Origin of the sequence: Sporolactobacillus inulinus, assembly GCF_006539285.1 — a bacterium.
GTDB lineage: Bacteria > Bacillota > Bacilli > Bacillales > Sporolactobacillaceae > Sporolactobacillus > Sporolactobacillus inulinus.
This window is the reverse complement of the sequence record NZ_BJMS01000026.1, coordinates 1-44,619: the sequence shown is the minus strand read 5'-3', so window position 1 is coordinate 44,619 and position 44,619 is coordinate 1. Positions and strand designations below refer to the sequence as shown.

Below are 44,619 nucleotides of genomic sequence, written 5' to 3'. Positions count from 1 at the left end.
TTTTATAACCCCTAAAAAATCTAAAAAATAGTGCATAAAAAAACGAGCTGGGAGACCCAACTCGCGTGCTGCTTCACTAAATCAATTATTTTTTTGTGGTACCGGATCTTTGCCCAGAAAAGCCGTGTAAAACCAAATCGTCTTATCCAGCTTATTCTTGATTGCAATAAGTGTATCATTCGTGACTGCATCACCTTCACGGTCAGAAATAACAATCCCCTCTTCCAGCTCATCGCGAAGTAATACGAGATCGTCAACCGCTGTCTGAACCATTTCCTTCTCACTTAACGGATTGATATACGGTTGTTCCTTAAGGCTCGCATGTTCCAGAAACTCACGTAATGTCGAATATGGCCGCCCGTTAATTTGAAGCAGACGTTCTGCCAATTCATCGAGAATTTCCGTGGTTTGATTATATAGTTCTTCAAATTTCACATGCAAGGTGAAAAAATTTGCACCTTTCACATACCAATGCAGTTGATGCAATTTTGTATAAAACAATCCATAATTTGCAACTTGCTTATTCAAAAAAGTTTTCGTTGTTGTTTCTTGTTGAATAGACATTAAAACAGCTCCTTGTTATTAATATTTATCTTTATGTAATGATTATAATTTAAATAGCATTTTTTGTCTAGCGTATTGTTTCAAGAATATTTTTAGCTATCGCCACAATTTTGTGCCGATCTGTTTTCATTTACAGAGCCAGGTTTATCATCTTTATTGCAAGATCCTTGAGCTTCCTCTTCCTATAATAAGATGTCCATCGAGGAGACAAAAAATAAATTCATTTTGGTTGACAGTGTTAACCTTTATCGGTACCATATAAAACAGTTAACACAGTTATCTATCCTATGGAGGTTCAATAAATGGAGCTTGACTCGATCAAATCCCTAATTAGTGCCTATGAAGAGGTTTCGATTTATACATCCAATAAGATCCATGAAGCCGTTGAGGGCGTGCTTCGCTCCCATGGCATTACTTATGAACAGATGTGCTTGCTGCGCATGATTTATCGTCATCATGGAATTAGCTCAATCCAGATTTCAGAAGCACTGGATATTAACAAAAGCGGCGTCAGTATTCGCGTCAATCGGTTAATAGCGAAAGGATACGTTGAAAAACAAAAGATTGATAATCGCAGTTTTGGCCTGTATATCACAGCCAATGGTCGTGCTATCTTACAAGAAGGTGAGCAAAAGATCCATGACCTTGTCGGCAAATGGATTGAAGAAGTCGGTGAAGAAGACAGTAAGGAATTCATCCGAATTTATACGAAAATCAATGAAACGATTCGGAAACAGAAGGTGGAAAAATGAAGAAAGTAATCAAGCTTCGATGGGTTTTGCTGGCCATTTGGGTTGTTGGTCTGGCGGCATTGATCATAACGCAACCGAATATGAATCAGCTCGTCCGTGATAAAGGCGGCTATGCGCTTCCAAATGATTATTCAAGCAGTGTCGCCGGCAGAATTGAAAAGCAATTCAATGGTGATCAGAACACGACATCATACATTGCAGTGTTCCATTCTGATCAAGGATTATCAGATAAGAAAATGGATCATATCAAAGAAACACTGCAAAAAATAAGGGCGGATCAGAAAGACCTCCATATCAATAATGTCGTTGACAGTTTTGAACAGACCGATTTAAAGAGTCAACTGGTCGCAAATAACAACAAAACGCTCATGGCAGTCTTTCAAGTGGAAAACACGAACGATGTGACCGTCCATCAATTGCGCGCCAAAATGGATACGCAAATCAAAACGGAAGGAGTCAAGACCTATCTTACGGGTCAAGAACTGATCAATGACGATATGAGTACCTCCGCGGAAGCCGGACTGCAAAAGACGGAATGGATTACCGTTGTATTCATACTTGTTGTTCTTTTACTCGTCTTCCGTTCACTGATCGCACCATTTATTCCGCTCGTCACCGTAGGAATCAGTTACATCGTTGCTCAGAGTGTGGTTGCATTCCTGATCAAATATTTTGACTTTCCGGTCTCCAATTTTACACAAATTTTCATGGTTGCCATCATGTTCGGGATTGGAACGGACTACTGCATCTTACTCATGAGCCGTTTTAAGGAAGAACTTGCAAAAGGAAAGGACAAAACCCGGGCAACACAGGAAACTTTTAGAACCGCCGGTAAAACCGTTCTGCACAGTGGGATTCCGGTCTTCATCGCGTTCCTGTCTCTTGCTTTTGTTCAATTTAGTCTTTACCGCAGCGCGATCGCCGTCGGTGTCGGTGTTATCTTCTTGCTGTTAGCACTTTTCACCTTGCTGCCTCTGTTTATGTCCACGTTGGGCAAACAGTTATTCTGGCCGATGGTCGCTAAAATCAAAGAACCGAAGAGTCCGCTTTGGGCAGGTGCAGGTAATCTTGCGTTTACGCGTCCGCTGATTGCACTTTTAATTGTTGCTGCCTTCCTCGTTCCGCCGATTCTGACTTACAATGGTCAATTATCTTTTAACTCACCTGAAGAGCTTCCTGACCATTATGCAGCAAAGGAAGGATTTGACGTTGTCTCAAATGACTTCGGTCCGGGAAATATATCCCCAGCAACCATCTACTTAAAAAATGATGATAACATGAAAACAACGGATTATATTGCACTCATTGAACGGATTTCAACTGAACTAAAGACGGATGCAAATGTGTCAAAGGTCATGAGTATTTCCCGTCCTTTGGGGGATCGATTAAATGATATCTATGTTGCGAAACAGTCACAATCACTGCACAATGGTTTATCGGATGCCTCTGACGGCTTAGGCACCTTACAAAAAAGTCTGAACGACACAAGTAAGAAAATTGATGCCTCGCAGCCTCAGCTTGCAGCCGTACAAACCGGAGCTGACAAACTGCAAGTCGGCACAAACGATACAAAAAAAGGCGTTCAAGATCTGCAATCTGCACTGGCAAAGATTTCCGACGGAATTAAAAAGGGATCAAGCGGAACCGGTGAAATCAGGACGCATGTTCACGATGCGCAAAAGCAACTGGCACAGCTGCAGACGGGGCAGCAGCAACTTCAAAACGGGTATCAAAAAGTTGCTCAGAGCTTGAAGACGCTCTCCGATCAGCTCGGAAAATTTTCAAGCGGGTCAAGCGCTCAGCCGGCCATCGATACAACACAATTAAAGAAAACCTTAGCACAAATTCAATCGGGTCTGCAGGCATACGCAGCGGCACACCCTGAAGCGATGCGGGACCCTAATTTCAGAACAATGGCTGCTGGATTGCAAAAGCTTCCGGATGAGATGAACCAGCTGCAGTCCTCGATCCAGTCTGAAGCAGCGAAACAGTCGCAAGCAGCACAAGGACAAATCAGCCAACTCAATAAGAACATCCAAGCGCTGGCAGACGGAATGAACACCCTGAACGCCCAGTCTGCCAAAGTCTCCGATGGACTTAGCGCTTTTAAGTCCGGTTTGGCACAACTCGATACTGGCCTCGCTCAACTGGAAAACGGGTTAAACCAGGCAAGCAATGGTCAAGCGCAAGTGATTGCCAACACCCCGAAGATTACTAATGCCTTAACGCAAATTGCATCGGGTCAAGAAAAACTGAAGAATGGATTTTCTGATGTTCAAGATCAGATGAAAGACCTGTCTAGTGGATTATCCGAAGGTGCAAACGGGACCAATAAAATTCAAGGCGGTCTTCAATCGGCAAACAAGTTAGTCGGCAGCTGGTCAAAGCTTCCTTATGATCAGTCGGGCATCTATGTACCTGAACAGATTTTTAACGATAAAGATTTTAAGACCGCCCTTGATCAATACATGAGCAATGATGGAAAGATCACAACCATTCAAGTGACCATGAAGGAAGATCCGTATACCAATAAAGGGATTGCTGATCTGCGCAACCTGAAAAAAGAACTTCCATCAATTCTAAAAGGAACGAAGCTCGAAAATGCTCAGATTGGGGTCAGCGGTATCGCCAGTGTTAATAGCGATTTGAAACAACTTGTAAGTTCTGACTATCAAAAAGCCGTTACCTTTGTCATTATCGGCGTCTTTATCGCACTCGTTATCGTGCTGCGCTCGCTCAGCATGCCGATCTATTTAATGGCATCGTTGCTGCTCACCTATTTCGCGTCAATGGGCTTCACAGAGCTGATCTTCACTAAGCTCTTTCACTTCTCAGGGTTGACGTGGACGACGCAATTTTTCGGCTTTATCGTCCTCGTAGCCTTGGGCATTGACTACTCAATCTTTGTCATGACACGATTTAATGAGTATGCAAATCAAGCAATAAAGGAACGCATGCTGCTCACGTTGTGGCATATGGGAAGTGTAATCTTCTCCGCTGTTTTGATCCTCAGCGGTACTTTTGCGGCAATGATGCCTTCCGGAATGCTGTCACTCGTTGAAATTTCAACGGTTGTTATTATTGGTTTAGTGCTTTACGCAGCGATCTTAATTCCATTGTTCATTCCGATAATGGTAAAATTGCTTGGTCGCGGCAACTGGTGGCCGTTTATGGAGCGTCCGAAAAAATCGGTACCTTTAGATGATTCACCATCCATATAAAATGTAAATGAAAGAACATAAGAAAAACCGGGCAAAAAGCGCCCGGTTTTTTTATTGTTTCCTTTTTTTGTCCAAGCGCTTTAAAAATTAAAGTTGCCCGATGCGTAATAGTAAATTAATGTTGCAACCACATCAACGGCACAGATAATCGCGATGATGGTTACAATTTTACCGCCTTTTTTCTTCCCTTCTTCCGACTTGAGCGTCTTTTTATTCATAACCGCACCTCCAAGAACATTAGGTTGTTTCTTTTGTTATAATGATGATTGATCACGATTGCGATCCGCTTTTTCAAACCACGTTGTTTCGTACATTGATTCATATGAGAAACCTCTGTTTTTTTACTAGTTTAACATAAAATCAAAGAAATAAATGACATGCAATTCTGATTCATTTCGAATCTTTTAATCTATGGATAAAATTTCAATCTTTTTTTAAATGGAATGCAATCTTTTCTCTTGCGCCATGAGGTAAACTTAATCTATAGCTATTAAGCAATGTGAGCAGTTTGTTCGTAACGACAAAGAAACAACGCTCGCCTCAGCAACATGGCGAAACACATCATTCACGGAGGGCGAGTTCACTTGGAATTAAACACGAAACGCCGCTATATGGGCGGGTTAGATGGGCTGAGGGCGATTTCGGTTCTCGCTGTCATTGCCTATCATATGAATCTGCCCTGGGCTGGCGGCGGTTTTCTCGGAGTCGGTGTCTTTTTTGTTCTATCCGGCTATCTGATTACTGATCTTTTGATTGAAGAATGGGAAAGATCCGAAACCATTAATCTCAAACGGTTTTGGATCAGACGCGCAAGACGACTATTGCCTGCAATGATCACTGTGGTCACAATTATATATGGCTATGTTTTTTTCTTCCAGCCAAGCTTGCTGCATGAAACGCAGATGGATGCCGTTGCCGCGCTCTTTTATTTCAGTAACTGGTGGTCGGTCTTTCATCATCAATCCTATTTTGACAGTTTTATGAATCCTTCACTTCTGAAACATTTTTGGTCCTTGGCAGTTGAAGAACAATTCTATCTTATTTGGCCGCTCCTTGTCCTGTTTGTCCTTCGATTGTTTAAAAGTAAAAAAGCCCTCTACATACTTACCCTTGTTTTAGCTGCAGGGTCCTTACTGTGTATGGGACTGCTCTATCACTTCGGTACGGATCCGAGCCGCGTTTATTATGGAACCGACTCGCGGGCATTTTCATTGCTTTTCGGTGCAATTCTTGCTTGTATTTGGCCAAGCCGTCATCTAACCGGAAGCAAAGCGCAGGGCATTTTTCTTGATGGAATGGGTGGCCTTGCCCTTCTGTTTCTGTTCTTATGCATCGGTTATGTCGACGCCTTCGAACCTTTTCTCTACAGCGGCGGTCTCGGTTTGTTTTCTATTGTGGTTGTGGTTCTAATCTCAGCACTTGCCCATCCATCTACCCTGCTTGGCAAGTGGATCGGTGCCAGACCACTGCGTTGGATCGGTGTACGTTCTTATGGAATGTATTTATGGCATTACCCCATCATACAACTCACAACGCCTGCAAATCAGGCAAACGAGGTCCATCCGCTGCGTATCGTGATACAGTTAATCTTAATTATCCTTGTCTCTGCATTGTCTTATCGTTTGATTGAACAGCCGATTCGGCGCAGAAATCGTGCAAGCAGCGGCTGGTTGATTGTCCAGCAGGCAGGCATCGGTCTATTCGCACTGTTTCTGATTTTTTCGGGAACATCCGTTGCGGCCAGGCATGCGCTTCGGTTCCCGGTTCATTCTAAACAGGCGGCAGTTGTGCAGCACCCCCAGCATAAAGGAACACAAGCGGACAAGCAGGATGAACCGGGAGATGCAAAAGGGCAGACAAGCCATGCAAAACAGAAGCAACAGGCAACGAAGAAAAAAACAAAAAGCAATAGTGAAGCACAAACACAAAGTCCGCCATCACGCAGCGCCAACTCATTTACCAGTGGAAAAGTCACTGCGATCGGTGATTCCGTCATGCTCGGCGCCGAACCTTATTTAAAAAAATCAATTCCACAGCTCACGATTGATTGTAAGGTGGGCAGACAGTTCCGAGAAGGATTTACCACGCTCAATCAATTAAAACAATCTGGTGCCCTCGGTCGTTATGTGATCATTGAACTCGGAACAAACGGTCCATACGATCAAGAAGAAATGGATGAATTAATCCGCTTAATCGGCCCGAATCGCAAAATTGTTCTAATCACAATTCGCGTTCCGCGACCATGGGAACGCGTCGTAAACCAAATGATTCAGCAAACAGCTGCGAAACACAAAAATGTCACATCCGTTGACTGGCATCAGGCAAGTGCGGGACAAGCATCTTATATCGGCAGTGACGGCGTTCACCTGTCGATTACCGGCGCAAGGAAGTATTCAGCACTGATCGTTCATGCCCTTCTTCAACTGGTTTAAGCATCTATCTCGCTGTTCTTGTCTCGCAAACAATGATAAAGAGAGCGTCTCACAAATCTACTGATTTGTGAGACGCTTTCTTATTATTTGGGGAGTGATCCGATAAAAAGGCTAAGCCAATCTGTAAGGGTTTACATTTATCTAGCCAGCTCCGTGATCATTTTGTTACTTGATCTGTTCCTTCAGTACCATAGCGGTTAGTTTTTCAAACCATTCTTTATCATAGGTAGCCAAAGCCAAATCAATTAAGCTATTCAATTCTTGGTTCGTAAGCGCATCGTGATTAGGGAGTACATCTTCAAAAGAAATTTCGAGCCACTTCATTCGCGGATGGTTTTCGCACTGTGTGACACGCAGCTTGCACCGTTTAAAGTCAGGATAAATTGATGTCACGAAACCAATGCAATCATGCTTCCCCATATATTTTGTGTGAACCCACTGTCCCATTTCCATGGCTGATCGCCTCACTCTGTCTCAAGTTGCCTGGCCATCATCACACTTCCAAGAATGTATCTGCTCTTAGCATATGATGCAAATCCGTTTCCTGCCACAGATCCAAGCCTGTTTGACACAAGAAATAATCATTTTCGCAATTCTTTTGATTGGAACATCATCTTCCCCCGAAACAAACAGGCTTCATGGTATGATAAAGAAAATGAATTTCCCTTAGAGGAAGCCAGGTCATTGGAGGCACTAGATCATGGCATATATCCATTTATTCATCTCTGTCAGTCTGCCCATCCTGATAATCTGTACATGCGGTGCTCTATTGCAAAAGAAACAGCCCATCGATACCAAAATGCTGGCGAATATCAGCTTATACATACTCGCACCCGCCCTAATCTTATCCGCACTTTCACAGTCGCATTTAAAGGGATCCAATGTGCTCCACATCTTTGCTTTTTCACTGATTATGACCGCTGTTCTTTGGCTGCTCGCCGTTGTTGCCGCAAAATGGATGCATTTATCCGAGGGGAGCAAACGGGCATTAACGTTAACACTCGTCTTTAGCAACGCAAACAACTACGGACTTCCGGTTCTTTTGCTTGCATTTGGTCAATCCGGATTTTCACTTGGCGCCATTTATGTCATCGGTCAGATTATTCTCGTCAATGTTCTTGGTAGCTACATTGCATCCCGTGCCGAAATGAGTGGTAAAGCAGCGTTGGTCCACATCGTAAAATCGCCGCTTATCTATGCATCCTTGATTGGTTTTCTCTTTGCATTTCTGCAGCTGCCGCTACCAAGCGGAATGGATACTGCAGCTCAAATGCTCGGCGCAGCCTATCCTGTGCTCGTTCTATTGATCCTTGGAATAAAATTAGGTCATACCCGTTTGGCAGGAATTCGCCGACTCGATGTTTGGGGCGGCGTGCTGCTTCGCTTGCTGCTGGTCCCACTTATCGCTAAAGGCGTCTTATTCCTGCTGGGGATTCACGGCATGCTTGCCTCAGTTTTATTCGTTGAGGTCAGCATGCCGGCTGCCGTAAACAGCGTTATGTTAATCGAAAAATTTAATGGAGACTCTGAGCTCGCGTCTCTGATCGTAACCCTTACAACCGTTCTAAGTTTCATTTATCTTCCCTTTCTCATTCGCATTGGATGAGTTGAAAAGCAGTCGCTTCCAGTTGATTCCTAAATGCCTAAAACGTAAAAAAAGACGTTTGCATCAGATGAGTATGCGTTGCGGACGCGGAACGAATCATGATGATTTCTGCATGAAAGACGCCTTTCTGCTCATTCCCCCATACACGAATGGGTACGTTGTGATGCAATCGAGAGAGATGATCTAAGGAACGCTGCCGATAAACCGCTTGTTCCGGTTGATGAGCACGGGCATTTTCTTCGGTATAAATCTGCGTTGCCGCACTTAGTTGAACAGAAAGATTAACTTTCCCCTGATTGTCGTCTGTCTGTAAAATCAGTGTTTTTCTGCTGCTCGCAAGCAGCGTTCCTGCGTAATCCGGAATGCCTAGTGAACGAATCACTGCTCGCTGCGCTTGACTCGATGAATTTGCATGGCTCATTTCTGTAAACTGAACCATGAGCGTGCAGAAAATGATTAATGAAATAACGACCAGACGATGGTTTCTCTTCTGATGATTAATTGCCAGCCAATCGGACAACAGATGCCACAGTGCAAATCCGAGAATACTGCCCATCATGCAAAGAATCAAATCATCAATATTTGCATTTCCAGTCGCAAAGAAGAATTGAATCGTTTCGATCAATGTTCCAATCAACAAGGACAGCCCGATAAACCGTTCGAATTCCATCGGCTTTCGTAGTAGAATCGGAACAAAAACGCCCAATGGCAGTGCAGCCGTAAAAATCTGAACAACACTGAATAGAGCGGAACGAAACTCCTGATCGTGCTGGTCCGCCAAGTAAAACAAAGTGTTCACAAAGTTCATCGGTACCAAATTATAAGCCTGAACGTTAAATTGCGGACCGGATCTATTAGGCGCTAAATGTAAAGGCGCCACTAAATTCATTCTGCTCAATGACCATAGGTAGAGAATAAAAAGAATCCATAGAAAACAGGACAGCCATTTCTGGCGATTCCGCCATACTGAAAGGACTCCCAATTTCTCGACTTCTTTCCCACAATCGGCTGATTTTCCCATGATGTGCCCCTCCTTGCTTTCAGACGATTTAATGCTGCATTGCATCAAATAGGTCGTTCTAAAAATTAAGCGTGCTGCTTACGAAACAATCCCTTTTTCTATGTAAAAAAGCACCTTTTTCCTAGAATTCAACAATTATGATTCTATTAAAGCATTGAAAAGGAGACATTCAGGTTACAAAATTCTTATGAGTTTCTTAAATTTATCGTTTCGCACAAATACTTAGATAAACGGGGCAAAAAGCGCTCGATCCTTAAGCCATGCTATGTGGCGCCTACGCTAGGGTTGCCCCCAGCAAAAGCGCGCAGACTACGGGCGATCCGAAAACCTCCTCGGGTAAACCGGAGAATTTCCTAGCTTGCTGATCCCGCAGAATCCCGCGCACCTGCTTTACCTGAAAAAAAAAGAGCACCGGCTTGTACAGCCGGTGCTCTATAATACTTATCGAATACCAATCAACTGGTCTTGTTGATTCGTTGCGTTATGCAGCTTCTTCCCTTTTTTTCAACTGCTCAGTCAACCAGCCACTCTTAATCCCCCAGAGATAAAAGAAGTAGCTGAATACAGCAATGACGAGAAAATCATAACCGAATGGGATGAGATTTAATCCTCCGAATTTATTGCTCCCGATCCAAGAAATCAGAACCATAAACCCGAGATAAACGATGAGCCAGATTCCTGCTTTCAGATCTTTTTTGAAGCCTTTAAATTGGTTTTTTGCCTGATAGTAGAAATAGATAGGCAACCCGATAAAAATAATGAAGGTGACTTTACCTGTCAGCGGCCAAGTTGCCCAATAATAGATCATTGACGCCGCAATAAAAGCAATTGGCGCAATCACATGCATTCCTTTTATTCGCAGCGGACGCTTAATCTTACCACCGAATTTTCTAAATACCATGACACAAATCGGACCGGTAACATAGGAAATCAATGTAGCAACAGAGATCACACTAGCGAGTGATCCCCATCCCCTGAATAGAAAAAGGAACAAATAAGATACACCAAGATTCAGCCACATCGCTGCGCGTGGGACACCGTAAACGGAATTGATCGTGCCAAAAACAGGAGGGAAAAACCCATTGCGTTCCATCCCGTAAATCATACGGGCGGTTGTTGCTGTATACGTAATTCCCGTCCCTGACGGCGACACAAACGCATCTGCAAACAGCAAGAGTACGAGCCAGTTTAATCCGAGTGCCATCGCTAAGTCAGCAAATGGTGAACTTAGGCTAAGATTTGACCATCCATTAGCCAGCATGTCTGGAGTAACACCGCCAACAAATGTGATTTGCAGCAGAACATAGATTAGTCCGGCAATAAGAATGGAGCTGATTACTGCAATAGGAATAGATTTTCTTGGATTTTTTGCTTCTCCCGCCAGATTGATTGGACTTTGGAATCCATTAAATGCAAAAACAATACCTGACGTAGCAACAGCAGTTAAAACACCGGACCAGCCATTTGGCATAAAACCGCCATAATGTACATCAACAAAGTTATGTGCGTGAAACCCGGCTGCAAAGATACCGATGATCGCACATGTGGGAATAACAAATTTAAATAGCGTAATCATCGAATTTACCTTAGCAAACAATTGAATCGTAAAGTAATTTAATAGGAAATAGACAAATACGAGCAGTGCTGCAATGAATAGACCGAGTGCGGTCAATTCATTGCCATCGTACAATTGATGCGCCCAACTAAAGTTCCATGAACTCAAGTACTGAGTTGAGGCAACAGCTTCAACCGGGATTACAGAAACGATCGCAATCCAGTTTGCCCATCCGGTTATAAAACCAACCAGCGATCCATGCGAAAATTGTCCATAGCGAACCATGCCGCCTGCGGCAGGAAACATAGATCCGAGTTCTGCAAAGGTAAGTCCGATAATAAGAATTAAAACCATACCGATCAGCCATGAATAGACAGCTGCCGGACCTGCCACACTTGCAGCTTTCCATGAGCCAAACAACCAACCGGAACCAATGATTGATCCCAACCCGGTCATGGTTAGGGCAAACGTGCGCATTTCACGCCGCATTTTGTTTTTCATGATGTTCACACACCTTCTGTTATTTCTCTCTCTTACTCTCTTGGCAGAACGGCTTTTATTCTCTTGAACTTTGCGAATTAAAGAAAGAAAGCATCAAAAATGACATCAGCACAATAGGAAGATCCTTTATCGTTCTTTTTTTCACAAAGAGCTTAAGAAACACAATTGATGTAACGGATGTATGATGTTCGATTTCAATCCGTAAGCCGCCTACCTTTTGATATAAAAGGAATTATACTCGGTTATTCGACAATTTTCAAAAATGGGTTCACTTAACAATTTTCAGTTTACAGTCATCGAGCCACTTAAACATACAAAAACCCCCAGAAGTTGGCGTCTATTATCCAACTTCTGGGGAGGATTCACTCGATCGATTATACCAATGAACGCAATGCGTTTAGCGCAGCCTCGTAATCCGGATGCTCTGTCATTTCTCTTACGTATTGAACGTAACGGATCGTATTCTCCTGATCAATAATAAAAATTGAGCGCATATCCAGTTGAAGTTCCTTAATCAGCACACCATAGTTCTTGCCAAACGCATGTGTCTTATAATCAGAGAGTGTATCCAGGTTGTCGATTCCAGCCACGGAGCAGAAACGATCCTGCGCAAACGGCAAATCGACTGAAATGGTCAGTACAGCAACCTGATCACCGAATTTTGTCGCTTCTTCATTGAAGCGCCGTGTCTGGGCTTCACACACTTTCGTATCCAATGATGGAACAACAGAAATCAGCTTGATTTTTCCTGCATAATCAGAAAGCGACTTCTCTTCCATTAGATCCTTATTCACCGTGAAATCCGGTGCTTTATCTCCGACTTTCAATTCCGGTCCAATTAAAGTGATCGGATTTCCGCCAACCGTTGCAATTCCTTTTTTTTCTTCACTCATCATTTATCCCTCCAAAAGTTCGGTTAGTATTTAATACAAAATCCATCCGTATACGGGTATTCACAAATCAGGTTGCCAACACCTCCTTAACCGAGATAAATGAACTTCTTTGGGACAATCATTTCATTTGACCTTGCGTCACCTGTTGGGTTAACAATTTGATCGTCCGGTTCAAGTTTTGCATCTCAGCTTGGGTCATCCGGCTTGATCGAATAAGCGTCTCAGGAATGCAAACGGTTTTTTCCTTTAAAGCTGCACCCTTTTCCGTTAATCGAACCGTAACCATTCGCTCATCAACCTGCGACCGTTTCCGCTGCAACAGGGCTTTACCTTCCATTCGTTTCAACAAAGGAGTCAATGTTCCCGAGTCCAGGTCAAGAAGCGCACCAATCTGCTTCACCGAACATTCGCGATTTTCCCACAACACAAGCAAAACCAAGTACTGCGGATAAGTAATTCCCAATTTTTTTAACGCAGGCTGATACATACGCTGAATTGCTCGTGAGCAACTGTAGATCGAAAAGCATAAATGGTCTTCAAGACGGAACGCAGGTTTCATTGCTCTCTACTCCTTTATATTTTGCACAATTTAAATGTACACAATTTAATTTTCCTCGTCAAAGATTTTGCTTAACTTGGTCAATGCTTGCCGGCAAATTGCAGCGGATGTTTGACGAGCAGGAATACCTGCCTTAGCAGGAAAACAGAACTGATTAAAATTAAGAGCACAAAATACAAAACTTGTACCCTCTCAAGCCATTCCCGAATCACGGGAGAACCAGCAACACTTAAAACAACAGACAGCCAGACAGCAAGCGCGACAGCTGCTGCTGCATAACCGTTCCTGAGTCTGTTTGCGATGTAAAACGTGAATGCAGCCACTACTGTAAACGGCGTCAGCCAATAAAGCATTAATTTCCAAATAAACAGCGACGGAATCAGCATTGGAAGTGTCGCGGTGAACAAAAGATTCAGAAAGAGATTAAACACACCGATCAACACCATTTTTGCAAGCAACATTTCTTGCAATGAATATTTGGTGGTCATTTCCAATTCATGCATCTGATTCTGCCAGCTTTTAAACAACTCTGCGACGCCCAAAATGCAAGGAGCCGGAGCGATGCCCATCGTAATCAAATAAGGATTCGCACCACCGGATGAAATGAGCAGACAGCCAAAAATAAATACTCCAGCATTCACGATCCAAAATAGAGGATGAACATAAACCAATTCCTGAATGATCTTTCGACAGAGCAATTGAAAATGGTAATGAGCGGCTTGTTTTTTTTGAGGTACTAAAGGTCTCAGCGTGTCAATGGTTTGAACGATTCCTTTCTCACCAGGGTACTCAATTGAATAGTTTTCAAGCAACCTTTTGATTTCCAAATTGATCGCTTTATCTTCCATTTCGGTATTTTCCATTCTACTGATTTTCTTCCGCATTATCATGCTCACCCCTTTGAAAAATTTTTCGCAGCTTAGCTAAAGGTTGTCTCAGACGCGATTTCACCGTTGCTTCATTAGAAGCAGTCACCTCAGCGATTTCTCGAATCTTTAAGTCATGAAAATATTTAAGAAGGATGACTTCCCGCTGCATTTCCGGCAGGGTATCTATGTATGCCTTGACCTGGTTGCGTTTTTCTTTTTGTTCAAAGATGAAGGGTGTATCGGCATCTCGACTTTGTAGCTGCTCCGAAATCTCCGTTTGCTGATTCTTTCTGAGATGGGCACTGCTTTTCCAGTAGTCGCGACAGTGATTGACAGCAATAGTAAACAGCCAGCTTTTAAATAATCCTTTTTTCGAGTAGGATTTAATCTTTTTCATCATCTTTATGAAAATATCTTGAGTCAGGTCATAAGCCAGTTCTCTATTCCCTACTTTTCGATAGACAAAAGCGAAAATGATTGGATAATAGCGTCGCGCAAGAACTTCCATCGCTGCTTCGCTGCCGCTAAGTATTTCCTCAATCAAGGATTCATCATCAACCACCACATTCCCCCCTTTCATTGCTCTTGCTTTTTTTCTATAAATTATGACGAAATTTCTATTGATTTGGATCTTTTTTTAATATAACTCCGTCTTAAAAAGTGAATGAACTGATGCTAAAGAGGAGGCTGCACGTGAAAGAACTTGTTCGCTTTGAATTATATAAGCTATTCTCACAGAAAGGAATCTATATCACCGCCGCAATTTTGCTTTTTCTAATTATTTTTTTCCACCAGGTTATGCCCGGACCTGATGCTTCAGCCTATAGTCAATACAAGAAATGGGAAGGACCGGTCACTGAACAAAAGCTGCAAGAAGCCAAGCAGTTGGCAGAGCAGGGAAGTGGACGAGAAAGTGAAGTGTATCAGGATCTTGATCTTGTCGCTAATTTTCAACTGGATAAAGCGAATATACTAAAAGAAGTTACCGATAAACTGAGCAAATTAAACGATTTGGACAGCGATGCAAGTCGGCAATTGCAACTAGAAAAAAAGTTACTCAGCACGATACATTTTACTGATTACTATTATCAATGGCCGGTGGAGCAAATGCAGGATTACATCAATACGTTTGGTTTTATCTTTTTGGGAACGCTGATTCTGATCGGCCTTTCGTCGCTGTTTACGCGTGAAACAGCCTCAGGGGTTGATCAATATATTCTGAGTACGCAACATGGACGAAAAACGATCGTTCATGCCAAACTTGTTGCCGCCCTTATTTTTGTTCTCGCTTGCGCACTTTTATCGATCGGCTTTGATGTCGTTTACTGGATCATTCGTGCAGGTAACTATGGATGGCTAGCGAATATTCACTCAATCCCTAAGTACTATAATTCTCCGTATACTATGAACATGCTCAGCTTTTTCTTGCTGAAAACAGCGGTCCATGTCTTTGCAGGATTAATGCTTGCTATTTGCGTCGTTTTTATATCACTACTCAGTAAAAATTCGTTTTTTTCATTTATCTGCTCCGGATTTGTGTTTGCCTTTCCATTTATGGCTGAAGAGTTTGTTATTGTTCCAGGATGGCTGGCGAAAGTTTTTCAATTCAGTTATGTCACGGCGATGCGGGTAGATAATTGGTTTACCGATTTTCACGCAGTCACTATTTTCGGCTATCCGCTGCTTCTTCCAATTGCTGCTACAATTGTCTTGTTGCTGGTCTCCGCCCTTTTTACAATGATGCTTTACAAAATCAATGAGCAAAAACAGATAAAACCATAAGTCGCGATCTTATGTAAATAAATCAAATGAGGTGTTTCTTTGGAACTGACATTAAGCCGAGTCACTAAGAAATTTGGCAAGAAAACAGCCTTAGATTCAATCAGTGTCACACTTCGTGAAGGCGTTTGCGGCATTTTAGGAGCAAATGGTTCCGGAAAGTCCACACTGATGAGAATTCTAGCAACCGTGATGCGGCCAACAGACGGAAGCATTCTACTTGATGGAAAAGATATCTTTCAATTAGATGCTGACTACCGCACGCTGATCGGTTATCTGCCGCAACAGGTTGGCTATTACCGAAACTTCTCCGCAGAAAGGTTTCTGCATTACATGGCTTCTTTAAAAGGATTGACAAAAGCCCAAGCAAACAAAAAAGTTGAAGAGATGCTGCAATGGGTCGGCATGGAGCAGCACCGTCATGAAAAGATCGGCAAATATTCCGGTGGGATGAAGCAGCGTATCGGCATCGCTCAAGCATTGCTCAATGATCCTAAGATTCTGATTGTCGATGAACCGACAGCCGGGCTTGATCCCAAAGAGCGCATTCGTTTTCGCAATCTTCTTGCGGCAACGGCCACCAACCGTATTGTTCTTTTATCGACACACATCGTATCCGATCTTGAATACCTTGCAAATAATATTATGATTATTAAAGACGGCCACTTTGTTCAGATGGATACGCCGACCGCGTTATTGAAAGCAATGAACGGTAATGTATGGACAGTTGCCACGACCAACGAACTGCTTGCTGATTATCAACAAAACTATAAGGTAGGCAACATTATCCGTAGAGAAAATGGTATTGTTGTTCGACTGCTCGCTGACGAAAAGCCATCTCGGCAGGCGGTTAAAGCCGTTCCGAATCTTGAAGATCTCTATCTTTATCACTTTGATGACCTCAATGAGACGCGGCCGATCAGCTTGCATCAAAATTGAGTGAATGGTTTAGATTTTGCGCAGAAATTGTTCACAGAATTAGAAAGGGTATCTCAAAAACATTGAGATACCCTCTCTATTCATTTCATGGAGCCATTGAAACTACGTACGTGCCGACTTCCTTTTCACTCATAAGGCCGATTCATCATGAAAGTACTTATTTTAAAATCTGCTTCTTTGTTTCCGGACCCCAAAGGATCGTCAGTGCTGCCGTTATCGCTAATAAAATGCCAATCACGATAAAGACCGATAGAATGCCTTGATTGGTCAACAGCCAAGCCACGATATATGGTGTAACAATGGTGAATAGCCGACCAACGGCTTGCGCCGTACCGTTCCCGCGCATTCTCAGTGCCGTTGAGAAAAGTTCAGGCACATAGATTGACAGACCCACCGCCATCAGTATGTAGAGACATACCGTCATCAAAAAACCAATGGTCATTAAAGCTGCCGGTTGCGTCTGAAAAGCATAGATATAGCCTAATAGAGCGGTCATGATCAATGCACCGACAATCATCCATTTTCGCCCAAGACGATCCACCGTCATTCTTCCGATCAACGCACCAATCGGGGCACCAAGCATCATAAGTGCTGTATAACCAAGAGACTTAGAAACGGTAATCCCGCTATTGACCAGTAAAGTCGGTACCCAGGTAACAAAAGTAAATGCAGCTGTATTAATCGCAGCTAGGATCATACACCCTAACAAAGTACGTCTGATCATGCTTTTGCTAAACAATTCACCATAATGCCCCTCTTTGGTAACGATCTGATTCACTGAATCTTGTTGATCGCTGTTCCTCTGAAATTTTCCACTCTTTCTTGCCTCTTCCTCAAACTGTGCAACAATTTGTTCTGCTTTTCTATAGTTTCCCTGAGAGAAGTACCAGCGCGGGGATTCCGGAAGCCCGCGTCGGAAATACCAAACAATGATGGAGAGCACACCGGCAATCGCAAACATCCAGCGCCATCCGATCGTTGGAATAATCATAAATCCAAGAAAAGTGGCGATTGGCGCGGAACAGTTTGCAAAAACCGATAATCCGCCAACCCATTTTCCTCGAGAAGCGGCAGGCACAAATTCTCCTAACAGTGTAAAGCCTGTCACGATTTCGGCTCCAAGTCCAATCCCGCTGATCCCTCTTAAAATAATAAGCGTGGTCATGTTTGGGGCAAAGAAGCTTGCTAGAGAAGCAATACCAAAAATAAATAGATTTACTTGATAAGCAAATTGCCGTCCCCTCCAGTCTCCAATAAATCCAGTTGCTAACGACCCGATGAATAGGCCAACAAAGGTTGTCGAAATAAAGGTGGCATTCAAAGCAAGTGACGACCATCCGCTTTGGACCAATTGACCGAGAACACCTCCTGCCAGATAAACATCAAATCCGTCAAGCATCATCCCTAGCGTGATCAAGGTGAAGATGCGATACATCGTTCTCGTAACTGGAAGCTGGTTAATCCTGCGCTCCAAATTAAGGATTTGTTCCTGTGTTAAACAATTCGTTTCAGCATTGATTGTGGTCTGTTTCTGGATCCCCTGTCTTCTGATTACGCCTTCTGTATCAATCATAGCGAACACCTCATCCCTTCTGTTTCTGTTTCAATTTTTCTCTGTTTTGTTCGTAATACGTTCATTCGCCGTTGCGCTGTCTTCCCTCCCTACCCTCCTTATCTGCTAAAAAAGTGTAAAAAAAGAACCCATTCATGTTTGAATGGGTCTTGCGAACGGTTGAACATCCCACGCACTGCATGAACAGGACACATCGCCCTGCACATATCCGTACAGTTGCTGCGTCCTACTAAAGAATGAAGTTAGGCTGAGGCAAAACAATTAGCCCTTGCAACAATTCATTTAGCAGGTTTTGCAATCGACGATTTGTGCTCATCATGAGACTTCCTTTCGCTTCGTTATTGGCGTATCGTCAGTCTACTCCCCTACTTTTGATCTTGTCAAGAGAATTTTTTGTTTTTTCGCTCAAAAGAAAATTATATCGATCATTGGCTGGTCGTAACAACGGCCACATTTTTTATAGAGAATTTCCCAAACAAATTTGATTGAATGGTTGACAAGAAAAATAAACCATGTATTATTGGGGGCACAAACATTTTTCAGAAAACGCGATGATGAGGAATAAGTAATCAGCAAGGGTACTTGCAGAGAGCCGGAACACGGTGAAAGTCCGGCAGTACTACTGATTGCGAACTCACCTCAGAGTGCCGGTTTGAACTTTTCAGATGAGTAGATCCGGCCGAGTGTATCATGCACTCGTTATCAAATCGACATTTTGCTTGCCAAAATGCCGCTGAGTCATTACTTGCGAAAGTAGTGAAAAGCCGGGTGGTACCGTGAAACAAGTCCTTTCATCCCTGCATCGAGTCATTATTATGACTGGTGCGCGGTGGAAGGACTTTTTATTTTATTCAGATGTGCCGGGGGAACCGCACCACGATTCCTCCTTGCCATAAAAAGAGATACAAACAAAAAAACAGAAAAATTTTCAGAAGGGAGATTCGAAAATGGAAAAGGTTGAAATTTACGACACAACGCTTCGTGACGGGGAACAATCACCGGGATGCAGTCTGAACGAACATGAAAAAGTGCAGGTGGCCAAACAATTGGAACGCCTTCATGTCGATGTCATTGAGGCAGGGTTTCCCGCTGCTTCTCCAGAAGACTTCAGAGCTGTGCGCAACATTGCCAAGGCGGTAAAAAACAGTACGGTGACCGGCCTCGCCCGTTCAATAAAAAGTGATATTGATACAGCATGGGAAGCGCTGAAAGATACAGAAAATCCACGCGTCCATGTTTTTATTGCCACTTCCCCGATCCACATGGCTGACAAATTAAAGAAAAGTCCTGAAGAAGTGTTAAAAATGGCGATCAGCGCAGTCAAGTATGCCCGCAGCTTCTTTCCACAAGTGGAATTCTCTTGTGAGTATGCTTCGCGCAGCGAGTACCCTTTTATGTCCCAAGTAATTGAAGGGGCGATTAAGGCTGGGGCCTCCGTCATCAATCTACCGGACACCGTTGGCTTTTGCTCCCCTGAGGAATATGCCAAAATGTTTCATTACGTCCAAGAGCATGTCTCAGGCATCGAAAGCGTACGCCTTTCCTGCCACTGTCACAACGATCTCGGAATGGCCGCTGCGAACACCCTAGCCTCTATTGAAGCAGGCGTGAGACAAGTTGAGTGTACCGTGAATGGCGTCGGTGAACGTGCCGGGAATGCTGCACTCGAAGAAATTGCGGTCGCACTTCATGTCCGCAAGGATCGTTATCAAATGATGACACAGCTGAAAATGAATGAAATTGCTAAAACAAGCCAGATGGTCAGCCAATTCATGAACAGTCCGATTGCCGCAACCAAACCGGTCGTTGGTGCAAATGCATTTTCCCATGAATCGGGGATTCATCAAGACGGTGTAATGAAGAATCCCAAAACCTATGAAATTATTTCCCCTTCTCTGATTGGTCTTGATTCTGGGAAACTCGTTCTTGGCAAACACTCCGGCCGCCATGCGTTCAGAGCAAAAGCATTGGAGATGGGCATTCACTTATCCGAAGAACAGATCAATCAATCCTTCCATGCATTTAAAGATCTTGCGGATCAGAAGAAAGAACTGGACGATCAAGATTTTCGCCATCTATTCTCACACTATGCGCAACCAGCCATCCACTAAACGAATGAAAAATCAAAAGGAAAAGAGATGATTATGGGATGAAAATTATAACCGTATTGCCTGGTGACGGAATCGGTCCTGAGGTTACCGCCTCTGCTGTGCGCGTGCTCCAGTCGGTTTTCCAAAACAGCAAAACAGAGGTTCAGTTCATCGAGAAAAAGATCGGCGGTGCGGCAATTGACGCATACGGTACGCCGCTCCCCCAGGAAACGATTGACCAATGTAAGCGCAGCCACGCCATTCTTTTGGGAGCTGTGGGCGGGCCTAAGTGGAATCAGCAATCCATGCAATTGCGGCCGGAGCAAGGCTTGCTCGGCATCCGCAAAGCGATGGGATTGTTTGCAAACCTGCGGCCAGTAGAAGCCTTTCAAGCACTCGTCGATGCCTCACCACTCAAACGATCATTTGTTGAACAGGTTGATTTTATTATTGTTCGTGAGCTTACCGGCGGCTTATATTTCGGACGCCCAAGCGAACGGCTGGGACCAAACCAAGACCGCGTAGTCGATACATTAGCCTACAGCAGACAAGAAATTCAACGCGTGGTTGAAAAAGCATTTCAGCTGGCGATGAAACGGCGCCGAAAGATTACATCAATTGATAAAGCGAACGTTCTGGAATCGAGCCGGATGTGGCGTGAACTTGTTAATGAAACCAGCAAACGCTATCCGGAAGTTGCGGTTACCCATCAGCTCGTCGATTCTGCGGCAATGCAGCTGATTACAAACCCTTCACAATTTGATGTGCTGGTCACTGAGAACATGTTTGGCGACATACTCAGCGACGAGGCTTCTGTCCTTACCGGTTCGCTAGGAATGATGCCATCTGCAAGTTTGAGAGCGGATAAAGTCGGTTTATATGAACCGGCCCACGGATCGGCTCCGGACATCGCCGGACAAGGAAAAGCAAATCCTCTGGCAACCATTTTGTCAGCTGCCCTAATGCTGCGCTACTCATTTGACATGGATCGTGAAGCCAAGCAGATTGAGGCTGCTGTTCGCGATGTATTGAATCAAGGCTATCATACAAGTGATCTTCAGATCGATCGTCCTGATCATCGAACGGTCAACACAACGGAAATGACGGATCGCGTCATTTCAGCAATAAATCAAAACGAAACCATCCATCAATAATCAGGAACTTTAACGAGGAGGAACAAACCATGAAGAGGCGCAACATCATCGAGAAAATTTGGGATCAGCATCTGATTCATCAGGAAGACGGAAAACCGGATCTTCTCTACATCGATCTCCATCTGGTTCATGAAGTTACATCCCCTCAAGCCTTTGAGGGACTGCGCATGAATCACCGAACGGTACGGCGGCCGGACCGCACTTTTGCAACGGTTGACCATAACGTGCCAACATCGGAAAACCGTGAAACCAAGGATGCAATCTCTAAAATTCAAATTGAAACGCTGCAAAAGAATTGCAAAGCGTTTGGCATTGAATTGGCCGATATCTATAGTCCGCATCAAGGCATTGTGCATGTGATCGGACCTGAACTGGGTTTAACACAGCCGGGCAAAACAATTGTTTGTGGGGACAGTCACACCTCAACTCACGGTGCTTTCGGAGCGATCGCGTTTGGCATTGGCACAAGTGAAGTGGAACATGTACTGGCAACACAGACCCTTTGGCAGAAGCGTCCAAAAACGATGCAAATTAAAGTTAATGGTAACCTTGGTATCGGAGTTGGCGCTAAGGATTTAATCCTTGCCATTATTGCCAAGTATGGCATTTCGGTTGGCACCGGACATATCGTTGAATATACCGGTGAAGCGATTCACAACTTGTCAATGGAGGAACGAATGACCGTTTGCAACATGTCGATTGAGGCGGGTGCGAAAGCAGGTTTGATCAGTCCCGACCAGACAACGGTCAACTACCTGCGCGGCCGTCGTTTCGCCCCAAAAGGCGCAGCATTTGATCAAGCAGCGCAAAACTGGCTTGCATTAGCCAGTGATGATGGTGCCGAGTACGACCGCACGCTCGAAATCGATGCTTCCGAGATTCAGCCTCAGGTTACATGGGGAACGAACCCGTCAATGGGCGCGTCGATCAATGATTTGGTCCCCGATCCTGAATCTTTTGATGATGAAGAAAAGAGGCAAGCGGCACGAAAGGCAATTGCTTATATGGACTTAAAGCCCGGCACTCCGATCCACGCAATTCCAATTGATGTCGTCTTTATCGGTTCCTGTACCAACAGTCGCATTGGCGATCTGAGGCAAGCAGCTGAAGTTGTACGAGGAAACCATGTTCATGAAGGTGTACGTGCGCTCATCGTTCCCGGATCATACCAAACAAAGAAACAGGCAGAGGCCGAGGGATTGGATCAAATTTTTAAAGAAGCCGGTTTCGAATGGCGGGAACCCGGATGCAGCATGTGTCTTGCAATGAACGACGATATCGTTCCGGTCGGAAAACGCTGTGCGTCAACCTCGAATCGAAACTTTGAAGGACGCCAAGGTACCGGATCAAGAACACATCTGGTCAGTCCAGCGATGGCTGCTGCCGCGGCGATCCAAGGACATTTTGCCGATATCCGCGAATTCACTGCGATCCACTAATTTATCAAAAAGGGAGGATTAACGATGCATCCATTTAAAACGTTTGAAGGCCGCGTTTGTCCGCTCGATCGAACAAACGTTGATACCGATCAAATCATTCCGAAACAATTTCTGAAACGCGTGGAACGCAAAGGCTTTGGTTCCTGCCTCTTCTATAACTGGCGATTCGATGAGAAAGGAAATAAAAAAAAGGACTTTGTTTTAAACAAACCTGAATATGCTCAATCATCAATTCTAGTCGCTCGAGACAATTTCGGTTGCGGTTCCTCACGCGAACATGCGCCGTGGGCACTGCAGGATTACGGGTTTCGTGTCATCATTGCACCAAGCTTTGCCGATATCTTCTATAACAACTGTCAAAAAAACGGCATTTTAGCCATTCGACTCGATTCACCCCGTGTGGACGAACTGATCCGGCGCGGAGCAACTGAGGCATTAGCGCTCACCGTAGATCTTGAACAGCAGAAGCTTTCTGCGCCGAACTTTGCCGAACATTTTGAGATTGATCCCTATCAAAAAGAAGTATTGCTCAAAGGATTGGACGAAATCGCAATGACTTTAACTTATGAAGATGAAATTGTGGCTTATGAAAAGCAGCATGAAGCCGTAGTTCACTAATTACCAAGTGCTTGAAAGCCTCCTGGATAACCAGGAGACTTTTTCATGATCTTTACCCTTTACCAAGCTTCGTTAAAAAACATTTGACGGCAGCCGTAGGATCTTCCGCTTTTGAAATTGCCGAAATGACGGCGACACCACTTGCGCCCGCAGAACAAATGTCCGGTACATCATCGGGCGTGACACCGCCAATTGCAACCATCGGTAGCGGAAATTTTGCATCTGATAATTGGCGAATGATCGAATCACCGATCGGTGCCTCTGCATCGCTTTTGGATTGTGTTGGCTTATACGGACCGACACCGATATAATCTGCGCCATCGTGCAACGCCTTCTCTGCTTCTTCAGTGGAGTGCGCCGATACGCCAAGCCACATCGTGTTGCCGATTTTTTGTCGCACCCGCCGTGCCTGTTCATCTTTTTGGCCGACATGGATACCATCCGCTTTAAGCTGGATCGCAAGTGCTAGATCATCATCAACAAAAAAGGGGACCTGATAGTCTCGGCATAACTGCCTTGCGGCGTAAGCGAAGTCGAGCCGCTCATTACCGGTTAAGGCTCGTTCTCCTTTTTCTCGCCATTGAAAACAGGTAATGCCTGCCTGCAGTGCGATTCTGATCGTTTCCAATGGTGCGTGGCTGCCTGCATCCGGGGATCCCATCACAAAATATAAGGACAGTACGTCGCGCAAGTCTCGATTACTAATCATGATTGGCATCGCTCCTAAGTGACCAATGGCTTACCGGCCCATGGCCATGGCCAATTTCAGGTGCATGAGCAATGGCTCGGGTCAATAAATCTTTTGCTGTTTGTACACCTTTCTCTAATGGACTGCCTTTTGCCAGCTCCGCAGTAATTAATGAAGAAAGGGTACAGCCGGTTCCATGGGTGTGCGGCGTTGGATACCGATTTGCGGTGAACCATGTTATTCGATCTTTTGTTGCGAGACAATCGCGGGCTTTATCGGGATGATTCTTATCATGTCCGCCTTTTAACAGAACGGCTCTAGCTCCGCGCATCATGATTTTCTTTGCGGCTTTTTCTCGATCTTCATCTGAACGAATGGTCATTTCCGCTAGGACTTCCGCTTCCGGTGTATTGGGCGTAATTAGGTCGGCAAGCGGCAGCAAGTTACGGATGATTGATTCAATCGCTTCGGGAGCGACCAAATGCGCGCCGCCTTTCGCTACCATAACCGGGTCGACAACCAAAGGGCGCCACACAAATCGGCGAATCCCATCAGCCACGGTTTCAACCCGTTCCGCATCAACCAGCATACCGGTTTTCAAAGCGGAAACGGTGAAGTCATCGGCGATTGACCGCATTTGCGCCTCAATCGCTTCGATGGATAACGGATAGACGCCTTGAACTCCTTTTGTATTTTGAGCGGTCACCGCCACCACGACCGACATGCCAAACACATCCCGTTCCTCAAACGTCTTTAAGTCCGCTTGAATCCCGGCACCGCCGCCGCTGTCGGTTCCTGCAATGGTCAAAACTTGCGGTCTCATAAACCGGTCACATCCTCAACGGCGGCATAGCGTTGTATTTTTTCTTCATTCATTAAATATAATTCGTCCATCAAGTGTTGACGAAAAGAACCGGGCCCTGCGCACTTTTCACCAGCAAGCTGTCCGGCAAGCGCATAGATCGTCGAAGCAGCAAAGGAGGCTTCGAGCGCATTTGACGTAACAGCAGCATAGGCTGCCTGAATCACGCCATTCAGGCAGCCGGAGCCGGTCATATATGGAAACAGCGGATGGCCGTTTTTCACATGGTAGGTCCGTCTTCCGTCGGTGATTGTATCGACAGCACCTGAAACAGCAACAACGGTGTTCCAGCTCAGTGCCACGCGATTCGCCATCTCCGTGACATCCCCATTCCCATCGCCCGCATCCACTCCTTTTGCAGCCCACTTTTCACCGGCAAGCGCAGCAATTTCTCCGGCATTTCCTCGGATAATTGCAACGTCCAGTTCCTCAAGCAGTTTCTGAACCGTTTGCAGTCGAAAATCCGTGGCACCTGCACCCACCGGATCAAGAACGATCGGTACACCTGCTTTATTTGCTGCCCGGCCGGACAATCGCATGCTTTCAATTGAATAGGGGGTTAGATTGCCAATATTGAGCTCAAGCGCTCCGCTTATTGCCGCGATTTCTGCCACCTCTTCATGAGCTTCGGCCATGATCGGCGACGCACCAACTGCAAGCGCCCCATTTGCCGAATCGTTAATGGCGACACGGTTGGTAATGACGTGCAACAATGGTTTTCGCTTTCTCACTTCATCCATCAATTCAATCAACCGCTGATTTTCGATCATAAGTCTGTTCCCCCTGTCCGTATGTCGGCCAGTCTTTAAGACGAGCAGCCATTTCCCAAAAGCGATATTCATAATAACTGCTTTGCATGAAGATATGGATCATTTCGCGACGTTCTTCATCAGATGCCCATCTGCTTGTCTCATCCCACAACGCGCGTTCAATTTCCATATTTTTCTCGATCCCTTCACCGCTGTACTCGATAATCCATTCACGATAAATCTGTTCTTTTGGTTGCGCATCTTTTAATTGCAAGCCAATTTCATAGTAGAGCCATGGGCACGGCATTAACGCAGCCAAACTATGCCCCAAGCTTCCTTTACTCACAACATGGTAAAGATGGCTGATATAGCCATAGGCATCCGGAGCCGGTTGAAAAGTCTTCCACTCCTGTTCGCTGATTTCTAGCGTTTGGAATAGCTTTTGATGCAGCTGTAATTCTCCTTCAGCGAGTCCAAGACCAATTTTTAAAAGCGTAGCCACAACATCTGCGTCATCGCTTTGCGCGGCAACCATACCATGCAGTTTAGCAAATTCGCGTACATAGTAAGCATCTTGCTTGATGTAGAAACGGAACTGTTCCAAAGGAAGGGTGCCATTCTTAATTCCCTGCACCAACGGATGTCTGAAACTCTGTTGCCACAGCGCATCGCATTGTTTCCGTGCCACTAGTGAAATGCTCTCCATTTAATCACCCCTATTTCTTTTTTGACAAAATGAAAACCGCTTTCGGTTATGAAAGCGGTTGATCACTCAGGGTGAAAAGCTGGAATTTGATCAGCCACTTCCCTACGCCGGTATCACCCGGATCAGGTTCAAAGGGTCTTGACGGAGTCAATCTCAGCTTCTCGCTCCCCTAGTGGATCATTTATTCATTTGCATTCATTCTAACATAAGCGCTTACATCACTCAATAAAAAAATCCCAAACCCGGAATCCTTACTCCTGATTTGAGGACTTGCGCAACCTTTTTACTTTTTTCGGCGTAATATCTTTCCCTGTTGGGTCGACAACCGTGATCTGAGCCAATTGTTTTTTAAAACGACTACGGAAGTTTTTCAAATACTTTTGGCGTAATTCCGCCTGACGCTTTTTTTCTTGTATTGTTAGCGAACGTTCCCGCGAAAGCCGCGCCAACCTGTTAATTTCATCAATTAATGAACTCATTTTAGTTTCTATCACTCCTGTTTCGTTCTCCTTGTTGCATTATCGCACAGGATTCCATCCGATTTCAATCATTGCTGGACGTATCTACTACAACAACCGCGTAAACCAAGCAACATAATAGGAAGCCGGGAGAAACAGTAGATGCGCAACAAGCGTCCCAATGAGTTTTGAGCTTACCATAGTCAATGAGTAACTCTTCAAATAGATGTAGCTGCTCTCTTGTTTTGCCACACGATCAGCCAGCACCGATGCCTTAGGATCAATAAACAAGGTTAATAAAATGGTAGCAATTCCATTAATAACCCCGGATGATGTGACGGCTGTCGGTCCATCTTCAACCGGAACGAGTAATGAGGCATAAAACGCCGCAAGTATACCGACTGTATAAATCGCGGTAATCGTATATAATGAAAAGCTGTTTTGATTCCCTTCCAATTCACCCATTTGATAATGAGCGCAGCCATCGAACCTCTTTCTCGTGATAACTGTATTATTGCGCGCGAAAATACGCCGATAAACGTTGGAAAGAGCGCGATGCCTAGAAGTACGCCGATCGAAACAGCAACAAGGAGCAACCGATATTCGTTCTCGACAAACACTAATTTCCCGTCTTTCGGCGCATCCGAAAGTAACTTCGCGGTCAAGGGCTGTTGGATCATGGTTGAAAAACGTGACACAATGACCATTGTGCTAAATAAAGAGATTGCCGTTGCCATTAACTTAACGCGTACACCGGAAATACGTGTTGCATAAGCAAGCGTTTCAATCATTGTCATAACAAGCATCAGAAAGGAAACAAACATCAGTTTTCCTGAAAAAAGAATCATGGATCGAAACTCCTGACTGTTATAGATTTGCATGACGGATCAAACGATAAACTTTAATTCGTTCGTAAAGTGATTGTAGGGCTTTATGAACGGGCAAGCAAGCTGAATTTACTCTTTTTCTCCGTGATGGTATAATTAACCCTATTATTCATTTTAGAGGAGAGGGAAATCTGATGTTATTATCCGTCAACATACAAGAAGCGGGCTACTCACGTCAATTTCCTACGCTAAAAAACCTACGTTTTTCGGTTTCCCCGGGCGAACTCGTAGGTTTAATCGGTCCGAATGGAGCCGGGAAAAGTACAACCGTTAAATCAATCATGGGCATCATCCATCATTTTAAAGGGGACATAGATGTAAATGAATATGCTTATATCCCGGAACGACCGATCTTTTACGCCCAGCTTACTTTGTGGGAACATATTGATTTTTTGTTTTCCACATTAGCAACGACTGATGAAACGGCTTTTTTTCAAAAGGCGCACGAACTTCTTGATCTGTTTAATCTAAGCGCTGCTGCTCATTCTTATCCGGAGCGATTTTCTAAAGGGATGCAACAGAAGATGATGCTCGTTCTCGCATTTTTGAAACAAGCCAAGCTTTATCTTGTTGATGAGCCTTTTATGGGCCTCGATCCTAAGGCGGTCAAAAAATTATTATTGAAACTTGAGGAAGAAAAAGAAGCTGGAGCCGGTATTCTGATGTCAACGCATGTATTAGATACCGCAGAAAAAATATGCGACCGATTCATTCTTATATCCGGCGGAAAACTGATTGTTCAAGGGACGCTAAATGACATAAGGAAGTTAAGCCATCTTAAAAACGGTTCGCTGCTCGACTGTTTTGATGCGTTAACAGAGGATTACTGAAATGACTGGGTACAGATTATTTGTGAGACGTCTGGTTCAAGAATGGTTCGTTCAATGGAACATCCTGCGTTCAATCATTGATGGATGGATCCTCTTGTATTTTATCATTCCTGCTGTTGTTTTCATTCCTGTTATCTATCATGAACTGTGGCAACACGTCGATCGCTTTTGGAGTCCTCAGCTCACCTTAACTTTTCTTCTGTATCTGATGCTTTTTTTCTGCAGCAGCGGTCATATTAGAACCTATTTGTTTGAGGCAGATCAGGTATTTCTGCTGCAGAAGGCACACTTCCTTCATCAACTAAAGCGATATGCGCTTGTTTATTCGCTATTGCACAAGTTATTCGTAACAACAATCCTATTTGCCGCTGCTCTCCCTATTCTCTTTCGCACCTTTGGCTTTCAAGAAAATTCAATGGCTTGTCTTTTCATTATTTTTTTCGCTTATCAAATGATCATTCTCTTTCTAAAAAAATACATAAGACGGCCTTTGTTTCAAAAAATTTTGGTCTCGATTCTGATCGTTGTTTTCAATATTTTCATCGTACAATCCAGCCCGCCCATTTACGGTAGTGTCGGTGGATGTATTGCCGCCTTCATGTTGGGATTAATGCTCATTCAAACCCATTCCACAAATTTTTTTACAAGAGAATTGGAAATTGAACGTTCAGAACGAGCTAAATTCACTGGCTTTATTATGAACTTCTCCATAGATACCGAAAGAACAACACCGTTTCGCAACAGGAAGCCTATTCTCTTCTTTAAGAAGTCAAAGCGGTTATTCAAGGTTAGAAGCAGAGAAAACGGTTTACTTGAGTTAATGCTTAAGGTGTTTTTCCGTGACGCCTCGTTATTCAAAAGTTATTCCCAGCTCATGCTACTGACGAGTGTTGCTATTTTCATTGTTCCCTTTTGGGTAAAATGGCTTTTATTTGCTCTATTTCTTTTCTTTATGCGATTTTGGCTGAACGTTGCTTTTAAAAAAATCATTGATCATAATTTTTTCTATGTGGTCCCGTTTAATCAAGAAATTGGAGGGGAAGTGTGGGTACGATTCAAGAAATGGATCATCGTTCCATCGATCGCTTGGATCACCACAATATTACTGATACAGCTCCTCTTAAAATTGATCATATGATTTATCAAATGACAATAGAGGATGTCTCAAAAGTCAATTGACTTTTGAGACATCCTTAAAAAACGTCTATTTTGGGATTAAGCGCGAAGATGCAAGTAATCGGAGCGCAGTATAAATCCAACACCCTTTGGGTCGGCCTCTTATGTTTATTTATCAAAGCTTCCGCTCTCAACATCTTTGATAAAATCAGCCAGATGTTTGAAATAAATCGGTGCATTATCAATCATGTGGTGATGACCGCCTTCAGGCGTTGTTGTCAAGCGAGCATGCGGAATTGTTTCAGCCATGCGGTGCGCAGCAGCAAGCGGCATCGTTTCGTGTTCACCGAAGGTAATCAAGGTTGGAGCCTTGATGTCCTTAATCTGATCACGTACATCCCACTCTTTCAGCTTTCCGGTCACAACAAACTCATTATCTCCTTGGAATGCGTTATATACGGAGGTTGCCATTGTTCCAATCAGATGAGAGATAGCTTTAGGTTGCTTACGATCAACATATCCTTTATTTAAGAGATCGACATAGTCTTGATAGCGATCATTAGCATAATCATTTTCTACTTCACATTGTTTCATAAAAGAAACCGCATCGGCGGGCAGCACGAGCTCACGAATTTTATTAATGTTAGCCACGTATTCATCGATGTTGTCGGTCATCGATGAAATAATCGCTCCTTTTAAATGATGGCCGTACTTTAGTGCATACAGTTGAACCAGTGCGCCACCCCAGCTCTGACCGATCAGATAGAATTGATCCAAACCTAACTTTTTCCGTACCTCTTCCACTTCTTCAAGAAAGTATTCATAAGTCAAATAACGACTTGCAGTTTCAGGATCTGAGTAATCCGGCTGATCGGAATAAAAAGATCCGAGTTGATCATACATATGAACCTGAATGCTCAACCCTTGTTCTGCCAACTTTTGCGCAAAGTTTTCATAGTATTCATGGGTTCCACCCGGACCGCCGTGCAGGCATAGTAAATGAAGGTCGCCCGTTCCTTGCGTGTTCGTCCAAAGATGGTATCCATTATCTAACGTGACGATCGTTGTCCCTTGCTTCATCGAATCACCTGTTCTTCAATTTCCTATTTAAAAACCTATCAACAGCATGGACTCGATCACGCAAAAAGTCAAATCGTGCATTCATTCTATCACCAAAAAAAGGTGCTGCTGCTTTCGCATCGTGGGATGTTTCCATTCGGGTCGTTAAGGGAATCATTAGTGATAAGCGATCATGAACAAACAGCAGAAAGCAGGTGTATTTATGAAATTACGTGCTCTTATTTGCCTTGCACTAAGCAGCTTACTGTTGGTTGCCGGTTGCAGTCAAAGCAGCAATGGCCCTAACACTGCTGAAAACCATGACTCGGTGCAGACAGACCGATCAACTGCTGAGTCAGAAAATGATAAAAGTACAGTGCACCAGAATGATGCCACGGATCACCCATCAAAGGAAAGCACAGCGAAACTTGGATCCCTTGATCAAACGCTTCAAGCGATTCAAACACAATTAAGTGATCAAAAACAACTTTCTCTCCCGAGCGATGTGCCCATTGAAGTTGGAAAATATCATTCAGCGGTTGTGAATGAGCAAGCTTCAGGTTATTCCGTCACCTTTAAACAGACGAACGCTCCGGTTGCTGTTAATGACACCTCATTAGCTCATGCAAAAACGATCGCAGCAATTCGTGCACGTGCGTTCCAAAACAAAAGTGATGCAGCCAAGCAGATCAGTCATGCTACATTCAATGCTTCCGATGGGAAAGCGGTAGAGCTTGGCCACGGCATAACCGGCTATGCAGATGCTGGGGCAGGTACGGCCGGGATTTCATGGAACGAAGGCCGTTGGACACTGGCTTCATTATCACCGACCTCCGATGCTGAAGAAGGTGTGGATTTAGCTCGGGAACTCGTTGCTTATCTTGAGCAGCATAGCCTACCCATCCCTCACCGGTACGGAACGGTTCAGGTCTATACGGACAAACGGCAAAGCAGCGTTCGCTGGCAATCCGGCACAACAATTTTTGAACTTACAGGTGCCAAAACACCGCTTACACTAATCAAAATCGCTTGTTCAATCAAAGCATTCGATGAATAACAAAAAGCAGACTGACTTTTCTGTTACAGTCAGCCTGCTTTTATACTCAGAAAGTTACTTCAGACCACGTTCCACTTCGCCCGTCCACTCAATCATCCCGCCGTTCATGTTTTTCACGCGATAACCATGTTCAGCCATAAACTCAGAAGCAGCGACACTTCTTACCCCGGCATGACATACGACGATATAGGTCTTGGACCGATCGATTGCTTTGAAACACGAAGGAAGATCATTGAGGGGAATGTTCACTGCTCCGGCAATGTGTTCCTCTTTGAATTCAAAGGGTTCTCGCACATCGATAATATTTATCAGTTTTTTTTCGATATCAGTGCTTCAACGTCTTCAGGAAGAATTTCTTCGTACATGTGCGTGCTCCTTTTCGATGCATTCTTTGTATTTAGTAGATAATGACCGGTTCGTTCTGTTCAAGATGATCATAGACGGTTTTCATTACCTTTGGCGGCGTATTGACACAGCCGCCCGATCCTTGAGTGAGGTAGGCATCCTTCTTCCAGTTACGTCTCCAGCTCGCATCATGAAAGCCACAACCGCTCATGGTAAACGGTGCCCAATAATCGACTTTTACAGAGTAGTGCGAGTTACCTGCCTCGCTGCCTTCAAGTACAGATGGAGATTCTTTGTACATGATATACCATAAACCTTTTGGTGTATCTTCTTGAGTATCATGCCTGCCGGTGACAACATCAGTTGAAAGCACGAGTTTGCCATTTTGATAGATCCATATTTTTTGCTCAGAAATCGATACTTCTGCATACGTATTGCCGATTCCGTTATTCGCTGTATTATGGTAGCCGATTCCATAAGTGCTGTACCCGACGCCGTACACGTTATAAGCCTTCAATGTCGGTTTACTGTCTTCGAACGCTTTTGTTATGCGCTTGGTTTCATCACTTACCTCCAGCGCCCAGCCATACGATTCACCCTGTACAGAGATAATCTTTCCTGAGTGTGTTTTGAATGAGAACTTCTTGTTTAAGGTTGACTGTTTTTTATTAATCTCAGCCACTTTATGCTTCAAATCTGCAGAATCAATCTTCAGTTTTAAATCAGAGGAAACCGAAGCATTTTTAATGTAGGCATCAGCTTTCAATACATAATCCTTATTTTGGACGGTATAGGTTACCTGCCGTTTCCGCAATGCTTGCAGTGTACTTTTTTCTTTTTGTACCGTTTCGCTGTCTGCAGTAACCGGTTGTAGAAACTGCCGCTTCAGATGGATTACGCTCTGATAGCTTTGATGCTCATAATCTTCCATGATTTTTGCGCGATCAAATTGGTTGCCATTTTCGCTTTTTGCGACATGAACCACACCATCGCTCAGATAAGCATAAGCATCTTTCGGTGCCTTTCGCTGCTTGTTTAATTGATTCAGCTTATCTTCTAGTTGTTTTTTTAATGTTACAGAACGATACGTGTCTTGTTGCTTCGGCATTAATGAAAAATTTCTGGTTTTAAATGATGGCCACCATGTCTTCTGTTTCTCAAAGATCTGTTTCATCTTCGAAAGATCTTGCCCTGAAAATGTTGCAACTGAATTTTTTCCGTTAATCACCCGCTCCTTATCTATGTAAATATCATTTTTCAACCTCAATTCAGATAAATGTTTCAACGCTTGCTCTGGTTTCATATGACCGACGGCCACGCCATTGATCGTTACATGTGCGTTAAAGCGGGTTGCCTGAACATAACTGACCACCCCGATTATAACGACTACGATGAAAAAAATACTGCTGCTTATAATAATCAGATTACGTTTCTTTATGATCGCTCACCTCAAGAAAGAATTATATGCAATGCATTAACGATCCATATCACCAATCGGTTTCATGGTACTCGTTATCTATAAGATAAAGGAGTGCGCACAATTTAACAAGAAATTATTAGTAGTGACTATTCACGCAAAACAAATCCTTTGATTCAACTCAAAAGTGTTGATCAACCCTCATCCTAAAACTATAATTAATATACTCGGTTACATTTTGTTAGTTAATAAGCTCACGATAATGAGGAAATGGGGTTTTAAATGATGCCATTACAAGCGAATGAGCAAACAATGATTAAACGGGTTTCATTAAAGGTGAATAACTTGGTAAAAATGATTGAATTTTATTCGAAAACGATCGGTTTAAGGCTTATTAAGCAAAATCAGACTCTGGCACTTTTCTCTGCTCAAGGCTCCGATCAAGTGATTCTTCAATTAAAGAAAATTAATGACGGAACAAGCTCACTCGCAAAAACCGGTCTCTATCATACAGCCTTTTTGCTGCCTACGCGAAAAGATCTCGGTACGATATTGCTGTGGTTTTTAAAGAATAAAGTGTCACTCATTGGAGCCGCTGATCACGGTTATAGTGAGGCAATATATCTTAATGATCCTGAACAAAATGGGATCGAAATTTATCGGGATAAACCGATTTCCAAATGGGATATTCTCTCTAATGAGCACATCAAAGGTGTAACGGAACCGATGGATGCACAAGCAGTACTCGCAAGCGCCGATGGTCAATGGCAAGGGATTTCACCCGGCTCGAAAATCGGTCACATTCATTTAAAAGTGAATTCCCTAACGGAAACTGAATCCTTTTATAACGGCATCCTTGGGTTTGATTTGAAGGATGATTTCGGAAGACATGCGAAATTCTTTGCTGCCGGTTTGTATCATCACCATATCGGAACAAATAATTGGTCCGGAAATCAGCTCGCACCTATGGCAAGCAACGATTTGGGATTGGATTACTTCTCGATTCAACTGCCGGATGGGATAACCAGAAAGCAAGTTCAAAAACGGTTAGGCGCTCGGAAAGAGCCTTTTGAAATCGGTAAACAAGGAGAACTGATTGTGACTGATCCTAGTGGAATTACCCTCCGTCTTAATTAAGGTTAAATGCAAGCCCACCTGTATCAGTCAGCGATCAAAAGAATTTCCAGTGTGCTGATGCACATGATTAGACGAGGACGGAAGGGTTTGCTACACTTTAACTATTGAGGAGGAGGAAAAATATGGCTACTGTTCCACAAGTAACACTCAATGATGGATTGGTGCTTCCCGCTGTTGGTTTCGGTACATACAAGCTCAACGGCGCCGCAGGCATTAATTCGATCTTAAGCGCAATTGATACTGGCTACCGTTTGCTTGATTCAGCCTTTAATTACGAAAATGAAGGTGCGCTCGGCGAAGCGGTTCGAAGAAGCTCCGTTCCGCGCGAAGAATTGATCATTACCTCCAAGCTGCCTGGACGTCATCATAAATATGATGAAGCCATTACAACCATTCAAGAGTCATTATTTCGAGCAGGTCTTGATTATTACGACCTTTATTTAATCCACTGGCCGAATCCAAGTAAAGATCGATACGTTGAAGCTTGGCAAGCGTTAATTGATGCCCAGAAGTGGGGATTAATCCGTTCAATCGGTGTTTGCAACTTTCTGCCGGAACACTTGGATCGTCTCATCAAGGAAACCGGAGTAACGCCAAGCGTGAATCAGGTTGAACTACACCCTTACTTCTCTCAAGAAAAGCAGCGTGCCTATGATACAGAACACGGCATTGTTACGGAATCATGGAGTCCACTTGGCCGTGCGAATAAACTGCTCCAGGATCCGGATATCAAACAGATTGCCGATGCACATCAGAAAACGATCCCGCAGATTATTCTGCGTTGGCATGTTCAGTTAGGCGCTGTTCCGATTCCGAAGTCTTCAAAACCATCACGTCAACTCGATAACCTGTCTCTATTTGACTTTAAATTAAATGACGAAGAAATGCAGGAAATCGGACGGCTCAGTCATGCGGATGGACGAACCTATAATCAGGATCCAGCAATATATGAAGAGTTTTAATGATATCCAATCAAACGACTTTCCGGGACCATTCCACTGGAGAGTCGTTTTTTTATGGCTCGTAAAATATGTTTTGAATTTTGTCACATTCATGTGTCGATAAAAAAGGAAATCATTCATTTCATGACGAAATAAGAATATGTGTTCTTAAATGATCTCATGATCTCAATGCCAAGTAGGAGGTGGAGAATTCTTATGATCCAATAAATAACCCGAGTAAAACCCTTGTCTCAATTTTTTCATTTCGTCCACGCGTTTCGCGTCACTCACATTTCCTGCCTTACCTCATCACATTTCATCCCATCATAAAGGAGTCCTTCGCATGATCAAAGCCGTCCACAAATTTATCCTAACGTCACAGCGCGGATTTACCCTAATCGAAATGATGATCGTCCTTTTCATCATATCGGTCCTGCTGCTCATCGCTGTACCGAACATGACCAAATCCAATGTCGTCGTGCAGAAAAAAAGTACGGATGCAACGGTTCAATTGGTTCAAGGTCAAGTCGCTGCTTATCAAACCAATCATAATGGCGACCTGCCCGATAATTTAGACGAGCTTGTTCCTGAGTATGTCAGCAGTATCACCGCATCGAATGGCAAGCCGCTTGTATATAATGCAACGACCGGTGAAGTCAGTGCACCAGCGGATGAATGAGTCCCCGTCGATGCATCAAGCGCCATTACTCCGAAACACGAAAGGGCTCACTTTGATTGAGGTGCAAATCGCATTGTCCATCATCTGCATTATTGTTCCCCTGTCCTTTTTCTGTTTCTCCCGGCTCACGGATGAGCTCACGATCAGACAATTCGTTGAAGAGGTCAATGAAACCATTTACGACACGCAAATGGAAGCGATCGCCCGTGCCGATTTTGCTCAAATTGTTTTTTATGATGATTTTTACTATGTCTCGATTAATGGGCGAACCAAACGGATTCTGATGAACCCACGTATCGAGATTTTGAGTACAAACAACTCAATCAAGATTAATCAGCTCGGTCATTTTAGTAAAATTGATTCATTTTTTATTAAACTTGGGAGCATTCGTTACAAATTCACCTTTCTACTTGGTCAGGGGAGGTTTTACTATCAGAAAGTTTCGGGATGAGCACGGTTTTATTTTCACTGAAGCTATGGTGGCTTTAAGTATCCTGTCGCTTCTCTTGATCGTTTCTATGCCTATTCTGACGCATGTATCCTACGAACGGCAGATCATCAAACAAAAGCATGAAGCCATACGTATGCTTCAACACGAATTATTATTATGGCGCAGAAACGATAATGCTTCACTGAATACAGAACAGGACACTGACTTTCAGTTCGAATGGATCGAAAAAAAGGAACATTCCGCTTATCTTTCGGTTCACTGGACTTATGGCGGACGCACCCATCGGCTAACCGGAGAAGCGGTACGATGAAAAGTCAAGCGGGGTTTACACTGCTCTCAACGATGCTTGCACTTACTGTGTTATTATTCGTTCTCAGTCTAACGACTGCCCTTGTACAATTCATGAACACCTACTTTCAACCTCGGCTTGACAGCCAAAAAGAAGTGCAGCTCTTCTTCGCCCAAACAGCAAATGAACTCCATCAATCCACTTCTGCCTTAAACACAGCGGATCATCAACGTCTGACGCTACTTAACAGTGAAGGGACGGTCAGTTATTCGTTTCTGTCACCAGGACGCATTGTCCGGCGTGTTAATGAACAAGGCTATGAAATTGTGCTTCAGCATGTTGCAGGAGTCTCTTTCCAAGCAGATGATGAACAGGTTTCTATTTATGTAACCGATCAGCAAGGGCGGGACTTCACCTGGACTGATCGACTCTATTTAAGGAATGATGCTGATGAAAAGCAAACCGCTGAATAATCAACAAGGATTCATTCTTCCGTTGGTAATGATTCTGTCACTGGTTTTAATTACCTTTATCTTCCACGCGCTTTTTCTGTTGCAAAGCGACCGTACCTTTTTTCAACATGCACAGACGCACTTCGTTCTTCAGCAGTTGCGTGAATGCGCGCTCAACGACTTCCAACAGAAATTACAACAAGGAGATTTGCCGCATGAAGGATCATTTAACTATCATAAAGGTACCGTTCAATACATCGTTACTGAAGATTCGGCTTTTGTGACCATAAATTTCACCGTCCAATATGGCGATGAACGTGAAATCGATCGCATCGTCTACGATCGGGAAAGCGGGAATCCGGTACGTTGGCTGGAGCGGATCAGTTAATCCAATGCTTCATGAACTGTGTTTGACGGCATGAATGCAAACTGACGGACTTAATCGATCTTAGTAGCAAATTGTACGGTCCCGTTGCCGATCATCATGCAGCCTTGCTTTGCGTTTATTCTGTCCATCATGCATCCAATTTCATTTTTTGGGCATACTAATCATAAAAAGCAAGAAGGTGCACGTACGCGATGAAGTCGGAAGAATACGTTCGCTTCTTAACCGAACAGTTTGTACGCTACATGGAAACACCGCGTGATCAGAGAAAAAAGGTGCGTCAGGAACAGAAAGCGAATCGACCTCCGCTCCGTAATCTTCTCTTTGGTCAGATCCCCGATGCGATTGAAGACTATACGGTAAAAATTAGAAAACGAATAAAAAAATAACTCGGTGATTCGATGCCGAGTTATTTTTTATGACTGCGCTTGTTTTTCCATTGTAAAAGCGCGATAAGTCAGTATCCCTTGGAACGTCTGCAGAATTTGAATATGCTGGAGCCATACATCCAGCGCTTCTTCATCAAGCTTACTCGTGAAATGATAAGAAGGCTGAGCATCCTGCTCATCTTGTCGCAGCTGATTGGTACGGTAAGCCTGAATCTTAGTGAAACCTGCTTGTTTCCAAAGGCTGAGCCACTCTTTTTCAGTACGTACATCTTTTACACCATAAACCGTTTCAATTAATTGTTTCTTTTGCTCATCCAACGGTTCTTCAATCGTCATCTCAACGGCAGCCAATCGTCCGCCGTTTTTCAATACGCGAAAATATTCAGGGACAGAATGCGTTACATTGGTAAATGCCGTTACGGATTCAGAGAGTACCGCATCGAAGCGCTCCGATTGAAACGGCAGGGCTTCTGCCGAGGCTTGAATGATCTTTGCCGTCCGTTGTTTAGGCGTAATCCTTGTCTTCGCGCGTTCAACCATTAACGGATGCAGGTCAATACCGGTAACCTCTGCCTTTACTTTATCCGAGAGGTACATGACCGTTGCCCCTGTTCCGCAACCCACATCAAGCACCTTGTCTCCTGCTTTAATTTGTAAGTGATGGACAAGCTGCTCCGTGAGCAAATGTCCGCCTGGATGCGCATGATCAACTGCCAACTTTGCAAGAAAATCAAGATACCGATGATTGCTCACTTCTTGCACGTCCCTTCGCTTTTGCTTCTCATGCTATCGTATGATCAGCAGTTGGGAACGTGCTCAGGTCAATCACAGCAAGAATGGATTTGCGATACGTTCATGACCGATTGTGGTCGAAGGTCCATGCCCGGGACAAACCACTGTCTCATCCGGTAGCAACAGTAACTGTTCGCGAATACTCTCCAGCAATTGCACTTGATTGCCGCCATATTGATCGGTCCGTCCGATACTTTCGCGAAAGAGCGCATCACCGCAAAACACGGTATGTTCTTGAGGGAAATAAAAGGAAATCCCTCCTGGTGAATGTCCCGGTGTCGGGAGAACCTTGAAAGAAAAAGATCCAATCGCTAAATGTTCATTCCCTTTCAGTAAACGCTCCGGTACCCCAGCAATAACCGGTTGAACCATCGCAAAATGTGCAGATCCATTCTTTTCCGGATGATCCGGCCAGTCCGCTTCGTTCGTTTGGACATAAGCCGGGACAGCCCATTCATCGCGAACAGCGTCTAATGCGCCAATATGATCAAAATGGGCGTGCGTCAATAGGACCGCTTGGGGAACAGCGCCGCTTTGTTCAATGATTTTTTTAATTTTATTAAAATCCTCACCCGGATCAATAATTAAACACATTTCGGAGCTTTCATCAATCAAAATATAGCAATTTTCTTGTATCGGTCCAACGGGACAAACCATCCATTTCAAATCAGACACCTCCCCACTCACTCATTCACTTTACGGTTGCACGATTTATTTTCTTAATACAGAGCCATGCAGAACCAATAACGCCGGCGTCGTTACTGAGCTTCGCAATATCAATCGTACATGCATCAAAAACCCGAGGTAACGCAAACTGTTTAAAGTACTTAGTCAGCGGCTGAAGCAGTGAATCTCCGGCATGGGAAACGCCTCCACCAATGACGATTTTCTCCGGGTTAAGGGTTACAGCGAGTGCGCCAAGCGCGAATCCAAGATAATAGGCCGCTTTTTCAGCAACGGTTGCTGCCAAAGGATCCTTCTTGGCTGCACAAGTAAAGACATCTTCAGAAGTGATATCGCCTTTGCTTTCAAAGATATCGCGCAAAATGCTTTCCGAGTCGTTATAGTCCAGTGCAGCTAGAGCAAGCCGTCGAATACCCGTAGCCGATGAAACGGTTTCAAGGCAGCCGGTCTTGCCGCAATTGCAGGATCCACCATCATCAGGGATTACCGTAATATGGCCAATTTCCCCAGCCATTCCGCATGTACCGTGAAGGATTTCTCCGTCACAAATGATGCCTCCGCCGACTCCGGTTCCTAGTGTGACACAAATCAGATTCTTTGCACCCTTGCCGGCGCCCAGCCACATTTCGCCGAGTGCAGCCATATTCGCATCATTATCAATAACAACCGGAAGACCAATCGCCTTTTCAAGTTCTTCTTTGAACGGATAGTTCTTCCAGCCTATATTCACGGCCTGGTAGATAAAACCGCTATCGACATCGATAAATCCCGGAGCTCCGACACCAATCCCTCGAACCGTCGACCGCTCTAAATTGAATTGGGTCATTTTTTTCAAAATGCTTTCACTAATATCCGCGGCTATATGCTTGCCATTATCAATGGTGTTTGTGCCAATGGCCCACTTATCAATCATTTTGCCATCATCATCAATCAACGCCATTTTTATCGTTGTGCCGCCTAAATCTACACCAATATTAATCATTCAATCACACCGCCTATTTATTAGGATCATCTTTTTTATTTTCACAAAAAAAAATCCATTTGCCAATCATCCATTAAGAAATTTTTCTCTGAGAGCTGAATTCTTCATCACTTTGACATAACTTTGTGAAAACCTCATCATCTTTGCACAGAACCGTGAATAGGATAAAGTATTGAGACTTGTCCGGAGGTTTTTAACGATGCACAAAAAAAAAGCGCTAGTACTCCCACTGCTCATCGCGATAACAACAATTTTCACCTTAATTGTCTTCCCATACTTATTATCGGATCGTCCTACGATTACTTACTTTCCCGGCCATGAACGTATCCGCTTTCTAAAAATGGAAACACAATTACGAAGCGATCGAGATACAGGAACCCTGCAACTGGATAGCTTCGCTCGTACACAGGAAAAGAACAATTTAATGCAGAATTTTTCTTTATTGTATCGCAATAATCAGCTCGTTTCCATCCTAAATCATTGGGAAAAAAATACGGCGGTGTTATCTTCAATAAAAAAAACCGGTCTGGAACCCGGTTTCTACGAAGGCCTTACAGTTCACCAAGCAGAACTTCACTTGAATGAATCGATTTATGGGAGGGAACGTTATTCTCAAGATCAGCTCATGGTTTTAAAACAAAATGGTTCCTATAGCGCGTTTCGCCAACCGAGTAATCGTCAAGAAGCGCTCGCACTTGCCGACTATAATCGGCGAGTGGAACAGCAACGAACTCAGCTTTTGCAGCGTGTGGCGCAAAACGATCACATTCAGATTTCTGATTATCGCGTCATCCCTTTAAATGAACTGACAGATAAAACACTAACGAAGGTCTTTCCCTTTAGTGAAGCAAAAGCAGAACGCATTGCCGGTCAGCTTTGGGAAGGACTCTATAAAAACTTTGTACGCGGTATTCAGCTCACTCAGGAGCAAGGGGTACAGGCAATTGGGAGTACCTTGCCACTGCTGCTGATCGCGCCTGACCACATGCTGATCGTAATTCGCGCACAGTCCGGCCAAATGGTCCTGCTTCGTCAAAATTTTTCTTAATATATTTTAGAATTGATCGTCTTTGATGCGGCGAAACATGACGATATGCCCTGCGATTAAGACGGCGAGTTCAAAGAGAACACGTCTTCGCTTCATTAGAAAAAAAGTGGTGAGCATCAAAAGCAGCGTTTCAATAAGCGCGTTTCTCTTTGCCAAAACAAGCACCCCATCCTCTCATTGATCTACGCATAGTGTGGCTATCGTGCAGAATTTTCATTCGTCAATGATGGACGGCCTGCTTGGAACACGAAATCATGATGTCCATGGTTACTTAACTTTGAAACAGCCGCGTTCTGTAATGAGCCATCCGACCTGCTGATCATGAGGTTCAACTGGCAGCCGCTCATTGAACTGCTGCTCAAGCAATAATGAAGCCGTTATTCCTTTGAATCCCTCTAGAAAACGGTCATAATAACCGCCGCCATAGCCAATCCGGTACCCTTCATGATTGAATACAACGCCGGGTACAATGAGCAAATCAATCGCATCAGTGGCTTGTTTCTGTGTTTTTTTCGGATCTGGTTCCATTAATCCGTAGAAGCTGGACTCAAGCTGGCTAAATGTATCCAATCCATAAAAGGTCATACTGTGCGCTTTGGGATTGCATTTTGGCACAACAATTCGTTTATTCTCTGTCCAAGCCCTTGTGATAATCGCCATCGTTTCCACTTCTCGGCCAACGGACAGGGTAATTCCGATCACCTGAGCATCATGCCAAATTGCGGTATCAAAAAGACGTTCTCTAATCTGCTTGCATTTCTCTGTAAACACAGCGTCATCTAATGATTCCATAGCATGGAGTATTTGATTGCGCAAACTCTTTTTTTGACTCTTCATAATTTCCTCCATATCTTGATGTCTATCCTGTGATGTTTCGTAACGATTATTCTTATTCTGCCGGTAAGCTTCCAGGGGCCGTTTTCGTCCAACTTGCTTCTATACAAAAAACCGCAAAAAACCCATAAAAGGTCTTTCGCGGCTTTTTAAAAGCAGAACTTACTTTGTTTCGCGATAAAGCACGTATTTCCTCAGTTTTGGGCTGTATTTCTTCAGCTCAAGACGTTCCGGGTTTTTTTGCTTGTTTTTCGTTGTGATATAATCGCGATCACCGGTTTCGGTATTTTCCAAAATAACCTTTACACGCATATTTATCCCTCCATTACTTGACTACTCATCGTGTTCATAAAAACATACACCTAATCTTAACAAAAATACTATGGTGCTTCAACCTTTAATTCGATTCAATCGCAATATCTATTTTTTGCCAACAAAAATCCCCAATTTTTTCTATTTATTTTACAAACTTCTTTCTTTTTCGCCGAATTTCTTCCGTAACAATAGGAGATATGATATAAATAAAAATGAAGTCATGTGGCTGTTTCACCACATGCGCCTCAGACAATGGTGAGGGGGGTAATGAATTGGGGTTAATCATCTTGATACTCATGATTGTGGGGTTGGTCGCTTTAGCTGTGTCTTATTTTAAACAAGACAGCATTAAGCAAGTTGAAGGGCAGCTAGAGGAAAATTCAATAACCATGATGCAAGAACTGTACAAGGTTAAGAAAAAAGTTCGTGTACTCGAAGAAGAAATCATGCTCGGGGACCAAGATCATTCTAAAGGGTGAATGCAGTGACGAAAAATGGAATCCGCGGTTTTGCCGCCGGCATTTTGCTTTCTTGTGCCGTCTTTGCTTTCTTTTATTATTTGATTTTCAATCATGGAGAGCAGGCAGCAACCAAGCAGGTTGTGAAGCAAACGCCATTGACGGAAGCAACCGTTAATCAATACCTTGCCAGCAGCCACCGTAAAGCGATCGATCTCGATGCTTATAACCAGTGGCAGAGCGATACTCAAAAAGCTACGGAAAAAGCCGGCAGCGAGCAGAAGTCAGACAGTGACAACAGCAAGAAAGAAAGTTCTTCCGACTCGGACAAGAACAAAAAGACAACATACAAACTACATATCAAAAGCGGTATGACTCCTGGCGATATTTCTCAAGAACTTGTTGCGGCTAAGATTCTAAAAGCAGACAAACGAAACGATTTTGACGCGTATCTTAAGAAAAACAAGTTAGAGAAATATGTACAGCTTGGAAGCTTCACCGTCTCCAGTGATATGTCGATCGCAAAACTCGCGCAAGTGATTACAAAAAATCACACAAACTAATTTTAGCGTATCAAAAACCCAAGCAGTGGTTGCTGCTTGGGTTTTCTCATGAATTAATGGAAAACCTCGTCGCCGCTCGAAAATCCAAGGCCGGGATGGTGATCAAATCGGACCACTCCGACAGCGGCCTTACCTTTTACTGCTGCGGAAATTTTTCCTACGCCTTCATTTCCGAATCCGCCGCATAGTTCAATACATGTAATGCCTTCATCAGCTAGAGCCACAGCTGCATTCACCGCTTCTTCATAATTTTGTACGCCAACCACTTTAAGATTGATTACCGGTGTTTTAATCTGAGCCTGCGCTTGTGCTGTATCGATTTCCGGTCCGATAAAAAGAAATGCTGCTTTTACTTCTGCCATCTCTCCCACCCTCTCCTTCTTTTAACCGATTACACAATTCAGCATAATATAAATGTATGCGATTACAATGCAGTTGAATCATTTCGATTTATAACCCTTATTTAGAAAAGGGCAAAAAG

49 protein-coding genes, 1 pseudogene and 1 riboswitch are annotated in these 44,619 nt (G+C 43.8%); of the genes and pseudogenes, 24 read left to right on the top strand and 26 right to left on the bottom strand.

Annotated features, from left to right (window positions below; translation table 11 throughout):
• Positions 1 to 81: 81 nt before the first annotated feature.
• Entirely contained in the window at positions 82 to 564 is a 483-nt protein-coding gene (locus SIN01_RS05400; RefSeq protein WP_010024243.1) for a Dps family protein, read from the bottom strand.
• Between the two features lie 302 nt (positions 565 to 866).
• Between SIN01_RS05400 and SIN01_RS05395 the strand changes: the two genes are divergently transcribed.
• Positions 867 to 1,316, top strand: a complete 450-nt coding sequence (locus SIN01_RS05395; RefSeq protein ID WP_010024241.1) for a MarR family winged helix-turn-helix transcriptional regulator — start codon at positions 867 to 869, stop codon at positions 1,314 to 1,316.
• The gene (locus SIN01_RS05390) at positions 1,313 to 4,537 is read left to right on the top strand and encodes an MMPL family transporter (protein WP_010024239.1); all 3,225 of its coding nucleotides are present in this window, start codon (positions 1,313 to 1,315) and stop codon (positions 4,535 to 4,537) included. Before SIN01_RS05395 ends, SIN01_RS05390 begins: the two co-directional genes overlap by 4 nt.
• Before the next feature lie 80 nt (positions 4,538 to 4,617).
• On the opposite strand, the gene SIN01_RS14985 is transcribed toward SIN01_RS05390, so the two are convergent.
• Positions 4,618 to 4,755: a hypothetical protein gene (locus tag SIN01_RS14985; RefSeq protein WP_156994755.1), complete on the bottom strand. Its 138-nt coding sequence runs from the start codon at positions 4,753 to 4,755 to the stop codon at positions 4,618 to 4,620.
• 366 nt (positions 4,756 to 5,121) lie between these two features.
• On the opposite strand from SIN01_RS14985, the gene SIN01_RS05385 reads away from it, so the two are divergent.
• Positions 5,122 to 6,969: an acyltransferase family protein gene (locus tag SIN01_RS05385; protein ID WP_052766833.1), complete on the top strand. Its 1,848-nt coding sequence runs from the start codon at positions 5,122 to 5,124 to the stop codon at positions 6,967 to 6,969.
• Positions 6,970 to 7,134: 165 nt separating this feature from the next.
• Here SIN01_RS05385 and SIN01_RS05380 read toward each other — a convergent pair whose 3' ends face one another.
• Positions 7,135 to 7,422, bottom strand: coding sequence for an IDEAL domain-containing protein (locus SIN01_RS05380; RefSeq protein WP_010024917.1), 288 nt, complete (start codon positions 7,420 to 7,422; stop codon positions 7,135 to 7,137).
• Positions 7,423 to 7,669: 247 nt separating this feature from the next.
• Here SIN01_RS05380 and SIN01_RS05375 point away from each other — a divergent pair, with 247 nt between their 5' ends.
• On the top strand, positions 7,670 to 8,575 hold the full coding sequence (locus SIN01_RS05375; RefSeq protein ID WP_010024919.1) for an AEC family transporter: 906 nt from the start codon (positions 7,670 to 7,672) through the stop codon (positions 8,573 to 8,575).
• Between the two features lie 37 nt (positions 8,576 to 8,612).
• Here the strand turns inward: SIN01_RS05375 and SIN01_RS05370 are convergent, their stop codons facing one another.
• The 6 genes from SIN01_RS05370 to SIN01_RS05345 all read right to left on the bottom strand — a co-directional run bounded on the left by SIN01_RS05370 (position 8,613) and on the right by SIN01_RS05345 (position 14,535).
• The gene (locus SIN01_RS05370) at positions 8,613 to 9,596 is read right to left on the bottom strand and encodes a VanZ family protein (protein ID WP_010024920.1); all 984 of its coding nucleotides are present in this window, start codon (positions 9,594 to 9,596) and stop codon (positions 8,613 to 8,615) included.
• Positions 9,597 to 10,077: 481 nt separating this feature from the next.
• Positions 10,078 to 11,652 (bottom strand): APC family permease, encoded by a 1,575-nt coding sequence (locus SIN01_RS05365; RefSeq protein WP_010024922.1) that lies wholly within the window; start codon positions 11,650 to 11,652, stop codon positions 10,078 to 10,080.
• A 374-nt stretch (positions 11,653 to 12,026) separates the two neighbouring features.
• Complete coding sequence (tpx, locus tag SIN01_RS05360) at positions 12,027 to 12,545, bottom strand: thiol peroxidase (RefSeq protein WP_047035026.1); 519 nt, start codon at positions 12,543 to 12,545, stop codon at positions 12,027 to 12,029.
• 118 nt (positions 12,546 to 12,663) lie between these two features.
• Complete coding sequence (locus tag SIN01_RS05355; RefSeq protein ID WP_010023936.1) at positions 12,664 to 13,104, bottom strand: MarR family winged helix-turn-helix transcriptional regulator; 441 nt, start codon at positions 13,102 to 13,104, stop codon at positions 12,664 to 12,666.
• A gap of 80 nt (positions 13,105 to 13,184) precedes the next feature.
• Positions 13,185 to 13,967: a hypothetical protein gene (locus tag SIN01_RS05350; protein WP_141306015.1), complete on the bottom strand. Its 783-nt coding sequence runs from the start codon at positions 13,965 to 13,967 to the stop codon at positions 13,185 to 13,187.
• Position 13,968: 1 nt separating this feature from the next.
• Positions 13,969 to 14,535 (bottom strand): RNA polymerase sigma factor, encoded by a 567-nt coding sequence (locus SIN01_RS05345; RefSeq protein ID WP_010023934.1) that lies wholly within the window; start codon positions 14,533 to 14,535, stop codon positions 13,969 to 13,971.
• 131 nt (positions 14,536 to 14,666) lie between these two features.
• Between SIN01_RS05345 and SIN01_RS05340 the strand changes: the two genes are divergently transcribed.
• Together SIN01_RS05340 and SIN01_RS05335 are read left to right on the top strand one after the other, a co-directional pair.
• Positions 14,667 to 15,755 carry an ABC transporter permease gene (locus tag SIN01_RS05340; RefSeq protein WP_010023933.1) on the top strand — a complete coding sequence of 363 codons (1,089 nt, stop codon included), beginning with the start codon at positions 14,667 to 14,669 and terminating at the stop codon, positions 15,753 to 15,755.
• 39 nt (positions 15,756 to 15,794) lie between these two features.
• Positions 15,795 to 16,691, top strand: a complete 897-nt coding sequence (locus tag SIN01_RS05335) for an ABC transporter ATP-binding protein (protein WP_010023932.1) — start codon at positions 15,795 to 15,797, stop codon at positions 16,689 to 16,691.
• Between the two features lie 157 nt (positions 16,692 to 16,848).
• Here the strand turns inward: SIN01_RS05335 and SIN01_RS05330 are convergent, their stop codons facing one another.
• The gene (locus SIN01_RS05330) at positions 16,849 to 18,264 is read right to left on the bottom strand and encodes an MFS transporter (protein ID WP_010023931.1); all 1,416 of its coding nucleotides are present in this window, start codon (positions 18,262 to 18,264) and stop codon (positions 16,849 to 16,851) included.
• Positions 18,265 to 19,211: 947 nt separating this feature from the next.
• Here SIN01_RS05330 and SIN01_RS05325 point away from each other — a divergent pair.
• The 4 genes from SIN01_RS05325 to leuD are packed head-to-tail and all read left to right on the top strand — an operon-like array spanning position 19,212 to position 23,565.
• Complete coding sequence (locus SIN01_RS05325) at positions 19,212 to 20,375, top strand: 2-isopropylmalate synthase (protein ID WP_010023929.1); 1,164 nt, start codon at positions 19,212 to 19,214, stop codon at positions 20,373 to 20,375.
• 38 nt (positions 20,376 to 20,413) lie between these two features.
• The gene (gene leuB, locus SIN01_RS05320; protein WP_010023927.1) at positions 20,414 to 21,508 is read left to right on the top strand and encodes a 3-isopropylmalate dehydrogenase; all 1,095 of its coding nucleotides are present in this window, start codon (positions 20,414 to 20,416) and stop codon (positions 21,506 to 21,508) included.
• A 29-nt stretch (positions 21,509 to 21,537) separates the two neighbouring features.
• Complete coding sequence (gene leuC, locus SIN01_RS05315; RefSeq protein ID WP_010023923.1) at positions 21,538 to 22,947, top strand: 3-isopropylmalate dehydratase large subunit; 1,410 nt, start codon at positions 21,538 to 21,540, stop codon at positions 22,945 to 22,947.
• A gap of 24 nt (positions 22,948 to 22,971) precedes the next feature.
• The gene (gene leuD, locus SIN01_RS05310; protein WP_010023922.1) at positions 22,972 to 23,565 is read left to right on the top strand and encodes a 3-isopropylmalate dehydratase small subunit; all 594 of its coding nucleotides are present in this window, start codon (positions 22,972 to 22,974) and stop codon (positions 23,563 to 23,565) included.
• Between the two features lie 52 nt (positions 23,566 to 23,617).
• Here the strand turns inward: leuD and thiE are convergent, their stop codons facing one another.
• The 6 genes and pseudogenes from thiE to SIN01_RS05280 form a co-directional block, all read right to left on the bottom strand.
• Positions 23,618 to 24,274, bottom strand: a complete 657-nt coding sequence (thiE, locus tag SIN01_RS05305; RefSeq protein ID WP_010023921.1) for a thiamine phosphate synthase — start codon at positions 24,272 to 24,274, stop codon at positions 23,618 to 23,620.
• Positions 24,267 to 25,076, bottom strand: a complete 810-nt coding sequence (thiD, locus tag SIN01_RS05300) for a bifunctional hydroxymethylpyrimidine kinase/phosphomethylpyrimidine kinase (protein WP_010023920.1) — start codon at positions 25,074 to 25,076, stop codon at positions 24,267 to 24,269. The genes thiE and thiD overlap by 8 nt, the downstream gene beginning before the upstream one ends.
• A complete protein-coding gene (gene thiM / locus SIN01_RS05295) occupies positions 25,073 to 25,885 on the bottom strand; it encodes a hydroxyethylthiazole kinase (protein WP_010023919.1) in 813 nt (270 codons plus the stop codon). The genes thiD and thiM overlap by 4 nt, the downstream gene beginning before the upstream one ends.
• Positions 25,860 to 26,570 carry a thiaminase II gene (gene tenA / locus SIN01_RS05290; protein WP_039744817.1) on the bottom strand — a complete coding sequence of 237 codons (711 nt, stop codon included), beginning with the start codon at positions 26,568 to 26,570 and terminating at the stop codon, positions 25,860 to 25,862. Before tenA ends, thiM begins: the two co-directional genes overlap by 26 nt.
• A gap of 82 nt (positions 26,571 to 26,652) precedes the next feature.
• A riboswitch (TPP riboswitch) is annotated at positions 26,653 to 26,751 on the bottom strand.
• A gap of 70 nt (positions 26,752 to 26,821) precedes the next feature.
• A complete protein-coding gene (locus SIN01_RS05285; RefSeq protein WP_010023917.1) occupies positions 26,822 to 27,049 on the bottom strand; it encodes a DUF896 domain-containing protein in 228 nt (75 codons plus the stop codon).
• An 87-nt stretch (positions 27,050 to 27,136) separates the two neighbouring features.
• Positions 27,137 to 27,876, bottom strand: a pseudogene (locus tag SIN01_RS05280) (lipid II flippase family protein).
• 173 nt (positions 27,877 to 28,049) lie between these two features.
• On the opposite strand from SIN01_RS05280, the gene SIN01_RS05275 reads away from it, so the two are divergent.
• Positions 28,050 to 28,745 carry an ABC transporter ATP-binding protein gene (locus SIN01_RS05275; protein WP_010023914.1) on the top strand — a complete coding sequence of 232 codons (696 nt, stop codon included), beginning with the start codon at positions 28,050 to 28,052 and terminating at the stop codon, positions 28,743 to 28,745.
• Position 28,746: 1 nt separating this feature from the next.
• Positions 28,747 to 29,883 carry an ABC transporter permease gene (locus SIN01_RS05270; RefSeq protein WP_010023912.1) on the top strand — a complete coding sequence of 379 codons (1,137 nt, stop codon included), beginning with the start codon at positions 28,747 to 28,749 and terminating at the stop codon, positions 29,881 to 29,883.
• Between the two features lie 146 nt (positions 29,884 to 30,029).
• Here SIN01_RS05270 and SIN01_RS05265 read toward each other — a convergent pair whose 3' ends face one another.
• A complete protein-coding gene (locus SIN01_RS05265) occupies positions 30,030 to 30,941 on the bottom strand; it encodes a proline-specific peptidase family protein (protein WP_010025015.1) in 912 nt (303 codons plus the stop codon).
• 202 nt (positions 30,942 to 31,143) lie between these two features.
• Here SIN01_RS05265 and SIN01_RS05260 point away from each other — a divergent pair, with 202 nt between their 5' ends.
• Positions 31,144 to 31,977 (top strand): hypothetical protein, encoded by an 834-nt coding sequence (locus SIN01_RS05260; RefSeq protein WP_010025016.1) that lies wholly within the window; start codon positions 31,144 to 31,146, stop codon positions 31,975 to 31,977.
• Between the two features lie 54 nt (positions 31,978 to 32,031).
• Here SIN01_RS05260 and SIN01_RS05255 read toward each other — a convergent pair whose 3' ends face one another.
• Positions 32,032 to 32,289, bottom strand: a complete 258-nt coding sequence (locus tag SIN01_RS05255) for a rhodanese-like domain-containing protein (RefSeq protein WP_373864397.1) — start codon at positions 32,287 to 32,289, stop codon at positions 32,032 to 32,034.
• An 85-nt stretch (positions 32,290 to 32,374) separates the two neighbouring features.
• Positions 32,375 to 33,694: a L,D-transpeptidase family protein gene (locus tag SIN01_RS05250; RefSeq protein ID WP_010025018.1), complete on the bottom strand. Its 1,320-nt coding sequence runs from the start codon at positions 33,692 to 33,694 to the stop codon at positions 32,375 to 32,377.
• A gap of 327 nt (positions 33,695 to 34,021) precedes the next feature.
• On the opposite strand from SIN01_RS05250, the gene SIN01_RS05245 reads away from it, so the two are divergent.
• The 8 genes from SIN01_RS05245 (at position 34,022) to SIN01_RS05215 (ending at position 38,462) form a co-directional block, all read left to right on the top strand.
• Positions 34,022 to 34,876, top strand: a complete 855-nt coding sequence (locus SIN01_RS05245; RefSeq protein WP_010025019.1) for a VOC family protein — start codon at positions 34,022 to 34,024, stop codon at positions 34,874 to 34,876.
• A gap of 122 nt (positions 34,877 to 34,998) precedes the next feature.
• Positions 34,999 to 35,838 carry an aldo/keto reductase gene (locus SIN01_RS05240; protein ID WP_010025020.1) on the top strand — a complete coding sequence of 280 codons (840 nt, stop codon included), beginning with the start codon at positions 34,999 to 35,001 and terminating at the stop codon, positions 35,836 to 35,838.
• Between the two features lie 322 nt (positions 35,839 to 36,160).
• Positions 36,161 to 36,496 carry a competence type IV pilus major pilin ComGC gene (gene comGC / locus SIN01_RS05235; RefSeq protein ID WP_010025021.1) on the top strand — a complete coding sequence of 112 codons (336 nt, stop codon included), beginning with the start codon at positions 36,161 to 36,163 and terminating at the stop codon, positions 36,494 to 36,496.
• A gap of 10 nt (positions 36,497 to 36,506) precedes the next feature.
• The gene (locus SIN01_RS05230; protein WP_010025022.1) at positions 36,507 to 36,947 is read left to right on the top strand and encodes a comG operon protein ComGD; all 441 of its coding nucleotides are present in this window, start codon (positions 36,507 to 36,509) and stop codon (positions 36,945 to 36,947) included.
• A gap of 28 nt (positions 36,948 to 36,975) precedes the next feature.
• The gene (locus SIN01_RS14980) at positions 36,976 to 37,257 is read left to right on the top strand and encodes a hypothetical protein (RefSeq protein ID WP_170214997.1); all 282 of its coding nucleotides are present in this window, start codon (positions 36,976 to 36,978) and stop codon (positions 37,255 to 37,257) included.
• Positions 37,254 to 37,709 carry a competence type IV pilus minor pilin ComGF gene (comGF, locus tag SIN01_RS05225; RefSeq protein ID WP_010025025.1) on the top strand — a complete coding sequence of 152 codons (456 nt, stop codon included), beginning with the start codon at positions 37,254 to 37,256 and terminating at the stop codon, positions 37,707 to 37,709. The genes SIN01_RS14980 and comGF overlap by 4 nt, the downstream gene beginning before the upstream one ends.
• Positions 37,687 to 38,076, top strand: coding sequence for a competence type IV pilus minor pilin ComGG (gene comGG, locus SIN01_RS05220; protein ID WP_010025026.1), 390 nt, complete (start codon positions 37,687 to 37,689; stop codon positions 38,074 to 38,076). Before comGF ends, comGG begins: the two co-directional genes overlap by 23 nt.
• A 191-nt stretch (positions 38,077 to 38,267) precedes the next feature.
• Entirely contained in the window at positions 38,268 to 38,462 is a 195-nt protein-coding gene (locus SIN01_RS05215; protein WP_010025027.1) for a YqzE family protein, read from the top strand.
• Positions 38,463 to 38,489: 27 nt separating this feature from the next.
• Here SIN01_RS05215 and SIN01_RS05210 read toward each other — a convergent pair whose 3' ends face one another.
• From SIN01_RS05210 to SIN01_RS05200, 3 genes are all read right to left on the bottom strand, one after another.
• A complete protein-coding gene (locus SIN01_RS05210) occupies positions 38,490 to 39,215 on the bottom strand; it encodes a class I SAM-dependent methyltransferase (RefSeq protein ID WP_010025028.1) in 726 nt (241 codons plus the stop codon).
• Between the two features lie 72 nt (positions 39,216 to 39,287).
• On the bottom strand, positions 39,288 to 39,920 hold the full coding sequence (locus SIN01_RS05205; protein WP_010025030.1) for an MBL fold metallo-hydrolase: 633 nt from the start codon (positions 39,918 to 39,920) through the stop codon (positions 39,288 to 39,290).
• A 25-nt stretch (positions 39,921 to 39,945) separates the two neighbouring features.
• Positions 39,946 to 40,920 (bottom strand): ROK family glucokinase, encoded by a 975-nt coding sequence (locus SIN01_RS05200; RefSeq protein WP_010025031.1) that lies wholly within the window; start codon positions 40,918 to 40,920, stop codon positions 39,946 to 39,948.
• A gap of 199 nt (positions 40,921 to 41,119) precedes the next feature.
• Between SIN01_RS05200 and SIN01_RS05195 the strand changes: the two genes are divergently transcribed.
• Positions 41,120 to 41,968 (top strand): hypothetical protein, encoded by an 849-nt coding sequence (locus SIN01_RS05195; RefSeq protein WP_010025032.1) that lies wholly within the window; start codon positions 41,120 to 41,122, stop codon positions 41,966 to 41,968.
• Between the two features lie 6 nt (positions 41,969 to 41,974).
• Here SIN01_RS05195 and SIN01_RS14975 read toward each other — a convergent pair whose 3' ends face one another.
• The 3 genes from SIN01_RS14975 to rpmG form a co-directional block, all read right to left on the bottom strand.
• The gene (locus tag SIN01_RS14975) at positions 41,975 to 42,124 is read right to left on the bottom strand and encodes a hypothetical protein (protein ID WP_156994752.1); all 150 of its coding nucleotides are present in this window, start codon (positions 42,122 to 42,124) and stop codon (positions 41,975 to 41,977) included.
• A 111-nt stretch (positions 42,125 to 42,235) separates the two neighbouring features.
• Positions 42,236 to 42,805: a 5-formyltetrahydrofolate cyclo-ligase gene (locus SIN01_RS05190; RefSeq protein ID WP_029548178.1), complete on the bottom strand. Its 570-nt coding sequence runs from the start codon at positions 42,803 to 42,805 to the stop codon at positions 42,236 to 42,238.
• 159 nt (positions 42,806 to 42,964) lie between these two features.
• Positions 42,965 to 43,114, bottom strand: coding sequence for a 50S ribosomal protein L33 (rpmG, locus tag SIN01_RS05185; protein WP_010025034.1), 150 nt, complete (start codon positions 43,112 to 43,114; stop codon positions 42,965 to 42,967).
• 275 nt (positions 43,115 to 43,389) lie between these two features.
• On the opposite strand from rpmG, the gene SIN01_RS05180 reads away from it, so the two are divergent.
• Positions 43,390 to 43,596, top strand: a complete 207-nt coding sequence (locus SIN01_RS05180; RefSeq protein ID WP_010025035.1) for a hypothetical protein — start codon at positions 43,390 to 43,392, stop codon at positions 43,594 to 43,596.
• A gap of 5 nt (positions 43,597 to 43,601) precedes the next feature.
• Positions 43,602 to 44,138: a hypothetical protein gene (locus tag SIN01_RS05175; RefSeq protein ID WP_047035022.1), complete on the top strand. Its 537-nt coding sequence runs from the start codon at positions 43,602 to 43,604 to the stop codon at positions 44,136 to 44,138.
• Between the two features lie 53 nt (positions 44,139 to 44,191).
• Here SIN01_RS05175 and SIN01_RS05170 read toward each other — a convergent pair whose 3' ends face one another.
• Positions 44,192 to 44,500 (bottom strand): DUF6506 family protein, encoded by a 309-nt coding sequence (locus SIN01_RS05170; protein WP_010026361.1) that lies wholly within the window; start codon positions 44,498 to 44,500, stop codon positions 44,192 to 44,194.
• Positions 44,501 to 44,619 lie beyond the last annotated feature (119 nt).

What these genes read in the sequence shown, in the direction of transcription:
- SIN01_RS05200 (WP_010025031.1), bottom strand. Translation starts at nt 40,920, where the DNA reads ATGATTAATATTGGTGTAGATTTAGGCGGCACAACGATAAAAATGGCG.
- comGC (WP_010025021.1), top strand. Translation starts at nt 36,161, where the DNA reads ATGATCAAAGCCGTCCACAAATTTATCCTAACGTCACAGCGCGGATTT.
- SIN01_RS05285 (WP_010023917.1), bottom strand. Translation starts at nt 27,049, where the DNA reads ATGAGTTCATTAATTGATGAAATTAACAGGTTGGCGCGGCTTTCGCGG.
- thiE (WP_010023921.1), bottom strand. Translation starts at nt 24,274, where the DNA reads ATGATTAGTAATCGAGACTTGCGCGACGTACTGTCCTTATATTTTGTG.
- SIN01_RS05245 (WP_010025019.1), top strand. Translation starts at nt 34,022, where the DNA reads ATGATGCCATTACAAGCGAATGAGCAAACAATGATTAAACGGGTTTCA.
- SIN01_RS05390 (WP_010024239.1), top strand. Translation starts at nt 1,313, where the DNA reads ATGAAGAAAGTAATCAAGCTTCGATGGGTTTTGCTGGCCATTTGGGTT.
- thiM (WP_010023919.1), bottom strand. Translation starts at nt 25,885, where the DNA reads ATGATCGAAAATCAGCGGTTGATTGAATTGATGGATGAAGTGAGAAAG.
- rpmG (WP_010025034.1), bottom strand. Translation starts at nt 43,114, where the DNA reads ATGCGTGTAAAGGTTATTTTGGAAAATACCGAAACCGGTGATCGCGAT.
- SIN01_RS05270 (WP_010023912.1), top strand. Translation starts at nt 28,747, where the DNA reads ATGACTGGGTACAGATTATTTGTGAGACGTCTGGTTCAAGAATGGTTC.
- SIN01_RS05195 (WP_010025032.1), top strand. Translation starts at nt 41,120, where the DNA reads ATGCACAAAAAAAAAGCGCTAGTACTCCCACTGCTCATCGCGATAACA.
- SIN01_RS05260 (WP_010025016.1), top strand. Translation starts at nt 31,144, where the DNA reads ATGAAATTACGTGCTCTTATTTGCCTTGCACTAAGCAGCTTACTGTTG.
- tpx (WP_047035026.1), bottom strand. Translation starts at nt 12,545, where the DNA reads ATGAGTGAAGAAAAAAAAGGAATTGCAACGGTTGGCGGAAATCCGATC.
- SIN01_RS05370 (WP_010024920.1), bottom strand. Translation starts at nt 9,596, where the DNA reads ATGGGAAAATCAGCCGATTGTGGGAAAGAAGTCGAGAAATTGGGAGTC.
- SIN01_RS05395 (WP_010024241.1), top strand. Translation starts at nt 867, where the DNA reads ATGGAGCTTGACTCGATCAAATCCCTAATTAGTGCCTATGAAGAGGTT.
- SIN01_RS05355 (WP_010023936.1), bottom strand. Translation starts at nt 13,104, where the DNA reads ATGAAACCTGCGTTCCGTCTTGAAGACCATTTATGCTTTTCGATCTAC.
- SIN01_RS05240 (WP_010025020.1), top strand. Translation starts at nt 34,999, where the DNA reads ATGGCTACTGTTCCACAAGTAACACTCAATGATGGATTGGTGCTTCCC.
- tenA (WP_039744817.1), bottom strand. Translation starts at nt 26,570, where the DNA reads ATGGAGAGCATTTCACTAGTGGCACGGAAACAATGCGATGCGCTGTGG.
- SIN01_RS05265 (WP_010025015.1), bottom strand. Translation starts at nt 30,941, where the DNA reads ATGAAGCAAGGGACAACGATCGTCACGTTAGATAATGGATACCATCTT.
- leuD (WP_010023922.1), top strand. Translation starts at nt 22,972, where the DNA reads ATGCATCCATTTAAAACGTTTGAAGGCCGCGTTTGTCCGCTCGATCGA.
- SIN01_RS05170 (WP_010026361.1), bottom strand. Translation starts at nt 44,500, where the DNA reads ATGGCAGAAGTAAAAGCAGCATTTCTTTTTATCGGACCGGAAATCGAT.
- SIN01_RS05380 (WP_010024917.1), bottom strand. Translation starts at nt 7,422, where the DNA reads ATGGAAATGGGACAGTGGGTTCACACAAAATATATGGGGAAGCATGAT.
- SIN01_RS05215 (WP_010025027.1), top strand. Translation starts at nt 38,268, where the DNA reads ATGAAGTCGGAAGAATACGTTCGCTTCTTAACCGAACAGTTTGTACGC.
- SIN01_RS05190 (WP_029548178.1), bottom strand. Translation starts at nt 42,805, where the DNA reads ATGAAGAGTCAAAAAAAGAGTTTGCGCAATCAAATACTCCATGCTATG.
- SIN01_RS05350 (WP_141306015.1), bottom strand. Translation starts at nt 13,967, where the DNA reads ATGGAAAATACCGAAATGGAAGATAAAGCGATCAATTTGGAAATCAAA.
- SIN01_RS05365 (WP_010024922.1), bottom strand. Translation starts at nt 11,652, where the DNA reads ATGAAAAACAAAATGCGGCGTGAAATGCGCACGTTTGCCCTAACCATG.
- SIN01_RS05400 (WP_010024243.1), bottom strand. Translation starts at nt 564, where the DNA reads ATGTCTATTCAACAAGAAACAACAACGAAAACTTTTTTGAATAAGCAA.
- SIN01_RS14985 (WP_156994755.1), bottom strand. Translation starts at nt 4,755, where the DNA reads ATGAATAAAAAGACGCTCAAGTCGGAAGAAGGGAAGAAAAAAGGCGGT.
- SIN01_RS05230 (WP_010025022.1), top strand. Translation starts at nt 36,507, where the DNA reads ATGCATCAAGCGCCATTACTCCGAAACACGAAAGGGCTCACTTTGATT.
- leuB (WP_010023927.1), top strand. Translation starts at nt 20,414, where the DNA reads ATGAAAATTATAACCGTATTGCCTGGTGACGGAATCGGTCCTGAGGTT.
- SIN01_RS05330 (WP_010023931.1), bottom strand. Translation starts at nt 18,264, where the DNA reads ATGATTGATACAGAAGGCGTAATCAGAAGACAGGGGATCCAGAAACAG.
- leuC (WP_010023923.1), top strand. Translation starts at nt 21,538, where the DNA reads ATGAAGAGGCGCAACATCATCGAGAAAATTTGGGATCAGCATCTGATT.
- thiD (WP_010023920.1), bottom strand. Translation starts at nt 25,076, where the DNA reads ATGAGACCGCAAGTTTTGACCATTGCAGGAACCGACAGCGGCGGCGGT.
- SIN01_RS05325 (WP_010023929.1), top strand. Translation starts at nt 19,212, where the DNA reads ATGGAAAAGGTTGAAATTTACGACACAACGCTTCGTGACGGGGAACAA.
- SIN01_RS05275 (WP_010023914.1), top strand. Translation starts at nt 28,050, where the DNA reads ATGTTATTATCCGTCAACATACAAGAAGCGGGCTACTCACGTCAATTT.
- SIN01_RS05375 (WP_010024919.1), top strand. Translation starts at nt 7,670, where the DNA reads ATGGCATATATCCATTTATTCATCTCTGTCAGTCTGCCCATCCTGATA.
- comGF (WP_010025025.1), top strand. Translation starts at nt 37,254, where the DNA reads ATGAAAAGTCAAGCGGGGTTTACACTGCTCTCAACGATGCTTGCACTT.
- comGG (WP_010025026.1), top strand. Translation starts at nt 37,687, where the DNA reads ATGAAAAGCAAACCGCTGAATAATCAACAAGGATTCATTCTTCCGTTG.